At 74.0% G+C, this 57,671-nt stretch carries 9 protein-coding genes and 4 pseudogenes (1 of these 13 running past the window's edge); 12 read left to right on the forward strand and 1 reads right to left on the reverse strand.

Going from position 1 to position 57,671, the window contains the following annotated elements:
* The 11 genes and pseudogenes from LADH09A_RS31635 to LADH09A_RS10020 all read left to right on the forward strand — a co-directional run.
* On the forward strand, window positions 1-5,098 hold a 5,098-nt coding region (locus LADH09A_RS31635; RefSeq protein ID WP_443677153.1), incomplete at its 5' end, for a type I polyketide synthase.
* A gap of 82 nt (window positions 5,099-5,180) precedes the next feature.
* Complete coding sequence (locus LADH09A_RS09980) at window positions 5,181-11,558, forward strand: type I polyketide synthase (RefSeq protein WP_372492255.1); 6,378 nt, start codon at window positions 5,181-5,183, stop codon at window positions 11,556-11,558.
* A gap of 33 nt (window positions 11,559-11,591) precedes the next feature.
* On the forward strand, window positions 11,592-20,969 hold the full coding sequence (locus LADH09A_RS09985; protein WP_238644600.1) for a type I polyketide synthase: 9,378 nt from the start codon (window positions 11,592-11,594) through the stop codon (window positions 20,967-20,969).
* A gap of 38 nt (window positions 20,970-21,007) precedes the next feature.
* Window positions 21,008-22,588 (forward strand): annotated as a pseudogene (locus LADH09A_RS32220) (type I polyketide synthase); the annotation flags it as partial.
* A gap of 144 nt (window positions 22,589-22,732) precedes the next feature.
* Window positions 22,733-31,363, forward strand: a pseudogene (locus LADH09A_RS09990) (SDR family NAD(P)-dependent oxidoreductase); the annotation flags it as partial.
* Window positions 31,283-36,258: pseudogene (locus tag LADH09A_RS09995) on the forward strand (type I polyketide synthase); the annotation flags it as partial. The pseudogenes LADH09A_RS09990 and LADH09A_RS09995, both read left to right, overlap by 81 nt.
* A gap of 260 nt (window positions 36,259-36,518) precedes the next feature.
* Window positions 36,519-45,779, forward strand: coding sequence for a type I polyketide synthase (locus LADH09A_RS10000; protein ID WP_443677154.1), 9,261 nt, complete (start codon window positions 36,519-36,521; stop codon window positions 45,777-45,779).
* Window positions 45,780-45,804: 25 nt separating this feature from the next.
* A pseudogene (locus LADH09A_RS10005) lies at window positions 45,805-49,647 on the forward strand (type I polyketide synthase); the annotation flags it as partial.
* A 28-nt stretch (window positions 49,648-49,675) separates the two neighbouring features.
* Entirely contained in the window at window positions 49,676-50,434 is a 759-nt protein-coding gene (locus tag LADH09A_RS10010; protein ID WP_274529313.1) for a thioesterase II family protein, read from the forward strand.
* A gap of 43 nt (window positions 50,435-50,477) precedes the next feature.
* Complete coding sequence (locus LADH09A_RS10015) at window positions 50,478-51,248, forward strand: ABC transporter ATP-binding protein (RefSeq protein ID WP_238644605.1); 771 nt, start codon at window positions 50,478-50,480, stop codon at window positions 51,246-51,248.
* Entirely contained in the window at window positions 51,233-53,182 is a 1,950-nt protein-coding gene (locus LADH09A_RS10020) for a hypothetical protein (protein ID WP_238644606.1), read from the forward strand. The genes LADH09A_RS10015 and LADH09A_RS10020 overlap by 16 nt, the downstream gene beginning before the upstream one ends.
* 57 nt (window positions 53,183-53,239) lie before the next feature.
* Here LADH09A_RS10020 and LADH09A_RS10025 read toward each other — a convergent pair whose 3' ends face one another.
* Entirely contained in the window at window positions 53,240-54,481 is a 1,242-nt protein-coding gene (locus LADH09A_RS10025; RefSeq protein ID WP_238644607.1) for a cytochrome P450, read from the reverse strand.
* Window positions 54,482-54,716: 235 nt separating this feature from the next.
* Here LADH09A_RS10025 and LADH09A_RS10030 point away from each other — a divergent pair.
* Window positions 54,717-57,671 carry part of the coding region annotated (locus tag LADH09A_RS10030; RefSeq protein ID WP_372492254.1) for a type I polyketide synthase on the forward strand (this coding region is incomplete at its 3' end). 6,393 nt of the annotated region lie beyond the right edge of the window, so 2,955 of the 9,348 annotated nt are shown.

The raw sequence follows: 57,671 nt of genomic DNA on the forward strand, positions 1-57,671 counted from the left end.
GGCGGAGTGCACCTCGGCCAGGCCGCGTCCGTTGCTGGACGAGGTGTTCACCCCGGTCGAGGAGGTGACCGGGCAGAGCACCTTCCTCGACGGGCTCAACGCCACCGAACGCGCCAAGCGGCTCCTGGACGTCGTGCGCACCGAGGCGGTCGCCGTGCTCGGGTTGGGCGGCGTCGCGGACATCGGCACCGACCGGCCCTTCCGCGAACTCGGCTTCGACTCGCTGACCGCTGTGGAACTCCGCAACCGACTGGTCACCACGACCGGTCTGCACCTGCCGTCCAGCGTCGTCTTCGACTACCCGAACGCCGCCACGCTCGCCGGTCACCTGGCCGCGCTGCTCGGCACCGACGACAGTGCCACCGCGGAGACGCGCGAGACGATCACCGCCAACGAGCCGATCGCCATCGTCGGCATGGCCTGCCGATACCCCGGCGGGGTCGGTTCGCCGGAGGACCTGTGGCGACTGGTCGACACCGGCACCGACGCCGTCTCCAGTCTCCCCGCCGACCGAGGCTGGGACCTCGACGCTCTCTACGACGCCGACCCGGACGCCCGCGGCACCTCGTACGCGGCGGCCGGCGGCTTCCTCGACGGCGTGGCCGACTTCGACGCCCGGTTCTTCGGCATCTCGCCCCGCGAGGCGCTCGCCATGGACCCGCAGCAGCGCCTGCTGCTGGAGACGTCCTGGGAGGCGGTGGAACGGGCCGGCATCGACCCGACCGCCCTGCGCGGCACCCACACCGGCGTCTTCACCGGCACCAACAGCCACGACTACCCGACCCTGCTGATGGCGGCGCCGGACGCCGTGGAGGGCTACCTGGCCACCGGCAACGCCGCCAGCGTCATCTCCGGCCGGGTGTCGTACGCGCTGGGCCTGGAAGGGCCGTCCGTCTCCGTGGACACCGCCTGCTCGTCGTCACTGGTCGCGTTGCACCTGGCCGCCCAGGCACTGCGGTCCGGTGAGTGCGACCTCGCCCTCGCCGGCGGTGCGATCGTGATGGCCACACCGGGCACGTTCACCGAGTTCTCCCGCCAACGTGGCCTCGCCGCCGACGGCCGGTGCAAGTCGTTCGCCGCCGCCGCCGACGGCACCGGCTGGGCCGAGGGCGTGGGTGTCCTGCTGGTGGAACGCCTCTCCGACGCCCGACGCAACGGCCACCAGGTCCTCGCCCTGGTCCGCGGCAGCGCGATCAACCAGGACGGCGCCTCCAACGGCCTGACCGCCCCGAACGGCCCGGCGCAACAACGGGTGATCCGGGCGGCTCTCGCCGCCGCCGACCTCACGACCGCCGACGTCGACGCGGTCGAGGCGCACGGCACCGGCACCGTCCTCGGCGACCCGATCGAGGCGCAGGCGCTGCTGGCCACCTACGGTCAGGACCGCCCGAAGGACCAACCGCTGTGGCTCGGCTCGATCAAGTCGAACATCGGGCACTCGCAGGCCGCCGCGGGCGTCGCCGGGATCATCAAGATGGTCGAGGCGATGCGACACGAGATCCTTCCGCGAACCCTGCACGTCGACGAGCCGACCCCGCACGTGGACTGGTCCGTCGGCGCGGTGGAACTCCTCACCGAAGCGCGACCGTGGCCGGCCGGCGACCGCCCGCGCCGGGCCGCCATCTCCTCGTTCGGCATGTCCGGCACGAACGCTCACGTGATCATCGAGGAGCCACCGGCCACCGCCGACGACAACGCGTCGGCCCCGCACCGGCCGCAGGCGGGCATCGTGCCGTGGACGCTCTCCGCGCGCAGCCCCGGCGCGCTGCGCGACCAGGCCGCGCGCCTGCTGACCGGGGTGACCGGCGAGGACCAGCCGGACGCGATCGACGTCGGGCACTCACTGGCCACCACCCGCGCGGCGCTGACCGAGCGCCTGGTGGTTCTCGGCCCGCAGCACGCCGACGTCCTGGCGGCGGCCGCGGCCGGCAAGCCGGCCGCGGGCCTGGTGACCGGCGAGACCACCGACGGCAAGCTGGCCTTCGTCTTCTCCGGTCAGGGTTCACAACGGCCCGGCATGGGCCTGGACCTGGTCGAGGCCTTCCCGGTGTACGCGGACGCGTTCGACGCGGTCTGCGCCGAGCTGGACCTCCACCTCGACCGGCCGATCCGGGACGTGACCGCGCACGACGCGGAGGCCCTGGACCAGACGGTCCACACCCAGGCGGCGCTGTTCGCGGTCGAGACCGCGCTCTACCGGCTGGTCGAGTCGTTCGGGGTGACCCCGGACTACCTGGTGGGGCACTCGATCGGGGAGATCGCCGCCGCGCACGTGGCCGGGGTGCTGTCCCTCGCCGACGCGGCGAAGCTGGTCGCGGCCCGGGGCCGGCTGATGCAGGCACTCCCGGCCGATGGCGTGATGGTCGCCGTACGCGCCACCGAGGCGGAGGTGCTGCCGCTGCTGACCGACGGGGTGTCCGTCGCGGCGGTCAACGGTCCGCGCTCGGTGGTGCTGTCCGGCGTGGAAGGTGAGGTCGCCGCCGTCGCCGCCCAGTTCGAGAAGTCGAAGCGGCTGCGGGTCAGTCACGCGTTCCACTCGGTGCTGATGGAGCCGATGCTGACGGAGTTCGCGCAGGTCGCGTCGACGTTGACCTACGGGCAGCCCCGGATTCCCGTGGTGTCGAACCTGACCGGGCAGATCGCCGGGACGCAGGACGCCGGTTACTGGGTGCGGCACGTGCGGGAGGCGGTCCGCTTCGCTGACGGGATCGCCACCCTGGAAGCCGCGGGCGTGACCACGTTCGTGGAGATCGGCCCGGACGGGGTCCTGTCCGCGATGGGCGCGGACTGCGTTGCGGACGCGGTGTTCGTACCCGTGCAACGCTCCGACCGCGACCAGGCCACCTCGCTGCTCACCGCCCTCGCTCAGGTCTTCGTGCGCGGCGTCGCGGTCGACTGGACGCCGTGCTACCCCGGCGCGCGGCGCGTCGACCTGCCCACCTACGCCTTCCAGCACGAGCGCTACTGGCCGGACACCGCGCGGCCCGCCGCCCCCGGCCAGCACCTGACCGACGCCCGCTTCTGGGACGCCGTCGAACGCGCCGACCTCGACCTGATCGCCGGTGACCTCGACAGCGCCGCCCGCGAGGCACTCGACGCCGCCCTGCCGGTCCTCTCCACCTGGCGGCACCGCAGCAGGCAGCACGACACCGTCCGCACCTGGCGGTACCGGGTCACCTGGAAGCCGTTCACGTCGAACGCCACACCCGCCCTCACCGGCACCTGGCTCCTGGTGTCGCCCACCGACGACACCCGATGGGTGCGTACCGCCCTGGAGGAGCACGGCGCGCACGTCATCACCACGACCGTCGATGACACCCTCACCGACCGGGGCGTCCTCACCGACCAGCTCTGGCAGATCGTCTCGGAGACCCCGGACCTGGCCGGTGTCGTCTCCCTCCAGGCCCTCGCCGACGACGGCACCGACCCCGCACTGTCGACGCTGCGCCTGTTGCAGGCACTCGGCGACAGCGGCGGCGCGGGCGCACCACTCTGGTGCCTGACCCGGGGTGCGGTCACCGTCGACCGCACCGACCCGCTGCGCCGACCGTCCCAGGCGACCGTCTGGGGCTTCGGCCGGGCCGTCGCCCTCGACCACCCACGGCGCTGGGGCGGGCTCGTGGACCTGCCCGAGCAGATCGACGAGCGTACCGCCGGGGACCTGGTCGCGGTCCTCGCCGCCGGCGGCGAGGACCAGGTGGCCATCCGCCGCACCGGTACGCACGGACGCCGCCTCGTCCGGGTCACCGCCGACGCCGACGGCACCTCCTGGCAACCGACCGGCACCGTCCTGATCACCGGCGGCACCGGCGGTCTCGGGGCGCACGTCGCCCGCTGGGCGGCCCGGTCCGGCGCGGAACACCTGGTCCTGACCAGCCGGCGCGGAACGGCGGCGCCCGGCGCCGCGGAACTCTCCGCCGAACTCCAGAGCCTCGGCGCCCGGGTGACCATCGCGGCGGTCGACGTCACCGACCGGTCCGCGGTCGCCGACCTGCTCCTCGACGTACACGCCGACCCCACCCCCCTGCGAGCCGTCGTGCACGCGGCCGGCGTCGACCACCCCACCCCGCTGGACGACTGCACCGCCGAGGAGTTCGAGGCGGTCACCCGGGTGAAGGTGGACGGCGCGAGCCACCTCGACGAGCTGCTGGCCGGCCACGACCTCGACGCGTTCGTGCTGTTCTCCTCGATCGCCGGGATCTGGGGCAGCGGCGGTCAGAGCGGCTACGCGGCGGCCAACTCCTACCTGGACGCGCTCGCCGAGCACCGACACGCGACCGGGCTTCCGGCCACGGCGGTCTCCTGGGGCCCCTGGTCCGGGGCGGGCATGGCCGACGACCCCGCGGTCGAGGACCGCCTGCGCCGACGCGGTCTGCTGCCACTCGACCCGGAGGCGGCCATCGCGGCCCTGGCCCGGGCGGTCGGTGGCACCGACGCCACCACCACGGTCGCCGACGTCGACTGGGCGAAGTTCACCCCGGCGTACACCATGGCCCGGCACAGCAGCCTGCTCGCCGACCTGCCGGAGGCCCGCGACGCCCTGGCCGGCGCGGTGGGCGACGGCCCGGAGGTGGGCACCGACGCGGTGACGGCACTGCGCGAGCACCTCACGGCCCTGAGCGAGCAGGACCGGGAGAAGCACCTGCTCGACCTGGTACGCACCGCGGCGGCGACCGTGCTGGGCCACTCCTCGGCGGACAGCATCCCGCCGACCCGGGCGTTCCGGGAACTCGGCTTCGACTCGCTCGCCGCCGTCGAGGTCCGCAACCACCTGAGCCGGGAAACCGGCCTGAAACTGCCCGCCACGCTGGTCTTCGACCGGCCCACCGCGACCGTGCTCGCGCGGTACCTCAAGAACGAGCTCCTGCCCGACACCGCGACGGTCCTGCCCACCGCGGCCGAACTCGACCGGCTCGAACTGGCGCTCACCAGCCGCGACGGCGACGACAGCGGCCGAGCCCGCATCGTCCTGCGCCTGCAGAGCCTGCTGGCGAAGCTGAACACCGGCGGGGCCGAGACCGACGGCGTCGCGGACGCCCTCGCCGACGCCTCCGACGACGAGTTGTTTGACCTGGTCGACAACGACCTCGGTCTGTAACGCCGGACATCCTGCCCCGCCGGCCCGATCAAGGAGCGTTCTGATGGCGGACGAACTACGCCTGCGCGAATCCCTCAAAAAGGTGATCAACGAACTGCAGCGGACCCGCGACCAGGTGCGCGACCTGGAAGCCGCCGACCGTGAGCCGATCGCGATCGTCGGGATGGCCTGCCGCTACCCGGGTGGGATCAACACCCCGGCGGACCTGTGGCGGATCGTCGCCGACGGCGCCGACGTGGTCTCCGGGCTGCCCGACGATCGTGGCTGGGACCTGGCCGCCCTGGCCGGCGACCCGGACGACCGTGGCTCGTCGCACACCGCGCAGGGCGGGTTCGTCGACGCCGTCGCCGACTTCGACGCCGCGTTCTTCGGGATCAGCCCCCGCGAGGCCCTGGCGATGGACCCGCAGCAGCGGCTCCTGCTGGAGGTGTCCTGGGAGGCCATCGAGCGGGCCGGCATCGACCCGACGTCGCTGTCCGGGTCGCGCACCGGTGTGTTCGCGGGCACCAACTCACACGACTACTCGACGCTGCTGATGGGCGCCGCCGACGACGGCCTCGACGGTTACCTGGCCACCGGCAACGCGGCCAGCGTCGCGTCCGGGCGGATCGCCTACACGCTGGGCCTGGAGGGACCGGCGGTGACCGTCGACACGGCCTGCTCGTCGTCGCTGGTGGCGCTGCACCTGGCCGCACAGGCACTGCGACGCGGTGAGTGCTCCCTCGCGCTGGCCGGCGGCGCGGTCGTGATGGCCACCCCCGGCACGTTCGTCGAGTTCTCCCGCCAGGGCGGCCTCGCCGGTGACGGCCGGTGCAAGGCGTTCGCCGCGGCTGCCGACGGCACCGGCTGGGCCGAGGGCGCCGGGATGCTGCTGGTGGAGCGGCTCTCCGACGCGGTGCGCAACGGTCACCGGGTGCTGGCCGTGGTCCGGGGCACCGCGGTCAACCAGGACGGCGCCTCGAACGGCCTGACCGCGCCCAACGGGCCCGCCCAGGAACGGGTGATCCTCCAGGCGCTCGCCGCCGCCGGGCTCTCCGCGGCCGACGTCGACATGGTGGAGGCGCACGGCACCGGCACCACCCTCGGTGACCCGATCGAGGCGCAGGCGCTGCTGGCCACCTACGGTCAGGAGCGGCCCGCCGACCAGCCGCTGTGGCTCGGCTCGATCAAGTCGAACATGGGCCACGCGCAGGCCGCCGCCGGTGTCGGCGGGATCATCAAGGTCGTCCACGCCCTGCGGCACGAGACCATGCCGCGCACGCTGCACGTCGACGAGCCGACGCCCGACGTGGACTGGTCGGCGGGCGCGGTGGAACTCCTCACCGAAGCGCGGCCGTGGCCGGCGGGGGAGCGCGCGCGCCGGGCCGGGGTGTCGTCGTTCGGCATGTCCGGCACGAACGCCCACGTGATCATCGAGGAGCCGCCCGCCGCGCCGGTTGTCGCTCCGGTGGAGGTGACGGGGTCGGGTGCGCCGTGGCTGTTGTCGGGGCGTACCGCGGCGGCGGTCACTGACCAGGCCGCGCGGTTGTCGACCGTGGCGGCGGACGCGTCGTCGGTGGCGTACTCGTTGCTGTCGTCCCGGTCGGTGTTCGACCACCGGGCGGTGGTGCTGGCTCCCGACGTTGCCGGCGGCGTGCAGGCGCTGGCGGACGGTGTCCCGTCGGGCCAGGTGGTCTCCGGTGCGGCGGTTCCTGATGCCGGTGTGGTGTACGTGTTCCCGGGTCAGGGTTCGCAGTGGGTCGGCATGGCGGTGGCTCTGCTGGATGCCGAGCCGGTGTTCGCGGCGCGGATCGCGGAGTGTGCGGCGGCCCTGGATCCGTTCGTGGACTGGAACCTGTTGGAGGTGTTGCGCTCGGACGATCCGTTGGAGCGGGTGGACGTGGTGCAGCCGGTCCTGTGGGCGGTGCACGTCTCCCTGGCGGAGGTGTGGCGGGCCAGGGGTGTGGTGCCGGACGCGGTGATCGGCCATTCGCAGGGGGAGATCGCGGCGGCGTGTGTGGCGGGTGTGCTGTCGCTGGGTGACGCGGCGAAGGTGGTCGCGTTGCGCAGTCAGGCACTGCTGTCGATCGCGGGCACCGGTGGGATGGTGTCGGTCAACGCCGGCCTGGACGTGGTCACCCCGTTGTTGACCGAGGGGGTCAGTGTCGCGGTGGTCAACGGGCCGACCAGTGTCGCCGTGGCCGGTGCTGACCTGGACGCGTTCCTGGCCGCCGCCGAGGCGGCTGGGGTGCGGGCCAGGCGGGTGAAGGTCGATTACGCCTCGCACTGCGCTCTGGTCGAGCCGGTGGAAGCGGAGTTGGCCCGTCTGCTCGACGGGGTGCGCCCGCAGCCGGGTGTGGTGCCGGTGTTCTCCACGGTGGAGGACGGCGGCGTCATGGACGCCGGCTACTGGTATCGCAACCTGCGTCAGCCGGTGCGGTTGGATCTGGCCGTCGAGGCGGCGTACGCGGCCGGGCACCGGATCTTCGTCGAGGTCAGCGCGCACCCCGTGTTGACCGGTGCGATCGCCGACACCGCCGAGGTGGCGACGGTGGGGACGTTGCGTCGTGGTGAGGGTGGCCCCGATCAGCTGGTCCGGTCGTTGGCCGAGGCGTGGGTACGCGGCGCACCCGTCGACTGGACCACCGTCATCCCGGCAGCCCCGCTGGTGGAACTGCCCACGTACGCCTTCCAGCGCCAGCGGTACTGGCCGCGCCCCAGCACCCGCGCGCACGGCGACGCGTCGGCGTTCGGCCTGGCCCCGGTCAGCCACCCGGTCCTCGGTGCGGCCCTCGGACTCGCCGGTGCCGACGGCACGATCGTCGCCGGGCGGCTCTCCCTCAGCACGCACCCGTGGCTCGCCGACCACCGCGTCTCCGGGCGCCTGGTCGTCCCCGGCACCGCGCTGCTCGACCTGGCCATCCGGATCGGTGACCAGCTCGGCTGCGCGATCGTCGCCGACCTCACCCTGGAACGGCCGCTGATCGTGCCCGACCAGGCCGGTCTGGCACTACAGGCGGTGGTCGACGCCGCCGGGGACGGGCCGGACCGGGCGTTCACCCTCTACGCCCGGCCGGACACCGCCGACGCCGAACAGCCCTGGACCCGGCACGCGACCGGTCTGCTCAGCACCACCCGACCGCAAGCACCGGAACCCCTCCCGGTCTGGCCGCCGGCCGGCGCGCAGACCGTGCCGGTGGACGGCTTCTACCCGGACCTGGAAGCCCGTGGCTACGGCTACGGACCGGCGTTCCAGGGACTGCGGGCGATCTGGCGCTCCGGCGACGACGTGTACGCCGAGGTCGCCCTGCCCCGGGGGACCGAGGCCGACGCGTACGGGCTGCACCCGGCGCTGCTCGACGCGGCACTGCACCCGATCGGCCTGGCCCTCGGACCGGCCGGCCCGGAACAGGGCGGGCTGCTGCCGTTCTCGTGGACCGACGTGGACCTGCTCGCGACCGGTGCGGAGGTGCTGCGCGTCCGGCTGCGCCCGCAGGGGGTCGACACCGTCTCGGTGCTCGCCGCCGACCAGACCGGAAGCCCGGTCCTGTCGATCGCCTCGCTCGTGCTGCGCCCGATCGCCGCGGGTGCCCTGAAGGCGGCCGACGACCCGGCCCGGGACTCGCTGTTCCGTCTCGACTGGACCCCGCTGACCCTTCCCGCCGGGGGTGCACCGGCCCTCGTCGCGATCCTCGGCACCGACGAGATCGGCCTGTCCGCGGCCATCGCCGAGGCCGGGCACGACGTCGTGGCGTACGCCGATCTCGGCGGCGACGCGAGCCGACGCCCGGACCTGGTCGTCGCGCCCCTCGGCCCGGGCGGCACCGCCGGTGCCGTCGCCACGGCCGCGACCAGCGCGACCCAATCCTTCCTCGCCCTCTTGCAGGACTGGCTAGCCGGGCCGGACGCCCGGCTCGTGGTGGTGACCCGCCACGCGGTCTCGACCGGCCCGGAGGACCCGATCGAGGACCTGGTGCACGCCCCGCTGTGGGGCCTGGTCCGCGCCGCGCAGGCGGAGAACCCGGACCGGCTCCAACTCGCCGACCTGGACGGCGACGCCGCCTCGGCGGCCGCTCTGGTCGCCGCCACCGGCACCGGGGAGCCGCAGGTCGCGCTGCGAGGAGGCACCGCGCACGCGCTGCGCCTGGCCCGCGCCGCGACCACCTCGGCCCTGGTCCTGCCCGACGGCGACGAGCCGTGGCGCCTCGACGTGCGCGAGCGGGGCACCTTCGACAACCTGGAGCTGCTGCCCTGCCCGGAGATCGGCTGGGACCTGCCGGACGGTCACGTGCGCGTCCGCATCCACGCCAGCGGCCTGAACTTCCGCGACGTGGTGCTGACCCTCGGCATGGTTCCCGACCAGCAGGTGCTCGGCAACGAGGCGGCCGGTGAGATCGTCGAGGTCGGGCCGGGGGTGAGCGGCTACGCCGTCGGCGACCGGGTGATGGGCCTCTTCTCCGGCTCGATGGCACCGATCGGCGTCACCGACCACCGGATGATCGCCAAGGTCCCGGACGACTGGTCGTACCCGGTCGCCGCCACCGTGCCGGTCGCGTTCCTCACCGCCTACTTCGGCCTGGTCGACGCCGGCCACCTGCGCGCCGGGCAGTCGGTGCTGGTGCACGCCGCGACCGGCGGCGTCGGCATGGCCGCCGTCCAACTGGCCCGGCACTTCGGCGCCGACGTGTTCGGCACCGCCAGCCCCGGCAAGTGGGACGTGCTGCGCGCCAACGGCTTCGCCGACGACCGGATCGCCTCGTCGCGCAGCCTCGACTTCGAGCAGCGCATCCTCGCGGCGAGCGACGGCCGCGGCGTCGACGTGGTCCTCGACTCCCTGGCCGGTGAGTTCATCGACGCGTCGCTGCGGCTGCTGCCGCGCGGCGGGCGGTTCGTCGAGATGGGCAAGACCGACATCCGCAACGCCGACACGGTGGCCGCCGAGCACCCGGGCGTCGGCTACCAGGCGTTCGACCTCATCGAGGCCGGCGGGGACCGGATCCGCGAGATCTGGACCGACCTGATCGCCCTCTTCGCGGCCGGGCACCTGCGCCCGATGCCGCTGCGCACCTGGGACCTGCGCCGCGCGCCGGAGGCGTTCCGCTTCCTCAGCCAGGCCCGGCACATCGGCAAGATCGCCCTCACCCTGCCGCCCCGGCCGAACCCCGAGGGCACCGTGCTGATCACCGGCGGCACCGGCACGCTCGGCGCGCTGATGGCCCGGCACTTCGCCCGACAGGGCCGCCGGCACCTGCTGCTCACCAGCCGGCGCGGCCCGCAGGCTCCCGGCGCCGCCGAGCTGTGCGCGGAACTCGCCGAGCTGGGCGCGCAGGCCCACGTCGTCGCCTGCGACACCGCCGACCGGGACGCCCTGGCCGGACTGCTCGCCGGCATCCCGGCCGCGCACCCGCTCAGCACGGTGGTGCACGCCGCCGGCGTCCTCGCCGACGGGGTGGTCGGCTCGCTGACACCGGAGCGCCTGGACGAGGTGATGCGGCCCAAGGTCGACGCCGCCTGGCATCTGCACGAGCTGACCCGTTCGGCGCCGGTCGCCGAGTTCGTCCTCTTCTCCGCCGGCGCCGGCACCTTCGGCGGCGCCGGGCAGGCCAACTACGCGGCGGCGAACACCTTCCTCGACGCCCTCGCCCAGCACCGGCGCGACCAGGGGCTGCCCGCGGTGGCGCTGGCCTGGGGCCTGTGGGCCGACGCCAGTGGGATGACCGGTCACCTGGACGCGACCGACCACGCCCGGATGGCCCGCGGTGGGATGGCCCCGCTCACCGCCGGGCAGGGACTCGCCCTGCTGGACGCGGCACTGCGCCACGACGAGGCGATCCTCGTCCCGGCGAACATCGACACCGGGATCCTGCGCGGGCAGGGCGGGGCGGTGGCACCACTGCTGCGCGGCCTCGTGCGGGCCCCGGCCCGCCGGGCGGCGGCCGCCGCCGCCGACACCGGCGACGACCTGGGCCGGCGGTTGGCCGGGCTGGGTGCGGCGGACCAGCAGCGGATCCTTCTCGATCTGGTACGCGGGCACGCCACAGTGGTGCTCGGCCGACCCGCCTCGGAGCCGATCGAGGCCACCCGCGCCTTCAAGGAACTCGGCTTCGACTCGCTGACCGCCGTCGAGCTGCGCAACCGGCTCAACGGCGCGACCGGACTGCGACTGCCCGCCACGCTCGTCTTCGACTACCCGAACGCCCAGGCGCTCGCCGAGCACCTCGGCAAGGAACTCACCACCGGCGCCGAGCCGGACGGCAACGCCGTGCACGTCGCGTTCGACCGGCTGAGCGGAGCGATCTCCGCGCTGGACGCCGAGGCGCTGGCCGGCACCGGCATCACGGCCCGGCTGCGGGAACTTCTCGCCGCCGTGGAACCGGCCTCGGCGGTGCCCGCCACGGCGACGTCCGACGACGCCGACCTCGACAGCGCCTCCGCCGAGGACATCTTCGACCTGATCGACAACGAACTCGAATTCCCGTGATCCACCACTTCCGTCCTAGGGGAGGGCCGAACGATGGCCGATGAGCAGCAGCTTCTCGACTACCTCAAGAAGGTCACCGCTGATCTGCGGCGCACCAAGCGTCAGCTGCAGGCCGTCGAGTCACGCGACCAGGAGCCCATCGCGATCGTCGCGATGAGCTGCCGCTTCCCGGGCGGTGTGAACAGCCCGGAACAGCTGTGGCGGATGCTCGCCGACGGCCGCGACGGCATCACCGAGTTCCCCGCCGACCGGGGATGGAACGTCGAGGAGCTCTACGACCCCGACCCGGAGCACCGCGGCACCACGTACACCAAGCACGGCGGGTTCATCGACGAGGTCGGCGAGTTCGACGCCGCGTTCTTCGGGATCTCACCGCGTGAGGCGCTCACCATGGACCCGCAGCAGCGACTGCTGCTCGAGTCGGCGTGGGAGACGTTCGAACGCGCCGGGATCGACCCGCTGTCGCTGCGCGGCACCAGCACCGGTGTCTACGCGGGCGTCACCATGCAGGACTACAGCGCCCGGGTGCTGATGAGCGCGCCGGACGCCATCGAGGGACAGTTGCTCACCGGCAGCTCGACCAGCGTGGTGTCCGGGCGGATCGCGTACTCCCTCGGCCTGGAGGGGCCGGCCGTCACGATCGACACCGCCTGCTCCTCGTCGCTGGTCGCCGTACACCTGGCGGCCCAGGCGCTGCGCCGCGACGAGTGTTCCCTGGCCCTCGCCGGTGGCGTCGCCATCATGTCGACGCCGACCCCGTTCGTGGAGTTCAGCCGGCAACGTGGCCTGGCCCGCGACGGCCGCTGCAAGCCGTTCGCCGCAGCCGCCGACGGCACCGGCTGGGCCGAGGGCGTCGGCCTGGTGCTGCTGGAGAAGCTCTCCGACGCGCAGCGCCGGGGTCACCCGGTCATCGCGGTGGTCCGCGGCAGCGCCCTCAACCAGGACGGCGCGTCGAACGGTCTCACCGCCCCGAACGGCCCCGCCCAGCAGCGCATGATCCGTCAGGCGCTCGCCGACGCGAAGCTGACCGCCGCCCAGGTCGACGTGGTCGAGACCCACGGCACCGGCACCACCCTCGGCGACCCGATCGAGGCGCAGGCCCTGATCGCCACCTACGGCAGGCAACGCGCCGCCGAACGGCCCCTGCTGATCGGGTCGGTCAAGTCGAACATCGGCCACACCCAGGCCGCCGCCGGCATCGCCGGCATGATGAAGATGGCACTGGCCATCCAGCACGGCGTGGTCCCGCCCACCCTGCACGTCGACGAGCCCACCCCGCAGGTCGACTGGTCCGCCGGCACGGTCGCGCTGGCCACCGAACGCCTGCCCTGGCCGGACACCGGGCTGCCCCGCCGCGGTGGTGTGTCGGCCTTCGGGGTCAGCGGCACCAACGCGCACGTGATCCTGGAGGAGGCGCCCGCCCCGGCGTCCGACGCGGTGCCGCCGACGCCGGCCCGCTGGGCCCTGCCCTGGGTGCTGTCCGGGCGTACCGAGGCGGCCCTGCGCGACCAGGCCCACCGCCTCGCCACCCATCTGGACACCGTCGGACCCGTCGACCCGGCGGACGTCGGTTTCTCCCTGGCCACCACCCGGGCCGCCCTGGAACACCGGGCCGTGCTGGTCGGCCGCGACCTGACGAGCCTGCGCGAGCGCCTGGACGCGTTCGCCGCCCAGGGGCCGGACACCGCGGACGCGTACGCCTGCCGTGGTGAGGCGACCGGCGCGGTGCTGGTCTTCCCCGGCCAGGGCTCCCAGTGGGTGGGGATGGCCGCCGAGCTGATGGACAGCGCGCCGGTGTTCGCCGCCCGGATCGAGCAGTGCGCGGCGGCCCTGCGGCCGTACACCGACTGGTCGCTGCTCGACGTGCTGCGCTCCACCGACCCGACCGTGCTGAAGCGGGTCGACGTGGTGCAGCCCGCGCTCTGGGCCGTCATGGTCTCGCTCGCCGAGCTGTGGCGCTCCTACGGTGTCACCCCGGCCGCGGTCGTCGGCCACTCCCAGGGCGAGATCGCCGCGGCGGTCGTCGCCGGCGCGCTGTCCCTGGAGGACGGCGCGAAGGTCGTCGCGCTGCGCAGCCAGGCCCTGTCGGCGCTGTCCGGCCTCGGCGGCATGGTCTCGGTCGCGGCCACCGCCGACGCGGTGCGGCAACGACTGGAGACGTACCCGGGTCGGATCAGCGTCGCCGCGGTCAACGGGCCGGCCTCGGTGGTCGTGGCCGGCGACGCGGACGCCCTGGACGAGTTGCTGGCCGAGTGCGAGCGCGACGGTGTACGAGCCCGGCGGATCAACGTGGACTACGCCTCGCACTCCGCGCACGTGGAGCGGATCCGCGACGCCGTGCTGGCCGCCCTGGAGGGGCTCGCGCCCGGCCCGGCGGCCATCCCGTTCTACTCCACGGTCACCGGCGAGCCGCTGGACACCACGACGCTGGACGGCGACTACTGGTTCCGCAACCTGCGCCAACAGGTCCTCTTCGCGCAGACCGTGCACCGTCTGCGCGCCGACGGGCACACCGTCTTCGTCGAGTGCAGCCCGCACCCCGTCCTGACCGGCGGGCTCACCGAACTGCTCGGCGGCACGGACGACGACGCCGCCGCGGTCATCGGAAGCCTGCGCCGCGACGAGGGCGGCCTCGACCGGTTCACCCGGTCACTGGCCGAGGCGCACGTGCACGGCGTCCGACTGGACTGGCCGGCGGTGTTCCCCGGAGCGCGTACCGTCGCCCTGCCCACGTACCCGTTCCAGCACCAGCGCTTCTGGCTGGAGGTGGAGTTCGGCGCCGCCGACCCGGGCACCGGCACCGGCAGCGGCAGCCCGGCCGAGGCCGGCTTCTGGGCGGCCGTGGACCGCGCCGACGTCGGCGCGCTCACCGCCACCCTCGGCGTGCCCGGTGAGGTGGTCGAGCCGATCCTGCCCAGCCTCACGTCGTGGCACCGGGGCAGTCGCGACCAGGCGACCGTCGACTCCTGGCGGTACCACATCGCGTGGCGCCCGCACCCGGGAGGCGCCGACGGCACCCCCGCCGGCACCTGGCTGGTCCTGGTGCCCGCCGGGCGGCGCGACGACGACCGGGTCACCGCGACCCTCGACGCCCTCGGCCAGCACGCCGCCGGTGTCATCGCCGTCGAGGTCGACACCCGCACCGCCGACCGGGACTCGCTGGCCGACACCCTGCGCGGCGCGCAGCCCGGGGGCGTCCTCTCGCTGCTCGCCCTGGACGAACAGCCGCTGCCGGACCACCCGGACGTGCCGGCCGGCTTCGCCGCCACGGTCGCCCTCACCCAGGCACTCGGGATGGCCGACCTCGGTGCGCCCCTGTGGTGCGCCACCTCGGGGGCGGTGTCGGTCGGTCGTACCGACCCGGTCACCAACCCGGCCCAGGCCCTGGTCTGGGGCTTCGGGCGGGTTGCCGCGCTGGAGCACCCGGACCGGTGGGGCGGGCTCGTCGATCTCCCGGCCGAACTGGACGACCGCACCCGACGACTGCTCGCCACCGTTGTCTCCGGCGCCACCGGCGAGGACCAGGTGGCACTGCGCAGCAGCGGCGTCTTCGGCCGCCGGCTGGTCCGCGCGCCGCTCGCCGAGACGGCCCCGACCCGCCGCTGGAACCCCGAGGGCACCGTCCTGATCACCGGCGGCACGGGCGCCCTGGGTGGTCACATCGCCCGTTGGCTGGCCCGCTCCGGCGCCGGGCACCTGCTGCTGCTCAGCCGTCGCGGACCGGACGCGCCGGGCGCCGCCGACCTCACCGCCGAACTCACCGGACTGGGCACCACGGTCTCCGTGGTGGCCTGCGACGCCGGCGACCGGGACGCGCTGGCCCGGGTCCTCGCGGACGTTCCGGCCGAGCACCCGTTGACCGCCGTGGTGCACACCGCCGCCGCCATCGACGACACCGTCGTCGACGGCCTCGACGCCGACCGGATGTCGCGTGCCCTGCACGCCAAGATGACCGCCGCGGCCAACCTGGACGAGCTGACCCGCGACCTGGACCTCGCCGTCTTCATGCTCTGCTCGTCGGTGGCCGGCACCCTGGCCAGCTCCGGCGTGGGCAACTACGCCCCGGCCAACGCCTACCTCGACGCGCTCGCCCAGCAGCGCCGCGCCGCCGGCCGGCACGCCCTCTCGGTGGCCTGGGGCGCCTGGGACGGCGGCGGCCTCGCCGACGGCCGGTTCGGCGACCTGCTCGACCGGCACGGTATGCCCGGGATGCGACCGGCCCTCGCCATCGAGGCGCTGCGCGGCGCGGTCGACCACGACGAGACGTACCTCGCCATCGCCGACATCGCCTGGGACCGCTACTTCGTCGCGTTCACCGCCACCCGTGCGGCCCCCCTGCTCGACGCGGTGCCCGAGGTGCGGGCACTGCGGTCACGCTCCGCGACGAGCGCGGCCGGCGACCCGGCCGCAACACCCACCAACGGGTACGCCCGGCAGCTCGCCGGCCAGTCCGAGGCCGACCAGCGGCGAACCCTGCTCGACCTGGTCCGCGCCCAGGTGGCCGCGGTGCTCAGCTACCCGTCGCCGGAGGCGGTCGAACCACGCCGCACCTTCCAGGAACTCGGCTTCGACTCGGTGACCGGCGTCGAGCTGCGCAACCGGCTGGCCCGCGCCACCGGCCTGCGCCTGCCGGCCACCATGGTCTTCGACCACCCGTCGCCGCACGCCCTCAGCGCCCGTCTGCGGGAGCAGCTCGTGGACACCGACCCGGGACCGGCCACCCCGGCCCCGACGACCCCGGTGGCGGTCGACGAGCCGATCGCCATCGTCGGCATGAGCTGCCGCTACCCGGGCGGCGTCGGCTCCCCGGAGGACCTGTGGCGGCTGGTCAGCGCGGACGGCGACGGCATGGGCGCCTTTCCCGCGGATCGGGGCTGGGATTTAGGGGTGTTGTTCGATCCCGATCCCGACAACGCTGGGACCACATACACCCGGAATGGCGGGTTCCTCTACGACGTAGGTGAGTTCGATGCCGAATTCTTTGGTGTCAATCCGCGTGAGGCATTAGCGATGGATCCTCAGCAGCGGCTGTTGTTGGAAGCCTCGTGGGAGGCCGTCGAGCGCGCCGGAATCGACCCGGCGGGTCTCGCCGGTTCGCGTACGGGCGTCTTCGCCGGCACCAACGGCTCCGACTACTCGGCCGTGCTGTTCGGCGCCTCCGAAGGCCTGGAGGGCTACCTGGCGACCGGCAACGCCGGCGCGGTCCTGTCCGGCCGGGTGTCCTACGTGCTGGGCCTGGAGGGCCCGGCGGTCACCGTCGACACGGCCTGCTCGTCGTCCCTGGTCGCGCTGCACCTCGCGGCGCAGGCCCTGCGCAGCGGCGAGTGCGATCTCGCCCTGGCCGGTGGGGTGACCGTGATGGCCACCCCGTCGCTGTTCGTCGGTTTCTCCCGTCAACGGGGCCTGGCCGCCGACGGGCGCTGCAAGGCCTTCGCGGGTGCCGCCGACGGCACCGGGTTCTCCGAGGGCGTCGGAATGCTCCTCGTGGAAAGGCTTTCCGACGCGCGCCGCAACGGCCACCGCGTACTCGCCGTGGTGCGCGGTTCCGCCGTCAATCAGGACGGTGCCTCGAATGGTCTGACCGCGCCGAACGGGCCTTCCCAACAACGCGTCATCCGGGCCGCTCTCGCCAATTCCGGATTGTCCGCCGCGGATGTCGACGTGGTCGAGGCGCACGGCACCGGCACCCGGCTCGGCGACCCGATCGAGGCCCAGGCGTTGCTGGCCACCTACGGTCAGGAACGTCCCGCCGACCAGCCACTGTGGCTCGGCTCGGTCAAGTCGAACATCGGCCACACCCAGGCCGCCGCCGGGGTCGCCGGCATCATCAAGATGGTCGAGGCGCTGCGCCACGGCACCCTGCCGCGGACCCTGCACGTGGACGAGCCGACGCCGCAGGTGGACTGGTCCGACGGCGCGGTGGAACTGCTCACCGAGGCGCGGCCGTGGAGTGCGGGCGAGCGCCCGCGTCGGGCCGGTGTCTCCTCGTTCGGCGTCTCCGGCACCAACGCCCACGTGATCATCGAGGAAGCCCCGGCCGTCGACGCCGACGAGGTCACCGCGACGACCTCGGACGTGCCGTGGCTGCTCACCGGGCGCACCGCGAAGGCGATCGCCGACCAGGCGCAGCGGCTTTCCGCGCTGGACGCCGCACCCGGCGAGGTGGCCTACTCGCTGGCCGCGACCCGCTCGGCGTTCAGCCAGCGGGCCGTCGTGCTCGGCCCGGACCACGCGCCCGGTCTGGACGCGCTGGTCGACGGCCTGCCGTCCAGCTCGGTGATCTCCGGGTCGACGTACCCGGACGCGGAGGTCGTCTTCGTCTTTCCCGGCCAGGGTTCACAGTGGATCGGCATGGCGGTGGGCCTGCTCGACGCCGAGCCGGTCTTCGCGGCCCGGATCGCCGAGTGCGCCGCGGCCCTGGACGCGTTCGTCGACTGGAACCTGCTCGACGTCCTGCGCTCCGACGACCCGCGGTGGCTGGAGCGGGTGGACGTCGTGCAACCCGCCCTCTGGGCGGTCAACGTCGCCCTCGCCGACGTCTGGCGGGCCAGGGGTGTCGTACCGGACGCGGTGATCGGTCACTCGCAGGGCGAGATCGCGGCGGCCTGTGTCGCGGGCGTCCTGTCCCTCGGCGACGCGGCCAAGGTGGTCGCGCTGCGCAGCCGGGCGCTGCTGACGATTGCCGGCACCGGCGGCATGGTCTCGGTCAACGCCGGCCTGGACGTGGTCACCCCGCTGCTTCCCGACGGGGTGAGCGTCGCGGCCGTCAACGGCCCGACCAGCGTGGTCGTCGCCGGTGTTCCCGCCAGTCTCGACGTCTTCCTGGCCGTCGCGGAGGCGGCCGGCGTACGGGCCCGGCGGGTGAGGGTCGACTACGCCTCGCACTGCGCCCTGGTCGAGCCGGTCGAGGCCGAGCTGGCCCGGCTGCTCGACGGTGTCACTCCGCTGGCCGGCGAGGTGCCGGTGTTCTCCACCGTCGCCGACGGCGGCGCGATGGATGCCGGCTACTGGTACCGCAACCTGCGCCAGCCGGTGCGCCTGGACCAGGCCGTCGACGCCGCGTACGCCGCCGGTCACCGCATCTTCATCGAGGTTAGCGCCCACCCGGTGCTCACCGGCGCGATCGCCGACACGGTGGACGCGGCCACGATCGGCACACTGCGCCGCGACGCCGGTGGCACCGACCAGGTCGTACGGTCGCTGGCCGAGGCCTGGGTGCAGGGCGCCCCGGTCGACTGGAGCACGGTCATCCCGGCCACCCGGGTGGTGGACCTGCCGACGTACCCGTTCCAACACCAGCGTTTCTGGCCCACCGGTGGCGGCGCGATGAGCGCGGCCGACCCGGTGGACAGCGAGTTCTGGCAGGCCGTCGAGGACGGCGACCTCAGCCCGCTGGGCATCACCGGCGACGGCGGCGACCTGCTGCCCGTGCTCGCCGCCTGGCGGCGCACCCGCAGGGAGAGGGACACCACCGACACCTGGCGCTACACCGTCGGCTGGACCCCGATCCCGGACGCCGGCACACCGCCCCGGCTCGACGGCACCTGGCTGCTCGTCGTACCGGACACCACCGACCAGCACCGGATCGCCACCGACTGCGCCGCCGCCCTGCGTGAGCACGGCGCCGAGGTCCTGGAGATCGCACCCGCCACCACCGAGCGCTCCGAGCTGGCCAGTCTGCTGAACCGGCTCTCCGACATCGACATCCCGCTGGCCGGCGTCCTGTCGCTGCTCGCGCTCGACCAACGTCCGGATCGAGAGAACCCGCAGATCACCACCGGGACGACCGCCACGCTGACGCTGCTGCAGACGCTCGGCGACATCGGTTCCCCGGCGAAACTGTGGTGCGTCACCCGTGGGGCGGTTGCCGTCGCCCCCGGCGAGGACGTGCCGCATCCGGCCCAGGCGATGCTCTGGGGCCTTGGACCCGTACTCGAGGCCGAGGACCCGCAGCGCTTCGGCGGGCTGATCGATCTGCCCGACACTCTCGACCCGGTGGCCGGAACCCGGCTCGTCGTCACCCTTCGCGGCGAGCCGGGTTCGACCGGCGAGAACCAGGTGGCCATCCGGTCCGCGGGGGCGGTCGCCCGCCGCCTGCGACCGGCACCGCTCACGTCCTCGGCACCGACGACCGGATGGGCGCCGACCGGCACCACCCTGGTCACCGGTGGCACCGGGGCGATCGGCGCACACGTGGCCCGATGGCTGGCCGGACGCGGCGCCGAGCACCTGGTGCTCACCAGCCGCCGCGGCCCGGACGCCCCCGGTGCCGACGACCTGCGTACCGAGTTGGAGCAACTCGGCGCCCGGGTCACCATCGCCGCCTGCGACGTCGCCGACCGTGACGCGCTCCGCGGCGTGCTCGACGGCATCGACGACCTGACCGCCGTCTTCCACCTCGCCGGCACCCGCGACTCCGGCCTGCTGACCGGGCTGACCGGTGCGCGTCTGGCCGCCGTGGCCGCCGGCCGGGCGACCGGTGCCCGTCACCTGCACGAGTTGACCCGCGATCACGACCTGACCGCGTTCGTGCTGTTCTCGGCGCTCGCCGGGACCCTCGGCAGCACCGGGCAGGGCGCGTACGCCGCCACGAACGCGTACCTCGACGCCCTAGCCGACCGGCGCACCGCCGCCGGCCTGCCCGCCACCTCGATCACCTGGAGCGGGTGGGCGCAGAGCGAGGCCACCGACGGCCCCGCGACCACCCCGCTGCCCACCCCGTCCGCCCTGACCGCGCTCGGTCAGGTCCTCGACCACGCGGACACCCGGATCGTGCTGGCCGACATCGCCTGGGACCGCTTCACCGAGCAGCACCCGGCCGGCCCGCCGCTCCTGGTCAGCGACCTGCCCGCGGTCCGTGCCGCGGTGGCCGCCGGCACCGGCGACCCGGCGAGCGCGCCGTGGCTGCGCCGGATCGACGGTCTGGACCCGGCCGAGCGGGACGCCGTCCTGCTCGATCTGGTCCGCGCCCAGGCGGCCTCGGTGCTCGGCCACCCCGACAGCACCGCTGTCGAGCCGGACCGGGCGTTCAAGGAACTGGGATTCGACTCCCTGACGGCGGTGCAGCTGCGCAACCAGATCAGCGTGGCGACCGGCGTCAAGCTCCCGGCGACCCTGGCCTTCGACCACCCCAACGCCCGGACCCTCACCGCACACCTGGTGGGCCGGATCGTCGGTGACTCGGCTGCCGAGCTGCCGCTGCTGGCCGAGGTGGACCGGCTCGCCGGGCTGATCGCCGGGCGAACCCTCGACAAGGGCGCGCGGTCGCAGCTCACCGCGCGGCTCCAGACACTCCTGGCCGACCTGCACGGCACCACCGAACACAGCGGCGACACCGTCACCGAGAAGCTCCAGTCGGCCAGCGCCGACGAGATCTTCGACTTCATCGACACGCAACTTTCGGTGTCCTGACCGAACGATGCGCGCATCCTCGGAGGGGTTGGCAAGCGATGCTGACTGAAGACAAGCTCCTCGACTACCTGAAGCGGGTCACCGCCGACCTGCACCAGACGCGGCAACGGCTGCGCGAGGTCGAGGCGGGCGAGCAGGAGCCCATCGCCATCATCGGCATGGGCTGCCGGTTCCCCGGCGACGTGCGTTCCCCCGAGGACCTGTGGCAACTGCTGCTCGACGGGCGCGACGCCATGGCCGAGTTCCCGGACGACCGGGGCTGGGACCTGGACGCCCTGTTCGGCGACGGCGCGGCGGGCACCTCCGACGCCCACCAGGCCGGCTTCGTCTACGACGCGGCCGACTTCGACGCGGCCTTCTTCGGCATCTCGCCCCGCGAGGCCACCGCGATGGACCCGCAGCAGCGGATGCTGCTGGAGGTCACCTGGGAGGCACTGGAGCAGGCCGGAATCGACCCGTCGACGCTGAAGGGCAGCCAGACCGGCGTCTTCGCCGGCACCGCCGGCCAGGACTACGGCACGTTGCTGCTGGGCGCCTCCGAGGGCCTGGAGGGGCACCTGCTCACCGGCAACGCCGCCGCGGTCGTCTCCGGCCGGGTCTCGTACTGCCTCGGGCTGGAGGGCCCGGCGGTCACCGTCGACACCGCGTGCTCGTCGTCGCTGGTGGCGCTGCACCTCGCCGCGCAGGCCCTGCGCCAGCAGGAGTGCGGGCTCGCGCTGGCCGGCGGCGCCACCGTGATGGCCACCCCCGGCGCGTTCCTGGAGTTCTCCCGCCAGGGCGGGCTGTCCGGCGACGGGCGGTGCAAGGCGTTCGCCGCCGCGGCCGACGGCACCGGCTGGGCGGAGGGCGCCGGTGTGCTGGTCCTGGAGCGGCTCAGCGACGCGCAACGCAACGGCCACCAGATCCTCGCCGTGATCCGCGGCTCGGCGGTCAACCAGGACGGCGCCTCCAACGGGCTCAGCGCGCCGAACGGCCCGGCGCAGCAGCGCGTCATCCAACGGGCGCTGGCCAACGCCGGCCTCACCCCGGCACAGATCGACACGGTCGAGGCGCACGGCACCGGCACCAGCCTCGGCGACCCGATCGAGGCCCAGGCCCTCCTCGCCACCTACGGGCAGGACCGCGACCCGGAGCACCCGCTGTGGCTCGGCTCGATCAAGTCCAACCTCGGGCACACCCAGGCCGCCGCGGGTGTCGCCGGCATCATCAAGATGGTCCTGGCGATGCGTGCCGGTGTCCTGCCGCAGACGCTGCACGTCGACGAGCCGACCCCGCAGGTCGACTGGTCCGAGGGCGCCGTCGAGCTGCTCACCAGCCGGCGGCCGTGGCCGCGGACCGGGGAGCCACGCCGCTCGGCGGTCTCCTCCTTCGGGGTCAGCGGCACGAACGTGCACGTGGTCCTCGAACAGGCCCCGGAGGTCACCGACGACAACGCACCGGCACCGGCGCTCACCCCGACGCCGGACGGACCGTGGTTGCTGTCCGGACGTACCGAACGGGCACTGCGGGCGCAGGCGGCGAAACTGCTCGCCCGGGTGGCCGGCGACGACCGGGTCGACCTGCGCGACCTGGCGTACGCCCTGACGGCCGCCCGCGGCACGTTCGACCACCGGGCGGTGATCCTCCCCGGTGACCGCGCCGACCTGGTGCACCGGCTCGCGGCGCTGGCGGAGGGGCGCCTCGACACCGCAGTGCTCGTCGGCCAGCGGGAGACCGCGCGTACCGCGTTCCTCTTCTCCGGCCAGGGCTCCCAGCGCACCGGCATGGGCACCGAGCTGGCCGCCGCGTACCCCGCCTTCGCGGCGGCGTTCGACGAGGTCTGCGACGCCCTCCAGCCGCACCTGGAGCAGCCGCTGCGCCGGGTGATCGCGGAGAACCCGGACGGCCTGCTGGACCAGACCGCCTACACCCAGGCCGGCCTCTTCGCCGTCGAGGTGGCGTTGTACCGGCTGATCGAGTCCTGGGGCGTCGTCCCCGGCCACCTGATCGGCCACTCGGTCGGTGAGCTGGCCGCCGCGCATGTCGCCGGCGTGCTGTCCCTCGCCGACGCCGCGACCCTGGTCGCCGCCCGCGGCACCCTGATGCAGGCGCTGCCCTCGGGCGGGGCGATGATCGCGGTTCGGGCCACCGAGGCCGAGGTGCTGCCCCTGCTGACCGAGGGCGTGTCGATCGCGGCGGTGAACGGCCCGCGCTCGATCGTGCTCTCCGGCCGGCAGGACGCGGTCGAGGCCGTCGCCGCGCACTTCGGTAAGGCCAAGCGACTGACCGTGAGCCACGCCTTCCACTCGGCGCTGATGGAGCCGATGCTCGACGACTTCCGCCGGGTCGCCGAGAGCATCACCTACCACGAACCGCGGATCCCGATCGTCTCCAACGTCACCGGCCGGCTCGACGAACGGCAGGACGCCGCCTACTGGGTGCGGCACGTCCGGGACGCCGTCCGGTTCGCCGACGGCCTCAGCGCCCTGGCCGACGCCGGCGTCACCACCCTGCTGGAGATCGGCCCCGGCGGTGTCCTCACCGCGCTGGCCGAGGACTGCCGGACCGACGGTCAGGTGGTCGTCGCCGCGCTGCGCAAGGACCGCCCCGAACCGGTGGCTCTTCTCGCCGCGGTCGGCCGCCTGCACGTGCACGGCGTGTCGCCGGACTGGCGCGCCGTGCTCCCCGCCGGCCGCCCGGTGCACCTGCCCACGTACGCCTTCCAACACGAGCGCTACTGGCCGGACACCTCCCGCCGGTGGACCGGCGATTTGACCAACGTGGGCGTACGCCCGGCCGGGCACCCGCTGCTCGGCGCGGCCGTCGCGCTCGCCGACGGCGGCGGCTTCCTCTACACCGGCCGTCTCAGCCTGGACCAGCACTCCTGGCTCGCCGACCACGCCGTGCAGGGCACCGTGCTGGTGCCCGGCACCGGTTTCGTGGAACTCGCGCTGCGCGCCGGTGAGCAGGTCGGCTGCGGCCACCTGCGGGAACTCACCCTCCAGGCGCCGCTGGTGCTGGCCGAGCGCGGCGACACCGAACTCCAGGTGTGGGTCGGCCCGGCCGAGGACGACGGCTCCCGCGCGGTGACCATCCACTCCCGAGCGGTCGACGTCACCGACCCGGACAAGCCGTGGACCTGCCACGCCGCCGGGGTGGTCCAGGCCGCCGAGGCGTCCACCGCGGACTGGCGGGACTTCACCAGCTGGCCGCCCGCCGGGGCCCAGCCCGCCGACCTGACCGGCTTCTACGACCGGCTGGCCGCGCAGGGGTTCACCTACGGGCCCGCGTTCCAGGCGCTCCAGCGAGCCTGGGTGGCCGGCGAGTACGCGTACGCCGAGGTGCGTATCCCGGACGGCAGCGGCACCGACGCGGCCGATTTCGGCCTGCACCCGGCGTTGCTCGACGCGGCCATGCACGCCACCGGCCTGCTGCCGGCCCGCACCACCGAGCAGGGCAACCGGCTCCCGTTCGCCTGGAACGACGTGGCGCTGCACTCGGCCGGAGCCACCGACCTGCGGGTCCGGGTGCGGATCGCGGAGAACGCCGACGTGAGCGTCGCCGTCGCGGACGCCACCGGCGCGCCGGTGGCCGAGGTGCGGGTGCTCACGTTGCGGCCCATCTCCGCCGACCAACTCGCCACCACCGACGACACGCTCTTCCACGTCGACTGGCCGGCCGTCACGACCACCGCCGTCGACCCGGGCCGGATCGTGGTCCTCGGCGACGACCTGCCCGCACTCGACGCTCGCGGCGTGGACCGTTACCCGGACCTCGCGGCCCTCGGTGTCGCCCTGGCCGGTGGGGCGGACCGTCCGGACCTGGTGCTGGTCGACTGCTCCGCAACGGACCCGGACCCCCGGTCCACCCACGCCACCACCATCGCCGCGCTGGTCACCGCGCAGCACTGGTTGGACGACGCGGCCTTCGACGGGGCCCGGCTGGTCCTGGTCACCCACGGGGCGATCGCCGCCGGCCCGGACGAGGACGTCACCGACCTGTCCGCCGCCCCGGTCTGGGGCCTGATCCGCTCGGCCCAGTCGGAGAACCCGGAGCGCTTCGTCCTGGCCGACCTGGACGCGCACCCGGAGAGCCCCGGCCGGCTGATCGAGGCGGTCACCTCCGGTGAACCGCAGATTGCCGTACGCCGCGGTGCGGTACGGGTGCCCCGGCTGGCCCGGCTCGCCCCGACCCGTGAGACGCACCGCCCGCTCGACCCGGACGGCACCGTTCTGATCACCGGTGCCACCGGCACCCTGGGCGGCCTGCTCGCCCGGCACCTGGTCACCCGGCACGGCGCGCGGCACCTGCTGCTCACCAGCCGCCGGGGCGGCGCCGCCGACGGCACCGCCGAGCTGTGCGCCGAACTGACCAGGCTGGGCGCCGCGGTGACCCTGGAGGCCTGCGACACCGCCGACCGGGACGCGGTCGCCGCGCTGCTCGCCTCGGTGCCCGCCGAGCATCCCCTGACCGCCGTGGTGCACGTCGCCGGGGTCTCCGACGACGGCGTGGTCAGCGCACTCACCCCGGACCGGGTCGCCGCGGTGCTGCGGCCCAAGGTCGATGCCGCCCACCACCTGCACGAGCTGACCCGGGACGCGGACCTCAGCGCGTTCGTCCTGTTCTCCTCGCTCGCCGCGACCCTCGGCGGTGGCGGTCAGGGCAACTACGCGGCGGCGAACGCCTACCTGGACGCGCTCGCCCAGCACCGGCGGGCCGCCGGGCTGCCCGCGGTGTCGCTCGTCTGGGGCCTGTGGGACGCCCGCAGTGGCATGTCCGAGCACCTGGATGACACCCACTTCTCCCGGATCGCCCGCGGCGGCATCGTCTCCATGCCCTCCGAGGACGCGCTCGCGCTCTTCGACCGGGCGATCGCCGCGTCCGTACCGGTGGTCGCGCCGGCCCGGCTGGACTTCGCCGCGCTGCGGGCGCAGGGCGCCCAGGGCGGCGTCCCGGTGCTGCTGCGCGGTCTGGTCCGGGTGACGGGTGGCCGGCCGGGCACCAAGAACCGCGCCGGCAACGCGTTCCTCACCCACCTCGCCGCCCTCGCCGAGGCGGACCGGGAGAAGGCACTGCTCGATCTCGTACGCGGACAGGCAGCCGCCGTCCTGGGCCACTCCGGTCCGGCGGCCGTCCCGCCGCAGCAGCCCCTCTCCGAACTCGGCGTCGACTCGCTGACCGCCGTGGAGATCCGCAACCAGTTGGGCGGGGCGACCGGGCTGCGCCTGCCGGCCACCCTCATCTTCGACTACCCGACCCCGCAGGCCCTCGCCGGATACCTGCACGAGCAGCTGATCGGCATCGAGGCGCCGACACCGGCGGTTCCCGAGGCCGCGCCGATCGCCGCCGACGAGCCGATCGCCATCGTCGGCATGGCCTGCCGCTACCCCGGCGGGGTGCGCACGCCCGAGGACCTGTGGCACCTGGTCGACGTGGGCGCAGACGGGATCACCGGGGTGCCGGAGGATCGGGGCTGGGACATCGCCGGTCTCTACGACCCGGAGGCGGACCGACCGGGTGGCTTCTACGTCCGGGAGGGCGGCTTCGTCGACGGGGCCACCGACTTCGACGCCGCGTTCTTCGGGATCAGCCCCCGCGAGGCCGTCGCGATGGACCCGCAGCAGCGGGTGCTCCTCGAGGTGTCCTGGGAGGCGATCGAGCGGGCCGGCATCGACCCGGTGTCGCTGCGCGGCAGCCGGACCGGCGTGTTCGCAGGCACCAGCGGCCAGGACTACGGCGGTGTCCTCGGCCGTGACCCGTCCAGCGTCGGCGGTTTCGGCCTGACCAGCACCACCGCCAGCGTCATCTCCGGCCGCGTCTCGTACGCGCTCGGGTTGGAGGGGCCGTCGTTGTCGGTGGACACCGCCTGCTCGTCCTCGCTGGTGGCCCTGCACCTCGCGGCCCAGGCGCTGCGGCAGGGGGAGTGTTCCCTCGCGCTGGTCGGTGGCGTGATGGTGATGGCGACCCCGGCCGCGTTCGTCGCGTTCAGCCAGCAGCGCGGGCTTGCCCCGGACGGTCGGTGCAAGTCGTTCGCCGGGTCCGCCGACGGGATCGGCTGGGCCGAGGGCGCCGGCGTCCTGGTGGTCGAACGGCTCTCCGACGCGCGCCGCAACGGCCACCAGGTCCTCGCGGTGGTCCGGGGCAGCGCGATCAACCAGGACGGCGCCTCCAACGGGCTGACCGCCCCGAACGGCCCGTCGCAGCAGCGCGTCATCCGGGCCGCCCTCGCCAACGCGGGCCTGGGCACCGCCGACGTCGACGTGGTCGAGGCGCACGGCACCGGCACGGTGCTGGGCGACCCGATCGAGGCACAGGCGCTGCTGGCCACGTACGGCCAGGGCCGGCCCGCGGACCGGCCGCTGCGACTCGGGTCGATCAAGTCGAACATCGGGCACGCGCAGGCCGCCGCCGGTGTCGCCGGGATCATCAAGATGGTCGCGGCGATCCGCAACGAGACGATGCCGCGCACCCTGCACGTGGACGAGCCCACTCCCGAGGTGGACTGGTCGGCCGGCGCGGTCGAGCTGCTCACCGACGCCCGACCGTGGGAGGCGTACGGGCGTCCGCGCCGGGCCGGCGTCTCGTCCTTCGGTGTCTCCGGCACCAACGCGCACGTGATCATCGAGGAGGCGCCGGCTGCGCCGCTCGACGAGCCGGCCGTGGTGTCGCAGGACGTGCCGTGGGTGCTGTCCGGGCGTACCGCCCGGGCTGTCGCCGACCAGGCTCGCCGGCTCACCGACCTGGGTTCGGCGCCGGCCGAGGTCGCCCACTCGCTGGTGGCCCGATCCGAGTTCGTCCAGCGCGCGGTCGTGCTCGGCCCCGACCACCGCAGCGGGCTGGCGGCGCTGGCTGACGGTTTGCCGTCCAGCACGGTGGTCTCCGGTGTGGCGCGTTCGGCCGGTGTGGTGTTCGTGTTCCCGGGTCAGGGTTCGCAGTGGGTCGGCATGGCGGTGGCTCTGCTGGATGCCGAGCCGGTGTTCGCGGCGCGGATCGCGGAGTGCGCGGCGGCGCTGGATCCGTTCGTGGACTGGAACCTGTTGGAGGTGTTGCGCTCGGACGATCCGTTGGAGCGGGTGGACGTGGTGCAGCCGGTGTTGTGGGCGGTGCACGTGTCCCTCGCCGAGGTGTGGCGGGCCAGGGGCGTCACCCCGGACGCGGTGATCGGCCACTCGCAGGGGGAGATCGCGGCGGCCTGCGTGGCGGGTGTGCTGTCGCTCAGCGACGCGGCGAAGGTCGTCGCGTTGCGCAGTCAGGCACTGCTGTCGATCGCGGGCACCGGTGGGATGGTGTCGGTCAACGCCGGCCTGGACGTGGTCACCCCCCTGCTGACCGAGGGGGTCAGTGTCGCGGTGGTCAACGGGCCGACCAGTGTCGCCGTGGCCGGTGCTGACCTGGACGCGTTCCTGGCCGCCGCCGAAGCGGCTGGGGTGCGGGCCAGGCGGGTGAAGGTGGACTACGCCTCGCACTGCGCTCTGGTCGAGCCGGTGGAGGCGGAGTTGGCCCGTCTGCTGGAGGGTGTGCGTCCGCAGCCGGGTGTGGTGCCGGTGTTCTCCACGGTGGAGGACGGCGGCCAGATGGACGCCGGTTACTGGTATCGCAATCTGCGTCAACCGGTCCGGCTCGACCAGGCCGTGCAGGCCGCGTACACCGCTGGGCACCGGATCTTCGTCGAGGTCAGCGCGCACCCCGTGCTCACCGGTGCGATCGCCGACACCGCCGACGTTCCCGCCGTCGGCACGCTACGCCGAGGCGAAGGCGGCCCCCAGCAGATCGTGCGGGCCCTCGCCGAGGCCTGGGTGCAGGGCGCCCCGGTCGACTGGAGCACCGTCGTCCCGCCGGCCCGGACCGTCGACCTGCCCACCTACCCGTTCCAGCACCAGCGGTTCTGGGTCGACGAGGTCAACCTGCCGGTCACCGCCGACATCGCCACCGCCGGTCTCAGCGCCGCCAGCCACCCCATGCTCGGCGCCGCCATCCCGCTGCTCGACTCCGACGCGGTCCTCTTCACCGGCCTGCTCTCCGTCGAGGCCCACCCGTGGCTCGGCGAGCACAAGGTGATGGGTGCCAACGTCATGCCCGGCACCGCCTTCGTCGAACTCGCCCTGCACGTCGCCACCCAGACCGGATGCCGGCGACTGGAGGAACTCACCCTGCTCACCCCGCTGATCGTGCCCGAACGCGGCGCCCGCCAACTACAGCTCTGGGTGGGCCCACCGGACGGCAACGGCCGGCGCGCCTTCAACGTCCGCTCCCGCTCCGACGACGGAGAGCCCGCCGACGCGCTCAGCCCCACCGGCTGGATCCACCACGCCACCGGCGCGATCAGCACCGCCGCCGATCCCGCCGCACCGGCCGACCTCACCACCTGGCCACCGCCGGGCGCCCGGCCCGTCGACCTCACCGAGTTCTACGAGGCCGTCAGCCGGACCGCCTTCGACTACGGACCGATGTTCCAGGGCCTGCGCGCCGCCTGGGTCACCGAGGACGACGTCTACGCCGAGCTGTCCCTGCCCGAGTCGGGCCGGGCCGCCGCGGGCGCCTACGGAATGCACCCGGCCCTGCTCGACGCCGGCCTCCAGGCCATGTCGCTGAACAACTTCCTGACCCGGATGGGCGACGGCGAACCCGCCGAACGGAGTCGCCTGCCGTTCGTCTGGAGTGGCATCTCGCTGCACGCCACCGGCTCCTCCAGCTTCCGGATCCGGCTCAAGCCGGCCGGCGCCGTCGGCGTCTCGTTCACCGTCGCCGACAGCACCGGCGCGCCCGTCGCCGAGATCGACTCGCTGATCATGCGGCCGGTCTCGGCGGACCGGCTGGCCAGTGCCCGCGGCGGCGACCACGAGTCGCTGTACCGGCTGGACTGGACCCCGGTGCTGCCCGCGACGGCGCCGGCCACCGCCGTCGTCGGCGTCGACCCGTACCAGCTCACCGGTGTCGCCGGGGCCGGGTACCCGGACCTGGCCGCGCTGGCGAACGCCCCGGCCGTACCAGAACTGGTCTTCGCGACGCTCGAAGCGGATCCACTGGGGACGGCCGAACCCGGCGTCGGCGCTCGGCGCACCACCACCCTCGCCCTCGACCTGGCGCAGCGATGGCTCGCGGAGCCGGCGTTCGGCGCGTCGCGCCTGGTCGTCGTCACCCGCGGCGCGGTCGCGGCGACCACCGACGACGCGGCCGGTGACCTGGCCGCAGCCGCCGCATGGGGCCTGATCCGCACCGCGCAGGCCGAGAACCCGGACCGGTTCGTCCTGCTCGACCTCGACGACGATCCCACCTCGCTCGCGGTGGCCGTCCCGGCGGTCGCCTCCGGCGAGCCGCAGGTGGTCGTCCGTGCCGGCCGCCCGCTGGCTCCCCGCCTCGCGCCGGTCCCGGTCGCGCCGGAACCGCGTGCGGACATCACCACCGGCGACCCGGACGGCACGGTGCTGATCACCGGCGGCACCGGCACCCTCGGCGGGCTGCTCGCCCGGCACCTGGTCACCGAGCACGGCGCTCGGCGGCTGGTGCTGACCGGACGGCGCGGACGCTCCGCCGACGGGGTGGACGAGCTGGTCACCGACCTGACCGACCTCGGTGCCGAGGTCACCGTGGAGGCCTGCGACGCCACCGACCGCGACGCCCTCGCGGCGGTCCTCGACCGGATACCGGCCGACCGGCCGCTGACCGTCGTGCACGCGGCCGGGGCGCTGGACGACGGCGTGGTCACCGCGCTGACCCCGGACCGCATCGACGCCGTACTGGCGCCGAAGACCGACGCCGCGTGGAACCTGCACGTGCTGACCCGGGATCGCAAGATCGCCCGGTTCGTGCTCTTCTCCTCGGCGGCCGGCGTGCTCGGCGGCGCGGGGCAGGGCAACTACGCGGCGGCCAATGCCTTCCTCGACGAGCTGGCCCGGCACCGCAGGGCACTCGGCCTGCCCGCCGAATCCCTGGCCTGGGGCCTGTGGGAGCAGGCCAGCGGCATGACCGGGCACCTGGACGGCGCCGACCTGCGCCGGGTGGCGCGCGGCGGGGTCCGGCGACTGCCGACCGCCCGGGCGCTCGCCCTGTTCGACACGGCGGGTGTGCTGGACGAGCCGCTGCTGGTTCCGGCCGACCTGGACCTGGCCGGACTGCGTAACCAGCCGGTGGAGACCGTGCCGGCGCTGCTGCGCGGGCTGGTGCGCGGCGCCACCCGGCCAATCGCCGAACCGGCCGGCGGCCCGTCGGTCGTGGGCCTGGCCCAGCGGCTCGCCGGCCTCTCCGACGAGGACGCCGACGCCCTGGTCCTCCAGGTGGTACGCGCCAACGTCGCCGCCGTCCTCGGCTACCCGAGCCCGGACGAGGTGGACCCGACCCTGCCGTTCAAGGAACTGGGATTCGACTCGCTGACCGCCGTCGAGCTGCGCAACCGGCTCAACGTCGCGACCGGCCTGCGGCTGCGCGCCACCCTCGTCTTCGACTACCCGAACGCCCACTCGCTCGCCGCGTACCTGCGGGCGCAGGTGGTGCCCGACGAGGTCGGAGCGGCCGAGCCGCTGCTGGCCGAGCTGAGTCGGATCGAAGCCGCCGTGGCCACGCTGCCCGGCGACGGGCCGGTCCGCGAGCAGGTGACCAGTCGCCTGCGGGACCTGCTGGCCGGGCTGGAGCCCACCGGTGCCGCAGACGTGGCGCAGGACCTCGAGTCGGCCACCGACGACGAAATGTTCGAGTTCATCACCCGAGAGTTCGGAGTGTCGTGATGGCAGACGACGAGAAGCTTCGCCATTTCCTCAAGAAGGTCACCACCAGCCTGCAGGAGACCCGCCAGCAGCTGCACGAGGCCGAGAACCGCGACCGTGAGCCGATCGCGATCGTCTCGATGAGCTGCCGGTTCCCCGGAGGCGTACGCGGGCCGGAGGACCTCTGGCAGATGCTGGTCGGCGGGCGCGACGCGCTCGGCCCGCTCCCCGCCGACCGCGGCTGGGACCTGGAGTCGCTCTACAGCCCGGACGCGGACGCACCCGGCCAGAGCTACGTCCGGGAGGGCTCGTTCCTGACCGACGCCGCCGACTTCGACGCCGCGTTCTTCGGGATCAGCCCGCACGAGGCGCTCGCCATGGACCCACAGCAGCGGCTGCTGCTGGAGGCGTCCTGGGAGGCGATCGAGCGGGCCGGCGTCAACCCGCAGAGCCTGCGCGGCAGCCAGACCGGCGTGTTCGTCGGCATCACCCAGCAGAACTACGGCACCGCGCTGCACGAGGCGCCCGAGGGCGTCGACATGTACCTCGGCACCGGCACCACCACCAGCGTCGCGTCCGGCCGGATCGCGTACAGCCTGGGCTTCGGCGGACCGGCCGTCACGGTGGACACAGCCTGCTCGTCGTCGCTGGTCGCGATGCACTGGGCGGTCCAGTCGCTGCGGTCGCGCGAGTGCGACCTCGCCCTGGTCGGCGGCGTCACGATCATGGCGGCGCCGGGCGCGTTCATCCTGTTCAGCAGGCAGAAGGGGCTGGCCGCGGACGGGCGGTGCAAGCCCTTCGCCGAGGCCGCCGACGGCACCGCCTGGGGGGAGGGCGTCGGCATCATCATGGCCGAGCGGCTCTCCGACGCGCAGCGCAACGGCCACCCGATCCTGGCGATCGTGCGGGGCAGCGCGACCAACCAGGACGGTGCCTCCAACGGCCTCACCGCCCCGAACGGGCCGGCCCAGGAGCGGGTCATCCGGGCCGCGCTCGCCAACGCGCGACTCACCCCGGACCAGGTCGACACCGTCGAGTCGCACGGCACCGGCACCACCCTCGGCGACCCGATCGAGGCGCAGGCGCTGCTGGAGACGTACGGCCGGGGCCGTCCGGCGGAGCACCCGCTCTGGATCACCTCGGTCAAGTCGAACATCGGGCACACCCAGTCGGCGGCCGGCATCGCCGGGCTGATCAAGGCGGTGCTCTCCATCCAGCACGGGATCCTGCCGAAGACCCTCAACGTCGACGCACCCACCTCGCACGTGGACTGGTCGGCGGGCGCCGCGCAGGTGCTCACCGAGACGATCCCGTGGCCGCAGACCGGGCACCCGCGCAGGGCCGGGGTCTCGTCGTTCGGCGTGTCCGGCACGAACGGGCACATCATCCTGGAGCAGCCACCGGCCGAGACCCCCGTCGACGCCACCGACGGCAGCGACGGTCAGCTCGCCGCGTGGCCGATCTCGGCACGTACCGAGGCCGGTCTCGTCGAGCAGGCCCGACGCCTGCACGAGCACCTGACCCGGCACCCCTCGCTCACGCCGACGGACGTCGGTCACTCGCTGTGGAAGACCCGGGCCACCTTCGACCACCGCGCCGTCGTCGTCGGCGCCAACCGCACGGAGATGCTGCAGACCCTCGCCGAGTTCCCCGACGGCAGCGCCCCCCGGGCCGACCACCTGCTCGGCGGCCGGCCGCTCTTCGTCTTCCCCGGCCAGGGCTCCCAGTGGCTCGGCATGGCGACCGAACTGCTCGACCAGGAGCCGGTCTTCGCCGCCCGGATCGCCGAGTGCGCCGCCGCCCTCGACCCGTACGTCGACTGGTCGCTGCTCGACGTGCTGCGCTCCACCGACCCGGCCGCGCTGAACCGTGTCGACGTGGTGCAGCCCGCGCTGTGGGCGGTGATGGTCTCGCTCGCCGAGACCTGGATCTCCCGTGGCGTACGGCCCGGCGCGGTCATCGGCCACTCCCAGGGCGAGATCGCCGCCGCGTGTGTGGCCGGCGCCCTGTCGCTGACCGACGCCGCCAAGGTGGTCGCCCTGCGCAGCCGCGCGCTGCTGGCCTTGTCCGGCACCGGCGGCATGGTGTCGGTCAACGCCCCGCTCTCGGCGGTCGAACCGCTGCTCACCGACGGCATCGCCGTCGCCGCCGTGAACGGCCCGTCCAGTGTGGTCGTGGCCGGCGCCGACGTCGCGGCCTTCCTGTCGGCGGCCCAGGCGGCCGGCGTCCGCGCCCGGCAGGTCCAGGTGGACTACGCCTCGCACTGCGCCCAGGTCGAGCCGATCGAGGACGAGCTGGCCCGGCTGCTGGACGGGATCACTCCGACCGCCGGCACCGTGCCGATCATCTCCACGGTCACCGGCGAGCCGATCGACGGCACCGCGATGAACGCCGGCTACTGGTACGACAACCTGCGCAACCCCGTCCGCCTCGACCGGGCGGTCCGCACCGCCCTGGGCGCCGGTCACGCCCTGATCGTCGAGATCAGCCCGCACCCGGTGCTGATCGCCGGGCTCACCGGCCTCGCCGAGGAGACCGGCGGCGACGCCGTGGTCCTGGGCACGCTGCGCCGCGGCGACGGTGGGCTCCGCCGGTTCACCCAGTCGTTGGCCGCCGCGTACGTGCACGGTGCCACCGTCGACTTCGCGACGGTCCAGCCGCAGGGACGCATCGTGCCGTTGCCGACCTTCGCCTTCCAGCGCCGGCCGTACTGGCTGGGCGGCCAGCGGCCCCCGGCGCCCACCGCCGCGACGCCCGGCACGGACGACGCCGTCTTCTGGAACGCCGTCGAGCGGCAGGACGCGGACGTGCTCGCCGAGACCATCGGCGCCGACCCGGCGGCGGTGGGGGACCTGCTCCCGGCGTTGTCGTCGTGGCGGCGGCAGCGGCAGACCGGCTCGATGCTGGACAGTTGGCGCTACCGCGACGAGTGGGCACGCGTCCCCGACCAGCCCGCCCGCCTCACCGGCACCTGGCTGGTCGCCGTACCGGCCGGTTTCGACTCCTCGCTGCCCGCCCAGGTCGGCGACGCCCTGCGAGCTGGCGGCGCGCAGGTGGTGCCGCTGGAGATCGACCCAGTCGACGTCCAGCGCACCGCCCTGGCCGCCCAACTCACCCTGGCGCTCGACGCGGCCGGCTGCGACCGCCCCGACGGGGTGCTGTCCCTGCTCGCCCTGGACGAGCGGGTCCTGGACGGGCACCGCTCCACCCCGCGCGGCTTTGCCGCCACCGTCGTCCTGGTGCAGGCCCTCGGTGACCTCGGCGTCGGCGCCCCGCTCTGGTGCGCGTCACGCGGCGCGGTCGGCACCGGACCGGGTGACCCCCTGGCCAACCCGGCCCAGGCGCTGCTCTGGGGCTTCGGCCGGGTGGCCGCGCTCGAACACCCGGAACGCTGGGGCGGCCTGGTGGACCTGCCCGCAACCCTCGACGAGCGAGGCTCGGGCCTGCTCTGTGCCCTGCTCTCCGGCGCGACCGGCGAGGACCAGGCCGCGATCCGCCCGCCCGGCCTCCTCGGCCGGCGCCTGATGCGCGCCCCGGTCGGTGACCGCGGCCCGGCGCGGAGCTGGGAGCCGCGCGGCACCACCCTCATCCTGGGTGGCACCGGCGGCCTCGGTTCCCAACTGGCCCGCTGGCTGGCCGAACGCGGTGCCGAGCACCTGCTGCTGGTCAGCCGCCGCGGCCCGGACGCGCCCGGTGCGGACCGGCTGCGTGACGACCTCACCGCGCTGGGTACGACCGTCACCCTGGCCGCCTGCGACGCCGCCGACCGGGACGCCCTGGCCGCGCTGATCGACGCGATCCCCGCGAAGACCCCGCTGACCACTGTGGTGCACAGCGCCGCCGTCCTCGACGACTGCGTGATCGACGCGCTGGAGACACACCGCGTCGACGGTGTCCTGCGCGCCAAGGTGGACTCGGCCCGCCACCTGCACGAGCTGACCCGGGGCCTGGACCTGGACGCGTTCGTCACGTTCTCCTCCTTCGCCGGCACGGTGGCCAGCTCCGGCGTCGGCAACTACGCCCCCGCCAACGCCTACCTGGACGCCCTGGTGCAGCACCGCCGGTCGCTCGGCCTGCCGGGCACCGCGATCGCCTGGGGGGCCTGGGGCGGCGGTGGCATGGCCGACGGCGAGTTCGGTGAGCTGCTGACCCGGCACGGCGTCGCCGAGATGGCACCCGAGCTGGCGATCACCACGCTGCGCCAGGCGGTGGAGCACGACGAGCCGTTCCTCACCGTCGCCGACATCCGGTGGGAGCGGTTCTTCGTCGCGGTCACCGCGACCCGGCCCAGCCCGCTGGTCAGCGCGATCCCGGAGGCACAGCAGGTGCTCGCGGCCATCGCCCGCGACGGGGACGGCGCCGGCGAGAGTGCCACGGCGCGCCTGGCGGGCCTGCCGCCGGCCGAGCGGGCCAAGGTCCTGCTGGAGACGGTACGGGCGCAGGTGGCCACGGTGCTCGGTTACGCCTCGGCCGACGAGGTGCCGCCGAAGAAGGCGTTCCAGGAGCTCGGCTTCGACTCGGTGACCGCCGTGGAGCTGCGCAACCGCCTGGGTGCCGCCACCGGGCTGCGGCTGCCCGTCACCCTCGTCTTCGACTACCCGAACCCGGTCACGCTCGCCGCCTTCCTGGACAGCCTGTGCGGCGGCACCGATGACAGTTCCGCGCTGGACGACCTGGACCGGCTGGAAGCGGCCCTGGACAGCCTCGAACCGGACGACGTCACGTACGTCCGGTTGATGACCCGCATGCAGGCGCTCGTCGCCGACTGGAAGCACGGCCGCGCCGAGCCGGTGGAGACCGCGGGCGAAGCCCTGGCCGACGCCACCGACGAGGAGATGTTCGAACTCCTCGGCAAGAAGTTCGGCATCGCCTGACCCGCACGCTCACAAGGGGAGACCTACCGATGGCCAACGAAGAGCGGTTGCGCTACTTCCTCAAGCGGGTCACCGCCGACCTGGAAACCGCCCAGGAGCGTATCCGGCACCTGGAGGTACGCGCCGACGAACCGATCGCGATCATCGGTGTGGGCTGCCGTTTCCCCGGTGGCGTGGACTCCCCGGAGTCGCTGTGGAACCTGGTCGCGGCGGACGGGGACGGCATCACGCCGTTCCCGGCCGACCGGGGCTGGGACACCGAGGCGCTGTTCGACCCCGACCCGGACAACCCCGGAACGTCGTACGCCGCCGAGGGCGGGTTCCTCAGCGGTGCGGGTGACTTCGACGCCGGCTTCTTCGGCATCAGCCCCCGCGAGGCTCTGGCGATGGACCCGGCGCAACGGCTCCTGCTGGAGGTGTCGTGGGAGGCCATCGAGCGGGCCGGCATCGACCCGGCGTCGCTGTCCGGGTCGCCGACCGGCGTGTTCGCGGGCACCAACGGCTCGGACTACGCGGCCATGCTGATGGGCGCGTCCGAGGGGCTGGAGGGCTACCTGGCCACCGGCAACGCGGGTGCGGTGATCTCCGGCCGGGTGTCGTACTCGCTGGGCCTGGAGGGGCCGGCGGTCACCGTCGACACGGCCTGCTCGTCGTCGTTGGTCGCGCTGCACCTGGCGGCGCAGGCGCTGCGGGCCGGTGAGTGCTCGCTCGCGCTGGCCGGCGGCGTGACCGTGATGGCCACCCCGTCGCTGTTCGTCGGTTTCTCCCGTCAACGTGGCCTGGCCGCCGACGGCCGTTGCAAGGCCTTCGCCGGTGCCGCCGACGGCACCGGCTTCGCCGAGGGTGCCGGTGTGCTGCTGTTGGAGCGGCTGTCCGAGGCCCAGCGCAACGGGCATCAGGTTCTCGCCGTGGTACGCGGCAGCGCGGTCAACCAGGACGGCGCGTCGAACGGGCTGACCGCCCCGAACGGGCCGTCGCAGCAGCGGGTGATCCAGGCGGCGCTGGTCGACGCCCGGCTCTCGGCGGCGGACGTCGACGTGGTGGAGGCGCACGGCACCGGCACCCGGCTGGGCGACCCGATCGAGGCGCAGGCGCTGCTGGCCACCTACGGCCGGGAGCGCCCGGCGGACCAGCCGTTGTGGTTGGGGTCGGTGAAGTCGAACATCGGGCACACGCAGGCCGCGGCGGGGGTCGCCGGGATCATCAAGATGGTCGAGGCGTTGCGTCACGAGACGTTGCCGCGGACCCTGCACGTGGACGAGCCGACGCCACAGGTGGACTGGTCCGACGGTGCGGTGGAGCTGCTGACGTCGCCGCGTCCGTGGGCGGCGGGGGAGCGTCCCCGCCGGGCCGGGGTGTCGTCGTTCGGGGTGTCCGGCACGAACGCCCACGTGATCATCGAGGAGGCGCCGGCCGCGCCGGTGGACGAGCCGGTCGTGACGGCGCCGGATGTGCCGTGGCTGTTGTCGGCGGCCGCGCCGGAGGCGCTGCGTGGGCAGGCGGAGCGGTTGTCGCGGGTGACGGCGGATCCGGGCTCGGTGGCGTACTCGCTGCTGTCCACCCGGTCGGTGCTGGGCCACCGGGCGGTCGTGCTCGGCCCGGACCACTCCGTGGGTCTGTCCGCCCTGCGGGACGGTCTGCCGTCGGCTTCGGTCGTCACCGGTGCGGCCCACCCGGACTCGGGTGTGGTGTTCGTGTTCCCGGGTCAGGGTTCGCAGTGGGTTGGTATGGCCGTGAGTCTGCTGGATGCCGAGCCGGTGTTCGCTGCCCGGATCGCGGAGTGTGCGGCGGCCCTGGACCCGTTCGTGGACTGGAACCTGCTGGAGGTGTTGCGCTCGGACGATCCGTTGGAGCGCGTCGACGTGGTGCAGCCGGTGTTGTGGGCGGTGCACGTCTCCCTGGCGGAGGTGTGGCGGTCCAGGGGTGTGGTGCCGGATGCGGTGATCGGTCACTCGCAGGGTGAGATCGCGGCGGCCTGTGTGGCGGGTGTGCTGTCACTGAGCGATGCGGCGAAGGTGGTCGCGTTGCGCAGTCAGGCTCTGCTGTCGATCGCGGGCAGTGGTGGGATGGTGTCGGTCAATGCCGGCCTGGACGTGGTCACCCCCCTGCTGACCGAGGGCGTCAGCGTCGCGGTGGTCAACGGCCCGACCAGCGTTGCCGTCGCGGGCGCTGACCTGGACCCGTTCCTGGCGGCTGCGGAGGCGGCCGGAGTGCGAGCGAAGCGCGTCAAGGTCGACTACGCCTCGCACTGCGCTCTGGTCGAGCCCGTGGAGGCGGAGCTGGCCCGTCTGCTCGACGGGGTGCGTCCGCAAACCGGTGCGGTGCCGGTGTTCTCCACGGTGGAGGACGGCGGCGTCATGGACGCCGGCTACTGGTACCGCAACCTGCGTCAACCGGTCCGGCTGGACCTGGCCGTCGAGGCGGCGCAGGCGGCCGGACACCGGATCTTCATTGAGGTCAGCGCGCACCCGGTGCTCGCCGGCGCGATCGAGGCCACCACCGTCGGCACGCTGCGCCGTGACGCGGGCGGCCCCGAGCAGGTCGTACGGTCGTTGGCGGAGGCATGGGTACGGGGCGCGCCGGTCGACTGGACCACGGTCATCCCGGCCACCCGGGTCGTGGACCTGCCGACGTACCCCTTCCAGCACCAGCGTTACTGGCCCACCCACGGCGGCGCGATCAGCGCGGCCGACCCGGTGGACAGCGAGTTCTGGCAGGCCGTCGAGAACGGCGACCTCACCCCGTTGGGCATCACCGGCGACGGTGGCGAGCTGCTGCCCGCCCTCACCGCCTGGCGCCGCCGCAAGCGCGAGCACCACACCCTCGACGACTGGCGGTACCGGGTCACCTGGCAGAGCAGGACCACCCTGGCCGAGAGCACCCTCACCGGCACCTGGCTACTCCTGCGCCCCGCCGGCGAAACCTGGTCGGACGCCGCCGAGGACGCCCTTCGGCAGGCCGGCGCCCACGTCGCACCGGTGGCCGTCGCCTCCGGCCCGATCGACCGGGCCGCCCTCACCGACGCGATCACCACCGCCATCGACGCGACACCGGTCGACGGGGTGCTGTCCCTGCTCTCCCTGCCCGCAGCCGAGGCCGCCGACGCGGTGCACGACGCGTCCACAGTGCTGCACGCGCTCGCCGACGCCGACGTCACCGCCCCGCTCTGGCTCGCCACCCGCTCCGCCGTCCGGGTCGGGCGGTCCGACTCCGCTCCGACGCCCACGCAGGCCGCGCTCTGGGGCTTCGGCCGGGTCGTCGCACTGGAAGAGCCGCACCGCTGGGGTGGCCTGATCGACCTGCCGGCGCAGCCCGACCCCCGGTCGGCCACCCGGCTCGTCGCTGCGCTCACCACGGGCGACGACGAGGACCAGTTCGCCGTCCGCCCCTCGGGCCTCTACACCCGCCGGCTGACCCGCGCCCCGCAGGGCGCCACCCCCGGGTGGACGCCGTCGGGCACCGCACTGGTCACCGGCGGCACCGGCGCGATCGGCGCGCACACGGCCCGCTGGCTGGCCCGCAACGGCGTCGAGCACCTCGTGCTCACCAGCCGTCGCGGCCCGGACGCCCCCGGCGCCGACAACCTGCGCGCCGAGCTGGAGCAGGCCGGCGCCCGGGTCACCATCACCGCCTGCGACATCGCCGACTCCGACGCCCTGCGCGCCCTGATCGACGGCCTGCCGGACCTGACCTCCGTCTTCCACACCGCCGCCGTCCTGGACGACGGCACGCTCGGCAGCCTCGACCGGGACCGGATCGAGCGGGTGCTCGCCCCGAAGGCCGCCGCCGCCCAACACCTGCACGACCTCACCCGGGACCGGGACCTGACCGCGTTCGTGCTCTTCTCGTCGCTGGCCGGCACCCTCGGCAACGCCGGGCAGGGCGCGTACGCCGCCGCGAACGCGTACCTCGACGCCCTGGCCGAGCAGCGGGCCGCCGCCGGCCTGCCGGCCACCTCGATCGCCTGGGGCCGCTGGGGCGACGGTGGCCTCGCCGAGGAGGCCGTACGCCGGGAGCGGCTCAGCCGGGGTGGTCTGGGCGCGATGGACCCGGCGCTGGCCCTCACCGGTCTCGCCGCCGCGATCGGTGCCGGTGAGCCGGCCCTGGCCCTGACCGACGTGGACTGGGAGCGGTTCGCACCCACCTTCACCGCGGTACGCCCCAACCCCACCCTCGCCGCCCTCTGGGAGGCCACCGGCAGCACCGGCGGCGACCCGTCCGGCGACCTGACCCGGCGGCTGCGGTCGATGACCGCCCGGGACCGCGCCAACGCCCTGGTCGAGCTGGTCCGCGGGCACGCCGCGGCGGTCCTCGGTCACTCCGGTGCCGACGGCGTGGAGCCGGAGCGCGCCTTCCGCGACCTCGGCTTCGACTCGCTCACCGCCGTCGAACTGCGAAACGCGCTCGGCGCCGCCGTCGGTCTGCGGCTGCCCGCCACCCTGATCTTCGACCATCCGACCGCCCTCGCCCTCGGCGCCCACCTCGGCGGCCTGCTCGCCGACGGCGTCGCCGAGCCCGATACCGGCCCGGACGTATTCACCGCCGCCGACCGGGACGACCCGATCGTCGTGGTGGGCATGTCGTGCCGCTTCCCCGGCGGTGCGGACAACCCCGACCAGCTGTGGCAGCTCGTGCACGGCGAGGTGGACGCGATCTCGACGTTCCCCGCCGACCGTGGCTGGGACGTCGACAGCGTCTACGACGCCGACCCGGACAGCGCCGGCACCAGCTACGTGCGCGAGGGCGGCTTCCTCTACGGCGCCGCCGCGTTCGACAGTGAGTTCTTCGGCATCTCCCCGCGTGAGGCCTTGGCCATGGACCCGCAGCAGCGGCTCCTGCTGGAGACCGCGTGGGAGGCCTTCGAGCACGCCGGCATCGACCCGTCGACCGCCCGCGGCCGGCAGGTCGGCGTCTTCGTCGGCTCCAACGGCCAGGACTACGGCGCGCTGCTCTACGGCTCCACCGAGGGCGTCGAGGGGCACACCATGACCGGCAACGCCGGCAGTGTCGCGTCCGGCCGGATCTCCTACGCGCTCGGCCTGGAGGGACCGGCCGTCACCATCGACACCGCCTGCTCGTCGTCGCTGGTCGCGCTGCACCTCGCCGCCCAGTCACTGCGCCAGGGCGAGTGCCGCCAGGCGTTGGCCGGTGGCGTCACGGTGATGGCCACCCCGGGCCGGTTCGTCGAGTTCAGCCGCCAGCGCGGGCTGGCCGCCGACGGGCGCTGCAAGGCGTTCGCCGACGGCGCCGACGGCACCGGCTGGGGCGAGGGCGCGGGGATGCTGCTGCTGGAGCGCCGATCCGCGGCGCTGGCCGCGGGCCACCAGATCCTCGCCACGGTACGCGGCAGCGCGATCAACCAGGACGGCGCGTCGAACGGGCTGACCGCCCCCAACGGGCCCGCCCAGCAGCGGGTGATCCGGGCCGCTCTCGCCGACGCGGGGCTGCGACCCTCCGAGGTGGACCTGGTGGAGGCGCACGGCACCGGCACCCGGCTCGGCGACCCGATCGAGGCCCAGGCGCTGCTTGCCACGTACGGGCAGCACCGACCGGCGGACCGCCCGCTGCGGCTCGGCTCGATCAAGTCGAACATCGGCCACACCCAGGCCGCCGCCGGCGTCGCCGGAGTGATCAAGGTGATCCAGGCGATGCGGTACGGGGTGCTGCCCCGCACGCTGCACGTGGACCAGCCGAGCGCCGAGGTGGACTGGGAGTCGGGTGCGGTCGCGTTGCTCGACCGTTCCCTGCCGTGGGAGGGTGCCGGGCCGCGCCGGGCCGCCGTGTCGTCGTTCGGCATCAGCGGCACCAACGCCCACGTCGTGCTGGAGGGCGACGCGGCCCCGGCGTCCGCCACCCCCGCCACGAACCCGCAGCGCCCTGCGACGTGGTTGCTCAGCTCGCGTACCGAGGAGGGGCTTCGTGACCAGGCCGGGCGGTTGCTTGGCCACCTGGACGAGCACCCGGGGCTGGACCCCTACGACGTCGGCTTCTCCCTAGCCACCACCCGTACCCAGCACCGGCACCGGGCCGCGATGTTCGGTCGTGCCGAGCTGGCGGCGGTGGCCGCCGGATCGCCGGCTCCGGTCACCGGGTCGGTGGTGCGGGGCAGGACGGCGTTCGTGTTCTCCGGGCAGGGGTCGCAGCGCCCGGGTATGGGTCTGGAGCTGGCGGCCGCGTACCCCGTCTTCGCCGAGGCGTTCGACGCCGCCTGCGCCGAGCTGGATCTGTATCTGGACCGTCCGCTGCGGGCGGTGATCGCCGACGGCGGTGAGCTGGACCAGACCGTCTACACACAGGCCGCGTTGTTCGCGGTCGAGGTCGCGCTCTACCGCCTGCTGGGCGTCACCCCGGACTTCCTGGTCGGGCACTCGATCGGTGAGATCGCCGCCGCCCACGTCGCGGGGGTGCTGTCCCTGCCCGACGCGGCGAAGCTGGTGGCGGCCCGGGGCCGCCTGATGCAGGCGCTGCCCACCGGTGGGGTCATGGTGGCGGTGCGGGCCACCGAGGCCGAGGTGCTGCCGCTGCTGGTCGACGGGGTGTCGGTCGCGGCGGTCAACGGTCCGCGCTCGGTGGTGCTGTCCGGTGTGGCGGACGAGGTGGCGGCCGTCGCCGCGCGGTTCGAGAAGTCCAAGCGGCTCACGGTGAGCCACGCGTTCCACTCGGTGCTGATGGAGCCGATGCTGGCGGAGTTCGCGCAGGTCGCGCAGACGTTGACCTACGCGTCGCCGCGGATTCCGGTCGTCTCCAACGTGACCGGACAGATCGCCGAGACGCAGGACGCCGCGTACTGGGTGCGGCACGTCCGGGAGGCGGTGCGGTTCGCCGACGGCATCGCCACCCTGGAGAACGCGGGCGTCACGACGTTCGTGGAGATCGGCCCGGACGGTGTGCTGTCCGCGATGGGCGCGGACTGCGTGACGGACGCGGTGTTCGTGCCGGTGCAACGTTCCGACCGGGACCAGCCCACGGCCCTGCGCACCGCGCTCGCCCAGCTCCACGTCCGGGGCGTCGCGGTGGACTGGGCCGCTCTGCACCCCGGGGCGCGACGGGTCGACCTGCCCACCTACGCCTTCCAACGCCAGCACTACTGGCCCGGCTCGGTCTCCTGGGCACGACCCGCCGCCGACGGACCCACCGCCGCCGACGACGAGCACCTGTGGGACCGCATCGAGCGCGCGGACCTCGACGGCATCGGCGCGGAACTCGCCCTGCCGCCGGACGCCACCCTCCCGGCGGTCGTCCGGGCACTCTCCGACTGGCGGCGGCAGGCCCGGCGCAGCTCGACGATCGACGGGTGGCGTTACGGCGTACGCTGGCGGCCGCTGTCCTCGACCGGGACACCCACCCTGACCGGCACCTGGCTGCTGGTCAGCACCCCGGAGCACCCCACGGCGGACCTCGCCGCCGTGCTGCGCCGGCACGGCGCGGCGACCGGAACCGTCACGCTGACGCCGGCCGACCTGACCCGGGCCGGCACCGCCGCGCGGCTCGGCGCGGCCCTGGACGAACACGGCCCGGTGCACGGCATCCTGTCCCTGCTCGCCCTCGACCAGGACCCGCACCCCACGCACCCGATCCTCACCCGGGGCGTCGCCGGGACGGTGACGCTGGTCCAGGCTCTCGACCAGCTCGGCGCCACCGCCCCGGTGTGGAGCGTGACCCGCGGCGCCGTCGCGATCGGCGGCTCGGAGCGGGTCGCCGCGCCCGCCCAGGCGCAGGTCTGGGGCCTCGGCCGGGTGGCCGCGCTGGAACAGCCGAGGCTGTGGGCCGGTCTGGTCGACCTGCCACCCCTGCTGGACGACCGCGCCGGCTCGCGGCTCTGCGCCGTGCTGGCCGGTGCCGGCGCGGGAGGCGGTGAGGACCAGGTGGCGGTCCGGCCCTCGGCGATCTTCGGTCGTCGCCTGGTCCGCCACCCGCGCAGCACGACACCGGGCCCGCAGTGGCGCCCGCGCGGCACGGTCCTGATCACCGGTGGCACCGGAGCGCTGGGCGGGCGGGTCGCGCGCCTGCTGGCCGAACGAGGAGCCGAGCACCTGCTCCTGCTCAGCCGCCGGGGGGCCGACGCACCCGGGGTGGCCGACCTGACCGGCGAGCTGACCGCTCTGGGCGCTCGGGTCACCGTCGAGGCCTGCGACGTCGCCGACCGGGACGCGCTGGCCGGTGTGCTCGACCGCGTCCCCGCCGACCTGCCGCTGACCGGGGTGGTGCACGCCGCCGGCATCGGCACCCCCGGATCGCTGCGGGACACCGACCTGGACGAGTTCGCCTCCGTGGTCCGGGCCAAGATCGCCGGTGCGGTGCACCTGGACGCGCTGCTCGGTGAGCGGCCGCTCGACGCGTTCGTGCTCTTCTCCTCCATCGCCGGCATCTGGGGCAGCGGCGGCCAGGGCGCGTACGCGGCCGCGAACGCGTACCTCGACGCCCTCGCCGAGGCCCGGCGCGGTCGCGGCCTCGCCGGTACCGCGGTGGCCTGGGGTCCGTGGGGCGACGGTGGCATGGCCGAAGGGCCGGCTCAGGAGCAGTTGCGCCGCCGTGGCCTGCCGGTGATGAACCCGGAGTCGGCGATCGAGGCGCTCGCCGCCGCCGTCGACGACCGTGAGGTGGCGCTCGCCGTCGCCGACGTCGACTGGGCCCGGTTCGCGCTGCCGTTCCAGGCGGTGCGCTCCGGCCGGCTGCTGGACGAGATCGACGAGGCGCGGGTGGCGCTCACCGCCGCCGCGCCGGGCGCCGAGAGCGCGGCCGACGCCGACGCGCTGCGCCGCAGTCTGACCGGCCTGCCGGCAGCCGAGCGGGAACGGGTCGTGCTCGACCTGATCCGCAAGAACGCCGCCACCGTGCTGGGGCACACCGCCCCCGGCGGCGTCGACGTCGACCGCGGGTTCCTGGAACTCGGCTTCGACTCGCTGACCGGGGTGGAGCTGCGCAACGCGCTCTCCGCCGAACTCGGCCTGCCGTTGCCCGCGACCCTGATCTTCGACTACCCGTCACCGCTGGTCCTGGCCGAGCACGTCCTCGACCAGTTGGCCGGCCCGGAGGCGGGCGGGGACCCGGAGGAGCAGCAGGTCCGGCAGGTCCTGTCCCGGATCCCGGTGGAGCGGCTGCGCGCGGCCGGCCTGCTGGACACCCTGCTCGGCCTGGCACAGACCGGGCCGGAGGCGCCGGATGCGCCGACGGCCACCGATGACGACGGTGAGGACCTGGCCGAGCTCGATGTCAGCGAGCTGGTCCGCCTCGCCCTCGACGGCACCGAGAGCTGACGGGGAGTAAACGATGGCCACGAGTTACGACGAGGTGGTGGCGGCGCTGCGTGCGGCGCTCGCCGACAACAAGCGGCTGAAGCAGCGCACCGCCGTCCCGGCGGCCCCGCCCGCGCCCGAGCCGATCGCGATCGTCTCGATGGGCTGCCGGCTGCCCGGCGGGATCCGCGGCCCCGAACAACTCTGGGACCTGGTGACCGACGGCCGGGACGCGATCGGCGAGTTCCCGCCCGACCGGGGCTGGGACCTGGGTGCCCTGTCCGAGCTGAGCACCGCCGGCGCCGGCGCGTTCCTCTACGACGCCGGTGACTTCGATCCCGGCTTCTTCGGTATCTCGCCGCGCGAGGCGATCGCCATGGACCCGCAGCAGCGGCTGCTCCTGGAGACCGCGTGGGAGACCTTCGAACGGGCCGGGATCGACCGGGCCACCGCCCGGGGCAGCCGCACCGGCGTCTTCGCCGGCACCAACAACCAGGACTACACCGGAGTGCTCGTCGCCGCCCTGGCGCAGGGCTTCGACGGGCACCTCGGCACCGGCAACTCGGCGAGCGTGGTCTCCGGGCGGATCTCGTACACGTTCGGCCTGGAGGGGCCGGCGCTCACCGTGGACACCGCCTGCTCGTCGTCGCTGGTCGCGGTGCACCTCGCCGCCCAGTCCCTGCGCGACGGTGAGTGCAGTCTGGCGCTGGCCGGCGGCGTCGCGGTGATGGCCACCCCGTCGGTCTTCGTCGAGTTCTCCCGCCAGGGTGGGCTCGCCACCAACGGTCGCTGCAAGTCGTTCGCCGCCGCCGCCGACGGCACCGGTTGGGGCGAGGGCGCCGCGATGGTGCTGCTGGAACGGCTGTCCGACGCCCGCCGCAACGGCCATCCGGTGCTCGCCGTGCTGCGCGGCAGCGCGGTCAACCAGGACGGCGCGTCCAGCGGCCTGACCGCCCCGAATGGCCCCGCCCAGCAGCGGGTGATCCGGACCGCGCTGGCCAACGCCCGGCTCACCGCGGCCGACGTCGACGTGGTGGAGGCGCACGGCACCGGCACCCGGCTGGGTGACCCGATCGAGGCGCAGGCGCTGCTGGCCACGTACGGCCAGGACCGGCCGGCCGACCAGCCGGTGTGGCTCGGCTCGATCAAGTCCAACATCGGCCACACCCAGGCCGCCGCCGGGGTCACCGGCATCATCAAGATGGTCCAGGCGATGCGGCACGGCGTGCTCCCGGCCACCCTGCACGTCGACCGGCCCACCCCGCAGGTGGACTGGTCCGCCGGAGCCGTCGAACTGCTCACCTCGGCGCGCCCGTGGCCCACCACGGGTCGGCCGCGTCGCGCCGCCGTCTCCTCGTTCGGGGTCAGCGGCACCAACGCCCACGTGATCCTCGAACAGCCCGCCGAGGAGGGCGACCGCCTCGCCACCCCGGGGACCCGTGCGACGCACGACGTCCTGGCCTGGCCGGTGTCGGCCCGCGAACCCGCCGGGCTCCGCGCCCAGGCGGCGCAGCTGCTCGACCACCTGAGGGAGCACCCCGGCCTGGACCCGGCCGACGTGGCCGGTTCGCTCGCGGTCACCCGGTCGCACTTCGAGTACCGGGCGGCGGCGGTCGGCACCGCGACGGAGAGCCTGACCGAGGCGCTGACCCGGATCGCCGACGGGACCGACCCGGGCGACCTCGCGGCGTCCCGTCCGCAGGTGGCCTTCGTCTTCTCCGGCCAGGGCGCGCAGCGCGCCGGTGCGGGCCGGGACCTGTACGCCACCTTCCCGGCGTACGCCGAGGCGTTCGACGCGGTGTGCGCCGAACTCGACGTGCACCTGGACCGGTCGATCCGGGAGGTGATCTTCGACGACGAGGCGGCACTGGAGCGGACCGGGTACGCCCAGGCGGCCCTGTTCGCCGTCGAGGTCGCGCTCTACCGCCTGGTCACGTCGTTCGGAGTGGTCCCGGATCAGCTCATCGGCCACTCCACCGGGGAGATCGCGGCGGCGCACGTGGCCGGGGTGCTGTCGCTGCCCGACGCGGCGGCGCTCGTCGCGGCGCGGGGGCGGCTCATCCAGGCACTCCCGGCCGGTGGCGTGATGGTCGCGGTCCGGGCGACGGAGGCGGAGGTCCGCGAGGCGCTCGCCGGCCACGAGGCGGTGGTGTCCGTCGCCGCGGTGAACGGGCCGAAGTCGGTGGTGGTGGCCGGCGCGGCGGAGGCGGTCGAGCAGGTGGTCGCCCGGTTCGGCAAGACCCGGACGCTGGACGTGGGTCACGCTCTGCACTCGCCGCTGATGGCACCGATGATCGCGGACTTCGCCCGGATCACCGGCGGGCTGACCCATGCTCCCGCTCGCATCCCGGTCATCTCCACAGTCACCGGAGACGTCGCCGAGTTCGGCAGCGACTACTGGGTGGACCAGATCCGCGCCACCGTGCGCTTCGCGGCCGGCATCCGGGCTCTGCACGAGCGCGGCGTCAGCGCCTACCTGGAGATCGGCCCGGACGCGGTGCTCACCCCGTTGGGCGGGGACTGCGTCGAGGGCGCCGACCAGGACAGCGCCCCGCTGTTCGTCGCCGCGCAGCGACGCGCCGGGGACGGCGTCGAGGCCCTGGTCACCGCGCTAGCCCGACTGCACTGCCGGGGCGTACGACTGGACTGGGCGGCGCTGCTGCCCGGCACCGCACGGGTCGACCTGCCCACCTACCCGTTCCAGCGGCAGCACTACTGGCCGGCGCTGGAACCGGTGGCGATGCCGACCGCCGCGGCAGCCGCCGAGCAGCCGCCGGCCGTCTCGTCGGCGCCGGTCCTGTCGCGGGACTCCGCGTTCGAGGAGGTGCGTGACCTCATCCGGCAGGAGACCGCCGAGATGCTCGGCTACTCCGGCATCGAGTCCATCCGGCCCGGCCGAGACTTCCTCGAACTCGGCGTCGACTCGGTGATCGCCCAGGAGATCCGCCACCGTCTCAGCGCCGCCACCGGTCTCACCCTGGCCCCCGGTCTGCTCTTCGCCCACCAGGACCCGGACCGGCTGGCCCGGCACCTGATGGCGGAGATGGCCGGGACGAGCGCGGCCCCGCCGGCCACCACCCTGGACGTGATGTTCCGGCAGGCGCGCCACCGCGACGACCTGCACGAGTACACGACACTGCTGATGCGGCTGGCCGAGTACCGGCCGAGCTTCACGGCAGCCGACGTGGACGAGGGGCGGGTGGCCGTACCCGCTCTGGCGCGCCTGGCCGAGGACGGCGGCGGCCCACGGATCATCGCCTGCTGCACCACCTCGCTGATGGCGGGCCCGCAGGAGTACGCCCGGCTGGCCGGCGCCCTGCGTGACCGGTACCGGATCTCCGCCCTGGTCAACCCCGGTTACCAGGAGGACGAGCCGGCCCCCGCCGACCTGGCCGCCGCGCTGCGACTCCAGGTCCGGGCGATCCGCGCGGACGTCGGCGCCGAGCCGTTCATCCTGCTCGGACACTCGGCCGGCGGCCTGGTCGCCAACGCCCTCGCCGCCGAGCTGGAGGCCGACGGCGTCGGTCCGGCCGCCGTGGTGCTGCTCGACTCCTACCCGCCGGCCGACGCGGTGCTCGGCCGGTGGATACCCGAACTGCTCGACGGCCTGGACCTGGACGCCGCCAGTGTGGCCGACCAGCGGTATCTCGCCTGGGCGTCCTACGTGCGCCACTACGGCGACTTCGAGCCGCTGCCCACCAGCGCACCGACCCTGCTGGTCCGCGCCGGGGAGCCCCTCGGCACGGTGCCGGACGACCGCGACTGGCGGCCGTCCTGGCAGCACCCGCACACCGTGGCCGACGCCACCGGAAACCACTTCACCATGGTCGGCGACCAGGTCGACCGCACCGCGCAGACAGTGCACGACTGGCTGGCCGCGACCCTCTGACCTGACTTTCCCGAAACGGAGAACCGACATGACCATCACGACGACCAGCACTGTCGACACCAGCCTGTGGCTGCGCCGGTTCCACCCGGCGCCGGACGCGCCGGTGCGTCTGGTCTGCCTACCGCACGCCGGTGGCTCGGCCAGTTACTATCACCCGGTCTCCCGCGCCCTGACCGGCGTCGAGGTCTTCGCGGTGCAGTACCCCGGCCGGCAGGACCGCCGCGCCGAGCCGTGCATCGACACCGTCCACGGCCTGGCCGCCAGGGTCGCCGAGCAGGTCGCCACGCTCGCCGACCGCCCGATCGCCCTGTTCGGCCACAGCATGGGCGCCTCGGTCGCCTTCGAGGTGGCCCGGCTCCTCGAGGAGGACGGCATCGTCCTGAAGCACCTGTTCGCGTCCGGGCGGCGCGCACCGTCGCGGCACCGCGACGAGCACATCCATCAGCTGGGCGACAACGGTCTGATCGCGGAGATGCGCCGGCTCAACGGCACCGAGGGCAAACTGCTCGACGACGACGAGCTGATCCGGATGATCATCGGCGCGATCCGCAACGACTACAAGGCCGCGGAGACCTACGTGTACCGGCCCGGCCCGCCGCTGTCCTGCCCGATCACGGTGATGACCGGGGATTCGGACCCGAAGGTCACGGTGGACGAGGCCGACTCCTGGCGGACGCACACCACCGGCCCCTACGCCATGAAAGTTTATAGGGGTGGTCACTTCTACCTGAACAACCACCAGACGGACATACTGGAGACCATTGTGGATCGCCTGACGGCAGGCTGACGGCAACGGCGGCCCGACCAGTCCGAGACTTCCGGAGGTACCAGTGACAACCCCGACACCCACGCCGGCTCTGCGGCTCATCGGGCTGTCCAAGGCATTCGGTGACAAGCGTGCCGTCGATCACGTCGATCTGGAGGTTCCGGGCGGCTCGTTCTTCGGGCTGGTCGGTCCCAACGGGGCCGGCAAGACCACATCGCTGTCCATGGCCGTCGGGCTGCTGCGCCCCGACAGCGGTCGCGCCGAGATCTTCGGCGTCGACGTCTGGGCCGACCCGGTCCGCGCCAAGGAGCTGATCGGCGTCCTGCCCGACGGCCTCGGGATGCCAGAACGGCTCACTGGCCGGGAGGTGCTCAGCTACCTGGGTCTGCTGCGGGGCATGGAGCCCGAGGCGGTCGCCAAGCGCAGCCAGGAGCTGCTGGAGGTCCTCGAACTCGACCGGGCCGACAGCACCCTGGTCCTCGAATACTCGACCGGCATGCGCAAGAAGATCGGTCTGGCCACGGCGTTGCTGCACGCACCGAAGCTGCTGGTGCTCGATGAGCCCCTGGAGGCCGTCGACCCCGTCTCGGCGGCGACGATCAAGGTGATCCTCCAGCGCTTCGTCGCCGCCGGCGGCTCGGTGGTCTTCTCCAGTCACGTCATGCCGGTCGTCGAGCAGCTCTGCGACCACGTCGCGGTCGTCACCGGCGGCCGGGTGGTCGCCTCCGGCCCGCTCGACGAGGTCCGTGGCGGCAGCTCCCTGGAGAACCGGTTCGTCGACCTGGTCGGCGGCCAGCCGGTGAGCGCGGGGGAGCTGTCATGGTTGGCATCCTGATCCGGATGAAGCTGGCCGTCCTGCGGCACTCGATGACCGGGCAGCGCGCCGCCGACATGATCGGTGGCGGCGTGCTGGGCCTGGTCCTCGCCGGCGGCACGATCTGGCTGGCCCTGCACGACTGGCCGGTCGACGGCCTGCCGCTGGACCTGGTCGGCGCGGCGTTCGCCATCTGGACGATCGGCTGGCTGTTCGGCCCGGTGCTGTTCGGGGGCGGCGACGAGACGCTGCGCCCGGAGCACCTGGCCCTGCTGCCGATCCCTCCGCGACGGCTCGCCACCGGTCTGCTCGCCGTCGCGTTCGTCGGCGTCGCCCCGGTGGTCAGCCTGGTGGCCTTCACCGCGCTGATCGTCGTCGCCCTCCCGGTCGGCGGTGCCGCCGCCCTGGTCGCGGTGCCGGTGGTCTTCCTCCAACTGCTGTTCGTGGTGCTCGCCTCCCGGTTCGTCACCGCCGCGCTCAGCACGCTGATGCGCGCCAAGATCGGCGCGATCCTGGCCGCCGTGATCAGCGGCGGCATCCTGGCGCTCACGCACACCGGCTGGGTGCTCAAACCCACCATCCAGTACGCCCTCACCGCCGGCTTCCCGGAGAACCTGGCGGACTGGGTGCGCCGCCTGCCCTCCGGTTGGGGCATCGTCGCCGTGGAGGCCGCCGGGCGAGGTGACTGGCTGCTCGCCCTCGCCGCGCCGGCCGGTCTCGCCGTACTCAGTGTGCTGGCCATGCTCGGTTGGTCCGCGCTGCTGGTCCGCCGGCTCAGCCACCGGGGTGCCAGCGGTCGCCCGGCCCGTGGCCGCACCGCCGCGCAGCAGATCCGCGGTGGCGGCGTGCGAGCCGTCATCGGCCGTGAGCTGCGCACCGCGTCCCGCGACCTGATGCGCTTCCACTACCTGGTCTTCTCCCTGGTCTACGCGTTGGCGTTCTGCCTGCTGCCGCTCCTGGTCGACCTGCCGATCTTCGTGCCGTTCATCGGTGTCGCGTTCGGCATCTGGGCCGCCGCCATCTCCGCCAACCTGTACGGCGAGGACGGCACGGTGATCTGGCAGACCGTGCTCACCCCCGGGGCCGCCCGCAAGGACGTCCGCGGACGTCAGCTCGCCTGGCTGCTGCTGACCGCCCCGGCGGTCGTGGTCCTCAGCGTCGTGCCCACCCTGCTCAGTGGGCAGACGTGGGCCTGGCCGTGGCTGGCCGCCCTGGTGCCGGCCCTGATCGGCGGCGGCGCCGGTGTCATCGTGCTGATCTCGGTGCTGCGACCGGTGCCGATGACCGACCCGCACAAGCGCAGCGGCAACCTCCTGGAGAACGGCACCGACTTCACCCAGGTGCTGCTCATGCTGGTGCTGGTCGCCGCCACCGCGGCCCCCGCCTATCTCACCGTCCGCTACGGCCCGGACTGGGCGGGCGCCGGCGTCGGCCTGGTCACCGGCATCCTGCTGGCCTGGCTGCTCGGCGACCTGGCCGCCAAGCACCTGGAAGCGACCGGTCCCGACCTGCTCGCCACGATGCGGGCCTCGACCTCCCGCAAGAGCAATCTCAGCGGCGACGTCGACTGGGACCAGATCACCGCCTCCCTCGGCGGGGTGGATCTCGGCGAGAGCCGCCTCGGCATCGACCGGGCCTCGCCGGCCCGTCGCGCCGTCATCTACGTGTGCTTCACCGTCTGCTGGGTGCCGCTGGTCGCACAGGGCGTCGTTCCGGCCTTCCTGAAATACGGCGACCCCGACCGCGACTCCTGGTTCGTGGCCCGCCTCGTCCCCGAGGCGCTGCACTGGCCGGTCGTCGGCGTCATGGTCGCGCTCGGCCTGGGTCTCATCGCCGTCGGCTTCTACCAGCTGCGGGTGGCCCGTGCGGAGAGCCGCCAAGCCGCCGTGGACCAGGTCGGCCGCGCGCCGGTGCTGACCCGCCAGCCCGAGAAGGTGGACGAGCTGAACCACTGACCGCACACGAAGAGGCCCGGCCACCGCGGTGGCCGGGCCTCTTCGTGCCCCGGAGCGTCACCAGGTGACGGGCAGCTCGCGGACGCCGTAGATCAGGGACTCGGAGCGCAGCGGAACGTCCTCGGTCGACCCATGCAGGCGCAGGTCGGGGAAGCGGGTGAGCAGGGCCCGCATTGCGATCCTGAGTTCCGCGCGGGCGAGTTGCTGGCCGATGCAGAGGTGCACGCCGTGGCCGAAGGCGAGGTGCTGGTTGCCGGTCCGGGTCACGTCGAGGACCCCGGGATCGGCATAGCGGGACGGGTCGCGGTTGGCGGCGGAGAGCGAGAGGCTCACGCTCTCGCCGGCGCGGATGAGCTGCCCGCCCACCGGCACGTCCTCGGTGGCGAGACGGGTCACGCCGAACTGGAAGGTCGGCAGGTAGCGGAGCAGCTCCTCGACGGCGTCCGGCACCCGGTCCAGGTCGGCGCGCAGGACGGCCAGCTGCTCGGGGTTGCTGAGCAGCGCGAACACGCCGAGGCTGAGCTGGTTGGCGGTGGTCTCGTGGCCGCCGACGAGCAGCAGCATGGCGATGCTGGTCAGCTCCTCGTCGGTGAGCGGGTCGTCGTCCGAGTCGTGGATCAGGCCGGAGATGAGGGCGCCGTCCGGCTCGTCGTGTTTGGTGGCGACCAGGGCGGCCAGATACTGGCGCAGGTTCCAGGCGGACATCCCGATCTCCATCGGGGTGGCGTCGGTGCGCAGCATCGCCGCGGTCAGCGTCTGGAACTGGGCGCGCTCGGCGTACGGGACGCCGAGCAACTCGCAGATGACCAGCGAGGGGATCGGCAGGGCGAAGTCCCGGACCAGGTCGGCGGGCGCGCCGGCGGCCTCGATCGCGTCGAGGCGCTCGGTGACGATCTCGGCGATCCGCGGCTCCAGGGCGCGGACCCGGCGCATGGTGAACTGGCCCATCAGCATCTTGCGGTAGCGGGTGTGGTGCGGCGGGTCGACGTGGATGAAGAACGCCGGATCCGGCGGAAGCAGCTTGGCCTCCTCCGGTATCACCTGGATCGGGTTGGACGCCTTGAGGATGTCCGCGCTGAACCGGTTGTCGGCGAGCACCGCGCGGACGTCCTCGGCCCGGGTGACCAGCCAGCCGACCGACCCGTCGGCCATGATCAGCGGACTGACCGGGTGCTCCTCGGCGCGCTGGAGGAGTTCGTCCGGTGGGGAGAACGGACACTTGCCGCGCTGTCGGGGCAGCGGAGCCGGCTCCCCGGTGCCCGATCCGGCCGGGGCGGGATGTTGCGTCGCACTGGTCATCGTCACCACTCATTTCCGCATGGACATTGTCTCCACGATAGGAAGAACGTGGCGCCAGGAAATGCGCCGCGATCCGGATCGGGGGTCGAACCAGGGGAGTAGGGGTCCCGCCCGAACGGCCTTCCCCCGGGGTGCGCTCGATCGCTTAGGGGTGTCCGGCCTCCTCTGACGCTCATTACCGTCCGAACCGAACGCGCCATCGGGTCGTGTGGACGAGTGGGGGCCGCGGATCGTCATGAAGAGCGAATCAGCATTCACCGATGGAAATGCGGAATTTGACGGCGTCGCCATTGTGGGTATCGCGTGCCGGTTGCCCGGAGCGGACGATCCGGCCGCGTTCTGGCGCCTGCTGGCGGACGGCCGCGACGCCGTCACCGAGGCACCGGCGCACCGTTGGGGGAGCGCCGCGGATCGTCCGCGCGGCGGTTTCCTGGACCGTGTCGACGGCTTCGACCCCGGCTTCTTCGGCATCGCCCCGCGCGAGGCGGCCACGATGGACCCGCAGCAGCGCCTCATGCTGGAGCTGGGCTGGGAGGCCCTGGAGGATGCGGGCATCGTCCCGGACGCCCTCGCCGGCACGCGGGCCGGTGTCTTCGTCGGCGCGATCGGGGACGACTACGCCACCCTGCTGCGCGGCCTCGGTGCCGACGGCATCACCCCGTGGACCCTCACCGGCACCAACCGGGGCATCATCGCCAACCGACTGTCCTACGTGCTCGGGCTGCGCGGCCCCAGCCTCACCGTGGACGCGGCCCAGGCCTCCTCGCTGGTCGCCGTCCACCTGGCCGCGGAGAGCCTGCGCGACGGGCGCTGCAAGGTCGCCCTGGCCGGCGGCGTCAGCCTCAACCTGGTCCCGGAGAGCACCCTCACCGCCGCCGCGTTCGGTGGCCTGTCGCCCGACGGCCGCTGCTACACCTTCGACGCCCGGGCCAACGGCTACGTCCGCGGCGAGGGCGGTGTGGTGCTCACCCTCAAGCTGCTCACCGACGCGCTCACCGACGGCGACCAGATCTACGGCGTGGTACGCGGCAGCGCGGTCAACAACGACGGTGGCGGCGACAGCCTCACCACGCCCACCAGCGACGGTCAGACCGACGTGCTGCGTGAGGCGTACCAGCAGGCCGGGGTGGACCCGTCCGTGGTCCAGTACGTGGAGCTGCACGGCACCGGCACCCGGGTCGGTGACCCGGTGGAGGCCGATGCGCTCGGTGCGGTCCTCGGCGTGGCGTCCGGCCGGCGGCACCCGTTGCTGGTCGGGTCGGCGAAGACGAACGTCGGGCACCTGGAGGGCGCGGCGGGTGTGGTCGGCCTGCTCAAGACCGTCCTGGCGCTGCATCACCGGGAGCTGCCACCGAGCCTGAACTTCGCCACACCGAACCCGCTGATCCCGTTCGACGAGCTGCGGTTACGGGTGCGTACGACGCACGGCGCGTGGCCGGAGACGGACCGGCCGCTGGTCGCCGGGGTGAGTTCGTTCGGCATGGGCGGCACGAACTGTCACGTGGTGCTGTCCTCGGCGCCGGCCTGGCCGCCCGTTACCGGCCCGGTGGCCGGCCCGGCGGCCCGTGGGCCGGTGGCGTGGCTGCTGTCGGGGCGTACCCCGGCCGCGGTGCGGGCGCAGGCCGCCCAGTTGCGCGACGCGGTCGCCCAGGACGCGCGGCCGGTGGACGTGGCGTACTCCCTGGCCCGGCACCGGAGCGACTTCGACCACCGGGCGGCCGTGGTCGGCGCGGACCTGAGCGCCCTGAAGGAGCGGCTGGCCGCGCTGGCCGACGGCGGGTCGCCGGTGCAGAGGGTCGGTGACGGCCGGGTGGCTTTCCTGTTCGCCGGTCAGGGCTCCCAGCGGGTCGGGATGGGCCTCGACCTCGCGGACACCTACCCGGTGTTCGCGGCGGCCCTCGACGCCACCTGCGCCGCGCTCGACGTGCACCTGGACCGCCCGCTGCGCGAGGTCGTCGCGGAGGGGACGGAGCTGGACCGGACCGTCTACACCCAGGCCGCCCTGTTCGCCGTCGAGGTGGCGTTGTTCCGTCTCGTCGAGTCGTTCGGGGTCACCCCGGACTACCTGGTCGGGCACTCGATCGGGGAGATCGCCGCCGCTCAGGTGGCCGGGGTGCTGTCCCTGCCGGACGCGGCGAAGCTGGTCACCGCCCGCGGCCGGCTGATGCAGGAGCTGCCGGCCGGTGGCGTGATGGTCGCGGTGCAGGCGTCCGAGGACGACGTGACGCCGTACCTCACCGACGGCGTGGACATCGCGGCCGTCAACGGCCCCCGGTCCGTGGTGCTGTCCGGCGCCGCCGACCCGGTCGCGGCGGTCGCGGCGAGGTTCGAGAAGACCCGGCAGCTGCGGGTCAGCCACGCCTTCCACTCGGCGCTGATGGAGCCGATGCTCGCCGCCTTCGGCGCGGTCGCCGACACGCTGACGTACGCGGCGCCGCGTATCCCGATCGTCTCCAACGTGACGGGGCGGATCGCCGACACGCAGGACGCGGCCTACTGGGTGCGGCACGTGCGGGAGGCGGTCCGGTTCGCCGACGGCCTCGCGACCCTGGAGGGCGAAGGCGTCACCACGTTCGTCGAGATCGGCCCGGACGGTGTGCTCAGCGCCATGGGCGCCCACTGCGTCCCGGCCGGTGTGTTCGTCCCGGCCCAGCGCCCGGACCGCCCGCAGGCGGAGACCTTCGTCGCCGCCCTGGCCCAGCTGCACGGCCGCGGTGTCCCCGTCGACTGGACGCCGGCGCTGACCGGGGGGACCCGCGTCCCGCTGCCCACGTACGCCTTCCAGCGGGAGTCCTACTGGCTGTCCGCCGACGCCGCCGTGCTACCGGCGGCGCCCAGCGCCGCGCGCTCCGAGGACGACCTCCTCGATCTGGTACGGGCGCACGCCGCCGCCGTCCTCGGCCACCCGGACCCCTTCGCCCTCGACCCCACCCACTCCTTCAAGCAGCTCGGGTTCGACTCGCTGACCGCCGTCGAACTGCGCGACCGGCTCGGCGCCGCCCTCGACCTGACGCTGCCGGCCACGCTGCTCTACGACAGCCCCGACCCGGTGACGCTCGCCCGGTGGCTGCACACCGTGTCGGACGACGCCCGGCCCCCGGCCGCCGCGCAGCCGGGACGGGCGAGCGCCGACGAGCCGATCGCCGTCGTCGCCATGGCCTGCCGTTATCCCGGCGGCATCACCGAGCCC

The organism is Micromonospora cabrerizensis (assembly GCF_022230955.1).
In the GTDB taxonomy this organism is placed as follows: Bacteria; Actinomycetota; Actinomycetes; order Mycobacteriales; family Micromonosporaceae; genus Micromonospora; species Micromonospora cabrerizensis.

Excerpts from the sequence above, each read along its gene's own strand:
- LADH09A_RS09985 (WP_238644600.1), top strand. The coding sequence starts at position 11,592 with ATGGCCGATGAGCAGCAGCTTCTCGACTACCTCAAGAAGGTCACCGCT.
- LADH09A_RS10010 (WP_274529313.1), top strand. The coding sequence starts at position 49,676 with ATGACCATCACGACGACCAGCACTGTCGACACCAGCCTGTGGCTGCGC.
- LADH09A_RS10025 (WP_238644607.1), bottom strand. The coding sequence starts at position 54,481 with ATGACCAGTGCGACGCAACATCCCGCCCCGGCCGGATCGGGCACCGGG.
- LADH09A_RS10020 (WP_238644606.1), top strand. The coding sequence starts at position 51,233 with ATGGTTGGCATCCTGATCCGGATGAAGCTGGCCGTCCTGCGGCACTCG.